Here is a 57,671-nt window from a genome sequence, read left to right on the forward strand (position 1 = left end):
GGATGCACAGCTCGTCGTGACCAAGTCGGGCACCACCTTCGTGGTGGCGCCGAGCGGCAAGAAGCTCTACACCGTCGAGCATCCGGGGGCGGAGCCGACGACGGCGTCGTTCCCTGTTCCCGGACGGTTCCAGCTCTCCGCCGTCGGCGACCGGCCCGTCGTGCTCGACACGCAGGGCAACCGGATCGTCACGGCGGACGGGAAGACGGTCGACCTGCCCGCCAAGGGCCTGAAGCTGCAGCAGCCGAGCGCCGACGACCCGTCTGCGCTGGTCGCGACGGCGTCGAGCCTGCTCAGCGTCCCGCTCGGCGGGGGAACCGTCGTCGCGCATCCGGCCGGTGCGACGGCAGCCGGGGGAGCGGCCGCGGTCTCCGCGCCCGTGCGCCTCGGCAGCTGCTCGTACGGCGCGTGGGCGGGCTCGGCCCGCTATCTCTATGCCTGCGATGGGAAGAAGGACATCGGCGTCGACATCGACCAGCCGGTGAAGGGCGACGACCTCGAGTTCCGCGTCAACCACGGCGTGATCGCCCTCAACAACCTCCGGGACGGCAACGCCTGGGTGGTCTCCTCCAACATGCGCCTGGTGCAGAACTGGGCGCAGCTGAAACCGAACGAGACCACCGTGCAGGGCGACACCGGCGAGGAGAAGCCGGTGCTGCAGTCGTTCTCCGACACCCTCGCTCAGCGCACGAAGGTGAACAGACCGCCGACCGCTGTTCCGGATGCGTTCGGCGTGCGCCCCGGCCGCTCCACCGTGCTTCCCGTGCTCGCCAACGACACGGACCCGGACGGCGACGTGCTCACGATCTCGGACGTGTCCGCCATCCCGGCCGCTCAGGGCACCCTCGAACTTGTGGAGGGCGGGCGCGCCATCCAGTTCACCCCCGGCGACGGGCTGAGCGGCACCATCTCGTTCCGGTACACGGTCGACGACGGGCGAGGGGGCACCTCCTCGACGCAGGTGGATGCGACACTGCACCAGCCGGCGCAGAACGCCGCCCCCGCCTCCACGAGGGCGAGCACGGCGCAGGCCGAGGTCGGCCAGTCCGTGAAGTACGACGTCCTCAACGACTGGCTCGACCCGGACGGCGACGACCTCTCGCTCGTGTCCGCGGCGGCCACGACCGAGGACGACGTCCAGTTCAAGCCGAACGGCGAGGTGACCTTCACCAGCAAGACCGGGCAGACCGGCTCCAAGGAGGTCAAGGTCACCGTCTCGGACGGCAAGAAGAGCACGACGGGCAGCCTGCTCATCACGGTGAAGCCCGCCGGATCGCTCGACCCCGTCGCCGTGCCCGACTTCGGCGGCGGGTTCACCGGCAAGCCGGTGGTCGTGCATCCACTGGACAACGACCAGTCGCCGTCCGGGCAGCCGCTCAGCCTGGTAGGCGCCTCGATCGACGGCCAGGCGGCCGCCGACGTGACGACCGACGCCGCGCGCGGCACCGTCACCCTCCTCAGCAACGCGCCCGGCGAGTTCTACGTGACGTACACCCTGGGGGCCGGGCCGAAGTCGACCACCGGGCTGATCCGGGTCAACGTGGTCGCCGACGGCGGCTCGGACGCCCCGCCCGTCGCCGTCACGGACACCGCATACGTGCGCCCGGGCGAGCCGACCTCGGTCAGCGTGCTCGACAACGACGTGTCCCCGTCCGGGCGGGTGCTCGTCGTCCGGTCGGTCACCGCGGCCAAGGGAGCAGGCGACCTCAACGTCGAGGTGCTCGACAACGCGATCGTGAAGATCACGGCGCCGACCGTGCTCGCCGAGCAGGTGCAGCTGGTCTACACCGTCTCCGACGGCATCCACGAGGCGAAGGCGGGCATCACCGTCGTCCCGGTCCCTCCGCTGGTCACCCACCAGCCGCCGATCGCCGTCGACGACACGGTGACGGTGCGTGCCGGAGACATCGCGACCGTTCCGGTGATGGACAACGACTACTCGCCGGACAACGCTCCGTTCTCGCTCGACCCCGCCCTCCGCGATGACGCGGCGGCGGGCAAGGGCGCCACCGCGTTCGTCAGCGGCAAGACCGTGCGATACCAGGCGCCGACCCAGCCCGGCCAGTACAGCGTCGTCTACGGCGTGACGGACAAGCTCGGCCAGAAGGCCCAGGCCACGGTGAGCTTCGTGGTCACGGCTCCGGACAAGGGCTCCGACAAGGCGCCGCGCCCGCAGCCGCTCACGATCAGGGCGTTCGCCGGATCGACCGTGCCGGTGGACGTGCCGCTCGACGGCATCGACCCGGACGGCGACTCCGTCACGCTCGCCGGGCTCGGCACGCAGCCGACCCTCGGTCGCATCTCCGACAGCTCGAGCACGTCCTTCACCTACGAGGCGTACCCGGATTCGGCGGGCACGGACACGTTCACCTACCAGGTCAAGGACACCTACGGGAAGACGGCGACCGGCACGGTCAGCATCGGCGTCATCCCGCGCCCGACCTCCGTGCAGCCGCCGATCGCCGGGAACGACCCCGTGCAGGTGAAGCCGGGACGCACCGTCTCCGTTCCGGTGCTCGACAACGACTCCGACCCCAACGGGTACACCATCGCCGTGCAGAAGAAGCTGCTGCAGGTGGATGCGGGCCTCAAGGCCTCCGTGCACGGCAAGGTCGTCCTCGTTACCGCCCCGAAGACCGAGGGCGCGTACATCGTCCGCTACCAGATCAGCAACGGCCAGGGCGGTGTCGCGAGCGCCTTCATCCAGGTGACCGTCACCCCGAACGCCAAGGAGCAGTACCCGTCGGCGGTCGACCACCTGATCGAACCGGATGCTGTCGCCAACAAGGACAGCGTGAAGGTGGATGCGCTGGCCGGGGCGACCAACCCCTCCGGCCTCGTCGAAGACCTCACGGTCGCCGTCACCGGCCCGAACGCGGGAGCGGCCGAGGTGGGGGCCGGCGGCGCGATCACCGTGCATCCTGCGGCCAAGCGGCTCGCCATCGCCTACCAGGTGAAGGACCCGGTGACCGGCCTCACCGGCGACGCCTTCATCATCGTGCCGCCGAAGGGCGACGCCACGGCCCCGCCGACCATCGCGAAGTCGCTGCCGCAGCAGATCGTCGAGATGGGCGGGAGCAAGACCTGGAAGCTGTCGGACATCCTGGATGTGCCGTCCGGCAGGGCGGTCAAGCTCACCGGCGCCAGCGGGGTCAGCGCGACCAACAGCACGGGCGCGTCGTCCTACGGCGACGAGCAGACGCTCCGCTTCACCGCTGCGAAGGACTACCGGGGTCCAGCGGCGATCACGTTCAAGGTCAACGACGGACGGGATGCAGGCCAGACCACGGACCGGATCACGACGCTGGTGCTGCCGATCACCGTCGGCAGCCCCGACCAGTCGGATGTCGCGCCGACCTTCACGTCGCCGAGCGAGAAGATCGAACCGGGGGAGGCTCCGCTGACGATCGACCTCCGCGCGTCGAGCTTCCACCCGAACCCGGCGATCCTGGCGAAGCTCACGTACTCGAACCCGCAGTGGGCGAACAAGCAGATCCAGGTGGGGCTGAACGGCTCGTCGCTGTCCCTGTCCGCGCCCCTCGGCGTGCAGCCCGGGCAGTCGACGACGGTCGCGGTCACGATCAGTTCGGGGACGCACACGATCACGGGCACCGTCAACGTGCAGGTGGTGAGCTCCAACCGGCCGGTCGCCAGCCAGAAGAACCCGCCGCAGACCCAGGAGCTGCAGCGCGGGAAGTCGGTGACCCTGAGCGGCGCCGCGAGCGACTCGGCGTGGGTGAACCCGTTCCCCGGGCATCCCCTCACCATCACCGATGCCAAGGCCGGCAGTGCTCCGTCCGGGGTGACGGTGACGTACACCGGGTCGTCGATCACGGTGAGCGCAGCCTCCGGTGCGGCGATCGGCGCGGTCAACATCGTCTACCACGTGCAGGATGCGACGAAGGACCCGAAGCGCACGGCCGCGGCCGTCGGGCAGTACCGCGTGACCGTGCACGACGTGCCGGACAAGCCGGGTGCCCCCAGCAACGCCAAGGCGAGCGACGGGCAGGCGACGGTCGACATCGCCGCGCCAGCGAACAACGGCAAGCCGATCGACCAGTACGAGGTGCGCGGCGGCCCGAAGGCCGTGACCACGAGCTCGATCGGCCAGGTGACCATCGGCGGGCTGACCAACGGCACGGCGTACTCGTTCACCGTCAGGGCGCACAACGCGGACGGGTGGAGCCAGCTGTCGGCGCCGAGCGCGTCCGTCACGCCGTACGGGACCCCACAGGCGGTCAGCGGCGCGACGATCAGCGCCGACCAGTACGCGCCGAGCGACCTGCGGCTGAGTTGGAACGGGCTGTCCGACCCCTCCGGCACGGGCGGCGGTTCGGTGACGTACCAGTGGCGGCTCAACGGCGGAGCGTGGAACAACACCTCGGGAACGACCGCGACGGTGTCGAACCAGGGCGTCGGCGACTACTCGTTCCAGGTGCGCGCCGTCAACGACCACAGCAACAAGACCGGTGGCGCTGACACCTCCAACACGGTCTCCGTTGCGAAGAAGCCGGACCCCCAGCCGTCGATCGACCTCTCCCAGGGCGACCTGGAACCCGGATATGCGCACAGCTTCACCTACGACGTGACGCTCAACCACTTCGGCGCGAACACGCGGTACACGATGAACTTCTACTGCAACGGCGGCAAGCTCACCAGTGAGTCAATCACCACCAACGGCAGTGGATACGCGCACTACCGAGGCGCGCCGAACGGGCTGCACGCGTACTGCGGATACAAGGGTGCGTATGTGACGGCAGGCGGCGTGCAGAGCAGCGTTCAGGACTGGTCCCCGTAAAGAATGGATGGAACACCGTGGCAGTAACGCAGGAACAGGCAGACTGGTTCGCCGGCGCCTTCTCCCAGCTGGTGGCGAACGTCGACAAGGCGATCCTCGGCAAGGAGCACAGCATCCGGCTCGTCATCACGGCGATGCTCTCCGGAGGGCACGTGCTGCTCGAGGACGTGCCTGGCACGGGGAAGACCGTGCTGGCGAAGGCGCTCGCGAACACCATCGAGGGGACGCAGTCGCGCATCCAGTTCACGCCGGACCTGCTGCCGTCCGACGTGACGGGCGTGACCATCTACGACCAGAGCAACGGCCGGTTCGAGTTCCACCCCGGCCCGATCTTCGCCTCGGTCGTGCTCGCGGACGAGATCAACAGGGCGAGCCCGAAGACCCAGTCCGCGCTGCTCGAGGTGATGGAGGAGGGCGTGGTCACGGTCGACGGCGTCGGGCATCCCGTCGGGGCGCCGTTCGTGGTGATCGCCACGCAGAACCCGGTGGAGCAGGCGGGAACGTACTCGCTGCCGGAGGCGCAGCTCGACCGGTTCCTGATCAAGACGTCGCTCGGCTACCCGGACCACGAGACCACGGTGAACCTGCTGCTCGACTCCTCGAACCGCTCGCGTGCGGCGGGCGTGCGGCCGATCATCGCCTCGGACTCCGTGACGGCGCTCGCGCAGCTCGCTTCCGACGTGCACACCGACGCGGCGGTGATGGGCTACCTGAGCGAGATCGTCTCGGCGACCCGCGCAGACAAGGACTCCGCCCTCGGCGTCAGCATCCGCGGCGCCCTCGCGCTCGCCCGTGCGGCCAAGACCTGGGCGATCTCCGCCGGGCGCACGTACGTGACGCCCGACGACGTCCGGGAGCTCGCCCTCCCTGTGCTCGCGCACCGCGTGATCGTCGACCCCGAGTCCGAGTTCGCCGGCGTGACGGCCGAGGACATCGTGTCGCGCGCCATCGCCGAAGCCACCCCGCCCGCCTACCGAGCGGCCTGATGACGACGGACACCCCAGCACCCACCGGGCGCCGCAGACGGGCGCGCCCGCTGTCCCAGGCCGGTATCGCGGCCGGGCAGCTGGGCGACGCTGTGCGCGGCACGTTCGGTGCGCTCGGCCGCCGCATCCATCCGGCCTGGCGGGCCGTCACCGGATGGCTGGCGCCGGTGCTCGGGGTGGTGAGCACGTTCGGCTGGATCGTGCTCGGGGGAGCCGCGGTCTCCCTGCTGCTGCTCCTGCTTCTCGGCTGGGCGGAGTTCGCGTTCATCGGGGCGACGCTGTTCGCGGCCTTCCTGATCGCGGTCGGCTTCGTGTTCGGCCGCTCCACCTACGACGTGGCGATCGAGCTGAACCCGCGCCGCGTGGTGGCGGGCGACAGAGCACTCGGCCGCATGGTCGTGCGGAACTCGGGATCGAAGCCGGTGCTGCCGACCAGGATGGAACTGCCCGTCGGAGCCGGCGTCGCCGAGTTCATGGTGCCGAGGCTCGCCGCCGGGGAGGAGAGCGAGGAGCTGTTCGCCGTCCCGACCGCGCGCCGCGCGCTGATCCTCGCCGGTCCTGCGCTCTCCGTCCGCGGCGACCAGCTCGGGCTGCTGCGCCGCACCACGGAGTGGACGGAGCAGGTCGAGCTGTTCGTGCACCCGAAGACGACTAGGCTCGCCGCCACCGCCCGCGGGCTGGTGCGCGACCTCGAGGGTCAGACCACCAAGGTCATCACCGACAGCGACCTCGCCTTCCATGCGCTGCGCACGTACGAGCCGGGCGACGACATCCGCAACGTGCACTGGCGCACGTCGGCGCGCACCGGACAGCTGATGGTGCGGCAGTATCAGGAGACGCGCCGGTCGCAGCTCCTGCTGGTGTTCGACGCCGAGCGCTCGCACTTCGCCGACGACGACGAATTCGAGCTGGGCGTCTCCGTGCTCGCCTCCATCGGCTGCCAGGTGATCCGCGAGGAGACGGAGATCGACGCGGTGTGGCAGCAGAAGGCGATGCGCGTCGAGACGCCGACGGCTCTGCTCGACGACTCGTGCCGCATCCAGCCGGTCGACGGGATGCACGACAGCCTGCGCGACTTCGTCCGCCGGTCGACCATGCGCCTGGCCTCCCCGAGCCTGGTCGTCATGGTGGTCGGCTCGCAGCTCGACCCCGCGCAGATCCGGGCGGCGGCGAGCCTCTACGGCACGGACACCGAGACCGTCGGCGTACGCGTCGACGTCGCGGGCGAGCCGCGGCTGAGCAGGCTCGGCGGCATGATGCTCGCGACCGTGTCGACCCTGAGCGAACTTCCCGCCCTGCTGAAGAGGGCTGGCCGATGACGCGCACGACGACCATCGACCGGCTTTCGGCGACGACCTGGATCGACGTCGCCGTCGTCGTGGTGCTGAGCGCCATCGCCGTGCTCGGCTTCGAGCCGGCCTTCGGCCACTTCTCCTTCGTCACCGCGGCGTTCGGCGGCCTGGTCGTCGGAACCGCCGCCGCCGTGTTGTGCCGACTCTTCCGTCTGTCCGTGCCGCTCACCGTCGCCGTCGCTCTCGCTGCGTACTTCCTGTTCGGCACGCCGCTCGCGATGCCGGGCTCCGCCACCCTGGGCGTCCTCCCGTCGCTCGACAGCCTGTCCGGCCTCGTCATCGGCGCGGTCTTCGGCTGGAGTGACGCCGTCACCCTGCAGGCACCGCTGGAGGCGCCGCCGTACGTCGCCGTCGTGCCGTACGTCGCCGGCTGGCTGGTGACCCTGGTGTCCGTCTCGCTCGCCGTGCGCTGGCTGCCGCGCGCGAGGGCGCGCGGGGGACGCGGCGTCGGCCGCGCCGCCGTGCTCGTTGCCGGCCCGCTCGCCCTGTTCGTCGCCGGCATCCTGCTGGGGACCGTGGATGCGTACCTCGCCGCCGTGCGGGGTGTCGCGTTCGCGGCCATCACGCTCCTCTGGCTCGCCTGGCGACGCGCACGGTCCGCCGCCGTCGAGGTCGTCGCCGACCCCGGACTGCGCCGCCGCAGGATCGTCGGGGTCGGGTCCGTGGTGCTCGGAGCCGTGGTGGTCGGCGCGCTGGCCGGCTCGGCGCTTGCGCCGCCTCCCGCATCCCGGTTCGTGCTGCGCCAGGAGGTCACGCCGCCGTTCGACCCCCTCGACTACCCGAGCCCGCTCGCCGGGTTCCGCCAGTACACGAAGGATCTGCAGAAGACCGAGCTGTTCACGGTCGACGGCCTGACCTCCGGGCAGGTCATCCGGCTCGCCACGATGGACAGCTACGACGGCGTGGTCTGGACGCTCACCGACCCGAAGGACAGCCCGGATGCGTCCGGCAGCTTCGAGCTCCTCGGCAGCACCATCCCGGAACCCCGGCTGTTCACGCCGGGCTCGACGAGCACCGCGACCATCGACATCCAGGAGTACTCGGACGTCTGGCTGCCGACGGTCGGCTACCTGACCAAGCTCGGCTTCGACGCGTATCAGGGCACGGACCCGTCCACGACGGTCCGTGTCAACACCGCGACCGGCACGACCGCCGTGACCAGCGGGGTGAAGGACGGCCTCCGCTACAGCGTCGACGCCACCGCGCAGAAGATCCCGAGCGACAAGGCGCTCGCCAAGGTCGCCCCGGCCAGGCTCGAACTGCCTCCCGTCACCAACGTCCCGGACATCGTGTCCGCGAAGGCGGAGGAGTACGCGGGGTCGGCGACCACGGCCATCCAGAAGCTGCGCAACCTGGAGCGCTCCCTCAAGACGCTCGGCTACCTCAGCCACGGCCGCGCCTCCGATCCTGTTCCGTCGCGGGCAGGGGAGGGCGCGGACAGGATGACCGACCTGTTCGCCAAATCGCCGATGGTCGGCGACCAGGAGCAGTACTCCAGCGCGTTCGCCCTGATGGCCAGGCGCCTCGGCTACCCGACGAGGGTCGTGATGGGCTTCGCCCCGAAGGTGGTCGACGGCAAGCCGACGACGGTGACCGGCAACGATGTGACGGCGTGGGACGAGGTGGCGTTCGACGGCGTCGGCTGGGTGCCGTTCTTCCCGACGCCCACCAAGACGGACGCGCCCAAGAACCAGACCACCAAGCCGAAGCTCGAACCGCAGCCGCAGGTGCGCCAGCCTCCGCCCGCCGACCCCAAGGCGCAGGACCTCCTCACCCCGGTGAAGACGAAGGACAACGAGCGCAAGAAGTCGGCGACCGGTTTCGCGATCCCCGCGTGGGCGTGGGTGGTCGGCGGCATCGTGGTCATCCCGCTCGTGCTGTACTTCGTGCCGCTGCTCATCGTCGCCGCCCTCAAACGGCGGAGGCGCAGGCGCAGGCTGACGACCGGACCGCCCGACCGCCGGGCGGCGGGCGCGTGGGACGAGCTCGCCGACGGCTACGACGAGCTCGGCCTCAGCGTGCCGCGCAATGCGACCAGGCTGCAGGCCGCCGCCGCGCTCGAAGCGCAGAGCGGCGAGCAGAACCTGCGCGTGCCGCAGGGCGGCCTCGCCACGCTCGCCCGCGACGTCGACGCCGCCGTGTTCGACGGCTCGGAGGTCAGCACGGACAGAGTGGATGCGGTCTGGCGCGCCTCCGACGCCGCCATCGGCGACGCGCGCTCCTCCGCGGGCGGGCTGCGGTCGCGCCTGGCCGCGTTCCGCTACCGCCGCGCGGCGAAGGACGGCAGGGGAAAGGGCAGCAGGGGGAAGAAGGGCAGAGCGTAGCTCCCCTATAGTGGCTGCGTGGATTCGCCCGACTTCATCGTGCCGCCGCCGCACCTCATCCCACCCCGTCACGACACGGGCACGGAGACGGTGCGGGTGCCGTCGCGCGAGCGTTCGCTCCCGGTGTTCGCGCCGCCCGCCGCCGCCCCTGCGCAGGCGGCGGCAGCGCCTGCGCGCCAGTGGCGGCTGCTGCTGCCTGGCGGCCGCGCCGTGCCGGTCACGGGCACCGTGCTGGTCGGCAGGAACCCGGTGACGTTCGGGGCGTGGACGGACGCCGAACTGGTCGCCGTCGACGACCCGGCCGCGAGCGTCTCGAAGACGCACGCCGCCTTCGAGGCGCACGGCGACACGCTGACGGTGACGGACGCGCACTCGACCAACGGCGTCGTCGTCGTGGCGGACGGGAAGCGGGAACGAGAGCTGACGCCGGGGGAGCCTGCGCCGCTCGCGCACGGCGAGACCGTGCACCTCGGCCGCTTCGCGGTGCGCGTCGAGCTCGCCTGACGGAAGCACCCGCCATCCGGTGATAACCTGACAACGTGTTTCACGGTCTGCTCCTCCTTAGCTGCCGCGACGAGTCCTAGATCCTTCAGGCCTCCCTCGTCGCGGAGTTCGTCGTCGGCTGATCCGGAAGCAAGCTAAGGAGTTCTTGAGCATCATGAGTACCGATTCCGAACGTGGACTGACTCTCGCAGAGAAGGTCTGGCGTGACCACCTGGTCGTCAAGGGCGAAGACGGTTCGCCCGACCTGATCTACATCGACCTGCACCTCGTGCACGAGGTGACCAGCCCGCAGGCCTTCGACGGCCTCCGGATGGCCGGGCGCCCGGTGCGCCGGCCCGATCTCACCATCGCCACGGAAGACCACAACACCCCGACCATCGGCATCGACAAGCCGATCGCCGACCTCACCAGCCGCACCCAGATCGAGACGCTCCGCAAGAACGCCGAGGAGTTCGGCGTCCGGCTGCACTCGCTCGGCGACCTGGAGCAGGGCATCGTGCACGTCGTCGGACCGCAGCTCGGGCTCACCATGCCCGGCATCACCGTTGTCTGCGGAGACTCGCACACCTCGACGCACGGCGCGTTCGGCGCGATGGCGTTCGGCATCGGCACCAGCGAGGTCGAGCACGTCATGGCGACGCAGACGCTGCCGCTGAAGGCGTTCAAGACGATGGCGATCACCGTCGAGGGCGAGCTGCGCCCCGGCGTGACGGCCAAAGACATCATCCTGGCGGTCATCGCCAAGATCGGCACCGGCGGCGGGCAGGGCTACGTGCTCGAATACCGCGGCAGTGCCATCCGCGCGCTCTCGATGGAGGGCAGGATGACCATCTGCAACATGTCGATCGAGGCCGGCGCCCGGGCAGGGATGGTCGCGCCGGACGAGACGACGTACGCCTACCTCGAGGGCCGCCCGCACGCGCCGTCCGGCCAGGACTGGGACGACGCCGTCGCGTACTGGGAGACGCTCGCCACCGACGACGACGCCGTCTTCGACGCCGAGGTCTACCTCGACGCCGCGGAGATCGAACCGTTCGTCACCTGGGGCACCAACCCCGGCCAGGGCGTTTCGCTCAGCCAGAACGTGCCAGACCCCGCCACCATCGCGGACGCCAACCAGCGCGCCGCGGCCGAGCGGGCCCTGGAGTACATGGATCTCGCGGCCGGAACGCCGATGAAGAGCATCCCGGTGGATGCGGTCTTCATGGGCTCGTGCACCAACAGCCGCATCGAAGACCTCCGCGCCTTCGCCTCCGTCATCAAGGGGCACAAGAAGGCCGACGGCGTGCGCGTCATGGTCGTGCCTGGCAGCGCCCGCGTGCGCATCGAGGCCGAGGCGGAGGGCATCGACAAGATCGTCGAGGAGTTCGGCGCGGAGTGGCGGTTCGCCGGGTGCTCGATGTGCCTCGGCATGAACCCGGACCAGCTCGCTCCCGGGGAGCGCTGCGCATCCACCTCCAACCGCAACTTCGAGGGCAGGCAGGGCAAGGGAGGGCGCACCCACCTGGTGTCCCCGCTGGTCGCCGCAGCGACCGCGATCCGCGGGACGCTGTCCAGCCCGTGGGACCTCGAGCACGACCATGGTGACGACACGCCGGGCCGTGACGGCTCGGATACGCGCGCAGGAGAGAAGGTGGGCGCCTGATGGAAAAGATCTCAACGATCGAGGGCGTCGCCGTGCCGTTCCGCCGCTCCAACGTCGACACCGACCAGATCATCCCCGCGGTGTTCCTCAAGCGCGTCACCAAGACGGGCTTCGACGACGCGCTGTTCCACGCCTGGCGGCAGGATCCTGAGTTCATTCTCAACCAGCCCGCATACCAGGGAGCGCGCGTCCTGATCGCCGGGGCCGACTTCGGCACGGGATCGTCGCGCGAGCACGCCGTGTGGGCGCTGCGCGACTACGGCTTCGCGGCCGTGCTCAGCCCCCGGTTCGCCGACATCTTCCGTGGCAACGCCGGCAAGCAGGGACTGCTCGCCGGGCAGATCACGGAGGAGGACGCCGAGCGTCTCTGGCAGGCCATCGAGGCCCAGCCGGGAATAGCCGCGACGGTGGATCTGGTTGCCAAGACTGCGAGCGTCGGTGAAGTCCAGGTGTCTTTCGACATCGACGATTACACTAGGTGGCGTTTGCTCGAAGGGTTGGACGACATCGCTCTGACCCTGCGCGACGAGGCGCGCATTTCAGAATACGAAGCCCGCCGCGAGAGCTGGCGGCCCAAAACGTTACCGGTGAAACTTTGAACTCACTTCTTCAGGACGCTCAGGCAGCAGGAGCGCGTGTCGGCCTCAAGGGCGACCGCATCACGATCAACGGGGGCATCCCGCTCCGCGGCAGGATCGAGCTGAAGGGCGCGAAGAACCTCGTCACCAAGGCGATGGTCGCCGCCCTCCTGGGTGAGGGTCCGAGCGTGCTGCGCGACGTCCCGGACATCAGCGATGTCCGGGTCGTGCGCGGCCTGCTCGAGATCCACGGTGTCAAGGTCACCGACGGAACGGACGAGGGCGAACTGCTCCTCGACCCGAGCGCGGTCGAGTCCGCCCACATGGCGGACATCGACGCGCACGCCGGCTCCAGCCGCATCCCGATCCTGTTCTGCGGGCCGCTGCTGCACCGCCTCGGCGAGGCGTTCATCCCCGACCTCGGCGGCTGCCGCATCGGCGACCGCCCGATCGACTACCACCTCGAAGTGCTGCGCAAGTTCGGCGCCATCGTCGACAAGCTGCCCACCGGCATCAGGATGACCGCCCCGAACGGCCTGCACGGAGCCAAGCTCGAGCTGCCGTACCCGAGCGTCGGCGCCACGGAGCAGGTGCTGCTCACGGCCGTCCGCGCCGAGGGCATCACCGAGCTCAAGGGTGCTGCGATCGAGCCGGAGATCATGGATCTCATCAACATCCTGCAGAAGATGGGTGCGATCATCACGGTCGACACCGACCGCGTCATCCGCATCGAGGGCGTCAAGAAGCTCGTCGGATACAGCCACACCGCGCTGTTCGACCGCAACGAGGCAGCCAGCTGGGCCGCCGCGGCGCTCGCCACCGGCGGAGACATCTACGTCGGCGGAGCCCGCCAGCCGGAGATGCTCACCTTCCTCAACGTCTTCCGCAAGGTCGGCGGCGCGTTCGAGATCCACGACGACGGCATCCGGTTCTTCCACCCGGGAGGCGAGCTCAAGCCCGTCGTCATCGAGACGGACGTGCACCCCGGCTTCATGACCGACTGGCAGCAGCCGCTCGTCATCGCCCTCACCAAGGCGAAGGGTGTCTCGATCGTCCACGAGACCGTGTACGAGCAGCGCTTCGGCTTCGTCGACGCCCTGATCGACATGGGTGCGAAGATCCAGATCCACAAGGAGTGCCTCGGCGGGCACCCGTGCCGCTTCGGTCAGCGCAACTTCAACCACTCGGCGGTCATCATGGGACCGACCGACCTGAAGGGTGCGGACATCGAGGTTCCCGACCTGCGCGGAGGCTTCAGCCACCTGATCGCCGCGCTCACGGCCGAGGGACGCTCGACCGTCAGCAACGTCGGGATCATCAGCCGCGGCTACGAGAACTTCATCACCAAGCTGCAGCTGCTGGGAGCCGACTTCGTTCTCGAAGGATAATGGAGGGGTGTCCCGACCCTCTTCAGAGCAGAACCCGGCAACCGATCGACCGAGCACACCCGTGAAGCTCCCGCGCAAGGAGACGAGCAGGCCCTCGATCTTCTGGGTGCTCGCGGGGATCGTCATCCCGATCATGAGCATCGCGGTGCGATTCAGCATCCAGGACGGCGACAAGCTTCCGCGCCGCGGTGCGTACGTCGTCGCGCCGAACCACTACAGCGAGATCGACCCGGTGATGGTCGGGATGGTCTCCTGGAAGCTCGGCAGGATGCCGCGGTTCCTCGCCAAGGGGAGCCTGTTCCGCATCCCGGTGGTCGGCTGGTTCCTGCGCAAGTCCGGTCAGGTGCCGGTCGAGCGCGCCGGGTCGACCCGCGGCTCTGCGCCGCTCACCGCGGCCAAGGAGATCGTGCGGGACGGCCGCATCGTCATCATCTACCCGGAGGGCTCGCTCACCCGCGATCCCGACCTGTGGCCGATGCGCGGTAAGACGGGTGCTGCGCGGATGGCGCTCGAGAACGACCTGCCGGTGATCCCCGTCGCGCACTGGGGAACCCAGCACGTGATGGCGCGCTACGGCAAGAAGATCAGCTTCTTCCCGCGCAAGATCATCGAGGTCAAGATCGGCGACCCCGTCGACCTGTCCGCTTTCCGAGGCCGCAACCTCGACGCGGCGACGCTGAACGAAGCGACCGCCGTCATCATGGACGCCATCACTGCGCTGCTGGAAGACCTCCGCGGCGAGAAGGCGCCTGCAGTCCGGTGGAACCCCGCCGAGCACGACCAGAAGGAGACCGGCCGTTTTGAAGGCTAGCGCTGGCAGACGCCCCGTCGTCGCCCCCCGCAGGATCGCCGTCCTCGGCGCAGGCAGCTGGGGGACGACGTTCGCGAAGATCCTCGCGGACGGCGGCTCCGACGTGACCCTCTGGGCGCGCCGCCCGGAGCTGGCGCGCGAGATCAACGAGGTGAAGCGCAACAGCGACTACCTCGAGGGCATCAACCTTCCCCGCAACCTCAAGGCCACCTCCAAGCTGTCTGATGCGATGCGGGATGCGGAACTCGTCTTCGTCTCCATCCCGAGCCAGACCCTGCGCTCCAACCTGGAGGCCATCGCGCCGTACCTCGGCCCGTCGACCATCGTCGTCAGCCTGATGAAAGGCGTCGAGAAGGGCACGGGCCTCCGGATGAGCGAGGTGATCGCCCAGGGGCTGCCGATCGAGCAGGAGCGCATCGCCGTCGCGTCGGGGCCCAACCTCGCGCTCGAGATCGCGCGCGAGCAGCCGACGGCCGCTGTGGTGTCGTCGGTGAGCCTCGAGACGGCGCAGGCGGTGGCGATGGCCGCCACCAACCGCTACTTCCGCAGCTTCGTGAACACCGACGTGATCGGCACCGAGTTCGGCGGCGTGCTCAAGAACCTGATCGCCGTCGCCATCGGCATCGTCGACGGTGTCGGCTACGGCGAGAACACCAAGGCGTCGATCATCACCCGCGGGCTGGTGGAGATGACGGACTTCGCCGTGGCATACGGCGCGGAGGCCGTCACGCTGTCCGGCCTCGCCGGTCTCGGCGACCTGATCGCCACCTGCGAGTCGTCGCTCAGCCGCAACAACACCGCGGGCCGTCTGCTCGGCCAGGGCTACAGCTTCAACGACGTCGTGAAGCAGATGAACCAGACCGCCGAAGGTCTGGCGTCCGTCGCCCCCATCCTGACGCTGGCGGAGGCCCGCGGCGTGGACATGCCCATCGTGCGCCAGGTGAGCCAGGTGCTTGCCGGTACGCTCGATCCGAAAGACATCGCGCCGCATCTCACCACCGATTCGGACGAACCCCAGGGTGAAAGGACAACGGATGACGGACCGAATCGCGGTCGTGCTTCTCTTCGGGGGGCGTTCAAGCGAGCATTCGATCAGCTGCGCAACGGCGGCGGGAGTGCTCGGCGCGATTGACCGCGACCGCTACGAGGTCATCCCCGTCGGCATCACCCGCGACGGTGCGTTCACCCTGCAGCCGGACGACGCGGCGCTGTTCGCGCTGAACGCCGAGAAGCTGCCGGCCGTCGAGGACAACGGAACGCGCATCCGCTGGCCGGAGAGCGCCGTGACGCGCGAGCTGACGGTGACGGAGGGCGGCCAGACGCGGTCGCTCGGCGACATCGACCTGGTGTTCCCGATCCTGCACGGCCCGTGGGGAGAGGACGGCACCATCCAGGGGATGCTCGAGCTGGTCGACCTGCCCTACGTCGGCAGCGGCGTGCTGGCCAGCTCGCTCGGGATGGACAAGCACTTCACGAAGACCGTGCTGCAGCAGGCGGGCATCCCCGTGGCGCCGTGGCGCACGGTCTCCGCGTACGAGTGGCGCACCGACAAGGATGCGGTGCGCAGGACGGCGGAGGAGCTGGGGCTCCCCGCGTTCGTGAAGCCGGCGCGCGCCGGTTCGAGCGTCGGCGTCAGCAAGGTCTCCGACTGGTCGCAGCTCGACGCGGCGATCGAGACGGCGCTGGCCGAGGACGACCGCGTGCTCATCGAGTCCGGCCTGGTCGGCCGCGAGGTGGAGATCGCGGTGCTCGGCGGCCGCCCCGGACAGGCGACCCGCGCCTCCGTCGCCGGCGAGATCGTGGTCACCGGCCGCGACTTCTACGACTTCGAAGCCAAATACCTGGATGCGCCCGGCATCGACCTGGTCTGCCCGGCCGACCTGACCGCCGACGTGCTCGCCACGATGCAGGCGCTCGGTGCGAAGGCGTTCGACGCCATCGGGGGAGAGGGCCTCGCCCGCGTCGACTTCTTCCTCACCGCGGACGGTTTCGTCATCAACGAGATCAACACCATGCCCGGCTTCACGCCGATCTCGATGTTCCCGCGCTGCTGGCAGGAGTCCGGCCTCGCATACCCGGCGCTGATCACCGAGCTCATCGACGTCGCGCTGGCGCGCGCCGCGGCCTGACCCCTAGCGCGTCGGGGTCGGCGTCGGGGTCGGTGTCGGCGCCGGTGTGAGCGAGGTGTCGAGCGTCGACAGGCACTTGCTGGTCTGCTTGATGGTCTGGATGGCGCTCGCGAACTCGGGGAGCACCGACGCGTCCGAGACACCGGCGACGTGGTCGATGACGACCTCCGTGGCCGGGGTGCGGCCGAAGGTCTGGTAGACGATCGTCTTCGCATCCGGTTCGGTCATCAGCACCCAGTCGACACCGTTCACCGAGACGCACGGCTTGGTGGTCGGGCCGATCGGCGGCACGCCGCAGCGCAGCAGCACGGCGGTCGGGTCGCCCCACGCGCCGGTCGCCTGCGCGTCGGTCTGACGCTCTGCCTTGCCGCCCACGCTGTCGGGCAGGCGGACGCTGACCTCCGCGCATCCGGGATCGTTGGCGTCGGCCGCCGGCTGGAGCGAGACGATCGGCGCGCATCCGGCGAGGGCGATGCCTGCGCCGAGGACGATGGTGAGGAGGGCTGCTGTGCGACGCTGGGCGCGGTGACGGGTGGACATCGGTTTCAGGCTACCGTTTGATGCATGACGATGTCTGGGAGCGGAACCGCGGGAGCGACCATCGGCGAGGTGTCCGAGGTGGAGACTCTGAAGCGGATCTTCCCCCGGCTGCCGGAGTCCGCGGCCACCATCGTCGGGCCGGGCGACGACGCCGCCGTGATCGCGGCTCCGGACGGCCGGTACGTGGTGACGACGGACATGATGGTGCACGGTCCCGACTTCCGGCTGGCCTGGTCGACGCCGTACGACCTCGGCTGGAAGGCCGCGGCGACCAACCTCTCCGACGTTGCGGCGATGGGGGCCGTGCCCACCGCGATGGTCGTCGCCATCGCCGCGCCGTCCGCAACGCCCGTCCACGACCTGGAACGCGTCGCCGACGGGTTCCGCGACGCCTGCGCTTCCCTCGCCCCCGGATGCGGCGTGGTCGGCGGGGATCTGTCCGCCTCGGACACCTTCACCATCGCCGTGACCGCGTTCGGCGACCTGGAGGGCCGCGACCCCGTGCTGCGCAGCGGAGCGCGCGCCGGCGACGTGCTGGCGGTGTCCGGAGCGCTCGGGCGTGCAGGGACCGGGCTGCGCCTCTTGTTCGAGCGGGCGGTCGACGAGACGGGGGAGCCGGACAGGGCGCGCTTCGAGGAGGTGCTGCGCGAGCATCCGGATGCGGTGGCCGCGCAATTGCGTCCGGAGCCGCCGATCCAGGATGGGCCGCTCGCCGCCGTCGCGGGCGCCACCGCCATGCTCGACCTGAGCGACGGACTCGCGCTCGACGCCCGCCGGGTCGCCCTGGCGAGCGGCGTGGCACTCGACATCGACCCTGCTGCGCTCGGCGGGGACGTGCAGGCGGCGCTCACCGGGGGAGAGGACCACGGACTCCTCGCGACCTTCCCGGCCGGGACGGAGCTGCCGGGCGGCTTCCGCGCCATCGGGACGGTGCGGGAGGGCGACGGCCTGCTGGTGGGCGGGCGGCCGTTCGACGCGCGCGGTGGCTGGGACCCGTACGAGGGCTGGGACGGCAACGCCGGCTGAGCGGCGCGATACGGAGGTCGGTCGCGACCGGTGTCTGTAGCGTCAGTCGCGTTCGAGCCAGTACAGCGCCGTGTCGCCGTAGTCCTTGCGGCGCTCGATCACGAGGCCGTCCGGCATGGTCGGCTCCGGGGTGCGGGTGCTGCGCTCGACGCACACCGTGGCGTGCGGGGCGAGGCGCGGCACGAGGGCGGTGAGCACGGCGAGCAGCTCGGCGTCGTCCACCTCGTATGGCGGGTCGATGAACACCAGGTCGTAGGTCGAGCCCGCCCCGGCGAGGTAGCTCTGCACGGCCGCGCCGCGCACCTCGATGACGGGTACCGCATAACGCGGCGCGGCCTTCGCGACCGACTGCGCGTTCCTGCGGCAGACCTGGGCGGCGTCCGCGTTCCTCTCCACCAGCGTGACGTGCGTCGCGCCTCTGCTCGCGGCCTCCAGGCCGAGCGCGCCGGATCCGGCGTACAGGTCGAGCACCCGGGCGCCGTGCACGGCATCGCGCGCGTCGAGCGCGGAGAAGATCGCCTCGCGCACCCTGTCGCTCGTCGGGCGGGTTCCGCTCTTCGGCACCTGCAGGCTGAGCGAGCCGGCGAATCCGGCGACGATACGTGTCATGGCAATTCGAGCCTAGCGTCAGCGACGGCAGGGCGGCCAAGATGGAGGGATGGTAGATCGCCTGGAACAGGCAGAACTCGACGCCATCTGGAACTTCGACGACCCTGTCGCCTCTGCCGACCGGTTCGCCGCAGCGGCGGCCGAGCCCGACCGGCCCGAACTGGTCAGGGCAGAGCTCGAGACCCAGCGCGCCCGCGCGCTCGGGCTGCTGCGCCGCTTCGACGAGGCGGACGCCCTGCTCGACCTGCTCATCCCCGCCACGGACACGCTCGCCGTGCGCGTGCTGCTCGAACGCGGACGGCTCCGCAACTCCGCGGGACGAACCGCGGAGGCCACCGCCCTGTTCGAGGAGGCCCTCAGCGCTGCCCGGCGCCAGGGAGAGACCTTCCTCGCCGTCGATGCGGCCCACATGCTCGCCATCTCCGATCCGGAGCGCTCGGAGCACTGGACGGCGGAGGGGCTCTCCGACCTCGCATCCAGCCACGACCAGCGCACCCTGCGCTGGGCGGTCGCCCTGCACAACAACCGCGGCTGGCGGCTGTTCGAGGAGGGCACCCCGGTGTCGGCGCTCGCCGAGTTCGAGGCGGCGGAGGAGGCGGCAGAGCGCTACGGCACGCCGGAGCAGCGCTTCGCGGCGGCGTGGACCGTCGCACGCTGCCTGCGCGAGCTCGGGCGCATCCAGGAGGCCAGGCGCATCCAGCAGCGGCTCGCCGCCGAGCAGCCGGAGGACGAGGCCGTCGCGGCCGAACTGGCGGCACTGACGGACGCGGCGCATACGATCGAACCATGAGTTCCGTTTCCGCACCGGCCGTCGATGGTGCGATCAGTCTCGACTCCCGGCTGAGCGGGGTCCTCGGCGGGCGCACGTCTTCCGCGTTCGAGAAGGCGTTCGGGATGCGCACCGTCTCCGACCTGTTGAGCCACTATCCGCGCCGCTACGCCAAGCGCGGCGAGCTGACGGCGCTGGCGAACCTGCCGCTGGACGAGAACGTGACCATCGTGGCCGAGGTCATCCGGGTGCAGGAGCGCCCGATGCGCGCCCGCCGCGGCTCCATCCTCGAGGTGAAGATCACCGACGGAGAAGGCATCCTGACCCTCACCTTCTTCAACCAGGCGTGGCGGGCGAAAGAGCTCGTCCCCGGTGTCCGCGGCATCTTCGCCGGCAAGGTGTCCGACTACCGCGGCGCCCTGCAGCTGGCGCATCCGGACTACGAACTGTTCGAGCCGGATGCGGAGAACGCCGTCGTCCCCGGCAGCGCCGCCGCGAAGAACTGGGCGCAGACCCCCATCCCGATCTACCCGGCGACCGGCACCGTCGCCAGCTGGCAGGTGCAGAAGGCCGTCGCGCTCGCCCTGGATGCGCTGACCGACGTTCCGGACCCCGTGCCGCAGAGGATCGTGGCCGAGCGCGGCCTGCTCACCCTGCGGACCGCGTACGAGTACATGCACCGTCCGGAGAAGGACGCGCAGTGGCAGCGGGCGCGCGACACGCTGCGGTTCCACGAGGCGTTCGTGCTGCAGGCCGCCCTGCTGCAGCAGCGCGCGGCCTCCCGGGCGATCGCCGCGACCCCGCGCACGGCGAAGACGGGCGGCTTCCTCGACAGGCTGGATGACGTCCTCCCGTTCGAGCTCACCGCCGACCAGGCCACAGTCGGCGCAGAGATCGCGCGCGACCTGGCGGACACCGCCCCGATGCACCGGCTGGTGCAGGGCGAGGTCGGCTCCGGCAAGACCCTGGTTGCGCTGCGGGCGATGCTCGCCGTCGCGGACTCCGGCGGCCAGGCCGCGCTGCTCGCGCCCACCGAGGTGCTCGCCGGACAGCACCTGCGCTCGATCGTGAAGATGCTCGGGCCGGACCTCGCCGCCGACCTGATGCCGACCCTGCTCACCGGGCAGCTGTCCACCGCCGAGCGCAAGAAGGCGCTGCTGCGCACGGTGTCCGGCCAGGCCCGCATCGTGGTCGGCACGCACGCGCTGCTCGGCGACGCCGTGACGTTCTTCGACCTGGGGCTCGTGGTGGTGGACGAGCAGCACCGGTTCGGCGTGGAGCAGCGGGAGGCGCTGCGGGCGAAGGGCGGCACGCCTCCGCACGTGCTCGTGCTCACGGCGACGCCCATCCCGCGCACGGTCGCGATGACGGTGTTCGGCGACCTGGACGTGTCGACCATCGCCCAGCTGCCGGCGGGCCGCCAGGGCATCGAGAGCTTCGTCGTGCCACTGGCCGACCGGCCGGGCTGGGAGCGGCGCATCTGGGAGCGCGCGGCGGAGGAGATCGCCAAAGGCAGGCAGGTGTTCGTGGTCTGCCCGGCGATCACCGGCAAAGACAGGGAGGACGACGGAGAAGAGGCGGAGCAGGACGAGGACGGCGCCCCCGTGCGCCCGATCGCCAACGTCGAGTCCATCACGGCGCAGGTGCGCGCCGACCCGCTGTTCCGGGATGCGCGCATCGGGATGCTGCACGGCAAGCTCAGCAGCGACGCCAAGGACGAGATCATGCGCGCGTTCGCCGCAGGCGACCTCGACCTGATCGTCGCCACCACCGTGATCGAGGTCGGGGTAGATGTGCCGAACGCGTCGGCGATGGTCATCCTCGACGCGGACAGGTTCGGCGTCTCGCAGCTGCACCAGTTGCGCGGCCGGGTCGGCCGCGGCGGGGTGCCAGGGCTCTGCCTGATGGTCACCTCCGCCGAGCAGGAGACGCTCGCCAGGGAGCGGGTCGAAGCGGTGGCCGCGACGCTCGACGGCTTCGAGCTGGCGAACATCGACCTGGAGCTGCGCCGCGAGGGCGACGTGCTCGGCAGCAGGCAGTCCGGCGGACGGTCGTCCCTGCGGCTGTTGCGCGTGGTCTCCGACGGGGAACTGATCGCGGAGGCGAGGACGGCGGCGCAAGAGACGCTGGACGACGACGGAGGGCTCTCCGCGCATCCCGCACTGGCCGCCGCGCTCGCACGGCGACTGGACGAGAGCGAACGGGCCTTCCTCGGCAAATCCTGACCGCTCGGCAAATCCTGACCGCTCGGTGGCCCCTGGAAGGGGGCGGCGCCACGGCCATATTTTGGTAACGGATTCACAACGAAATGCCGGGTACAGCGGGATAGTCTGAAGGTCTATGAACAGGATCGCCGTTGTCCCTGGATCGTTCGACCCGGTCACCCTCGGGCATCTCGACGTCATCGAACGTGCCGCAGGCCTGTTCGACGAGGTCCACGTGCTCGTCGTGCACAACCCGGACAAGAGCGCCCTCCTGCCCATCGCTCAGCGGGTCGCCCTGATCGAGCGCTCGATCGCGGACGCCGGGATCCCCGGGAACATCGTCGTCGCATCCTGGAGTGTCGGCCTGCTGGTCGACTACTGCACCGATGTCGGGGCGCACGTGCTCGTCAAGGGCATCCGGTCGCAGGTGGACGTGGCGTACGAGACGCCGATGGCCATCGTCAACCGCCACCTCGCGGCGGTCGAGACCGTGTTCATCCTGCCCAACCCAGCCAACGCCCACGTCTCCAGTTCCCTCGTGCGCCAGGTCTCCGCGCTCGGGGGTGACGTGAGTCCATACGTCCCCACCGCCGTCTACGAGTATTTGCAGGAGACATGAACAGTTACGCGACGCGCCAGCCGACCGAATCGTCGGTCGCCCCCGATGAGACGGACCACGCCACCGGGATGGACCTCGATGAGCTGAGGCGCGCCGCGGCCCAGATCACCGCCAACGTCGAGTCGGTCATCGACGGCAAGCACGACGCCGTCCAGACTGCGCTCACCGTGCTGCTCGCCGAAGGGCACCTGCTGATCGAGGATGTGCCGGGCGTCGGGAAGACGATGCTCGCGAAGTCGCTGGCGAAGTCGGTCGACTGCACGGTGAGCCGCATCCAGTTCACGCCGGACCTGCTGCCGAGCGATGTCACCGGCGTGTCCGTCTACAACCAGGCGGAGCGGCGGTTCGAGTTCAAGCCGGGAGCGGTGTTCGCGAACATCGTCATCGGCGACGAGATCAACCGCGCGAGCCCTAAGACCCAGTCGGCACTGCTCGAGTGCATGGAGGAGCGGCAGGTCACGGTCGACGGCTCCACGTACCCGCTGAGCGCGCCGTTCATCGTCGTCGCCACGCAGAACCCGGTCGAGATGGAGGGCACGTATGCGCTCCCGGAGGCGCAGCGCGACCGGTTCATGGCGCGCATCGCGATGGGATACCCGGACGACGCCTCCGAGCTCGCCATGCTCACCACCAGGGACACCTCCAGCCCGCTCTCCCGGATCGGGCCGGTCGTCACCTCGGACGAGCTGCGGGCCATGATGACCACCGCCCGCAGCGTGTTCGCCTCCACGCCGGTCAAGCAGTACGCGGTCGACATCGTGCGCGCCACCAGGGAGGACAGGGATCTGCGCCTCGGCGGCAGCCCCAGGGCCACGCTGCAGCTCGTGCGGGCGGCGAAGGCGATGGCGGCGCTCGACGGCCGCGACTTCGTGCTCCCCGACGACATCGACACGCTCGCCGTCCCCGTGCTCGGGCACCGGCTGCTGCCGACCAGCCGCGCGCTCGGCCACCACCACGAGAGCGCGCCGGTCATTGCGGACATCGTCCGCAGGATCGTCGCGGCGACCCCCGTGCCCGTCGGCTCCGGCGCGATCGGGGCAGCGGGCAGTTCCGGCCGTGCGGATGGTGCGAACCGCCCGACCAGGGCAGGGCAGGCGGGCTGAGCCATGCCGCGGCGCGCCCGAACGTCGTCGCCGGTCAGAAAACCCCGGCCGACCGTACGCGGCTGGGCGCTGTTCGCCGTGGGAGTCGTCGCGCTCGTCGCCTCGGTTGCGCTCGGGCGCACCGACGTGCTGTTCGTCGGCGTGTTCCTCACCGTCCTGCCGCTGGCGGCGATGATCTCGGTGACCGTCGACCGCCCGAGACTCACCGTCACCCGCAGCTTCCACCCGGACATCGTGGCGGCGGGGGAGACCGCGACCGTCGTGACGACGGCCCGCAACGAGTCTCCCCGACCGAGCCCGGCCGCGAACTGGCGCGAGTCGGCCCCTCCGGCGGTCGGGGTGCAGGGCCAGGCCCCGTTCCCGCGGCTCGGCGCCCACCAGCAGAACGTGACCCACGGCAGGGACACCATCGTGCTGCGGCAGGAGGTGCGCGCGAAGCACCGGGGATCGCATCCGGTCGGCCCGCTCATCGTCAGCCGCACAGACCCGTTCGGGCTGGCGTATGCCGAGTACGCCCTCGGGCAGCCGAAACAGTTCGTGGTCACCCCGCGGGTGACGGCCCTGCCGGGCGGCGACCTGGATGTGGCACGCAGCGAGGGCACGGAGCACGAGCTGCTGCGCCACAGCATCCCGAGCGCCGACGAGCTGATCGCGCGTGAGTACCGGCCGGGCGACCCGCTGCGCCGCGTGCACTGGCGGGCCACGGCACGCCACGACAAGCTCATGGTGCGGCAGGAGGAGCGCCGCAGCAATCCGGAGGCGTGGCTGATCGCGGACACCCGGGACGTCTCGGCACCGGATGCGGAGTTCGAGACCCTGGTGGAGCTGGTCGCGTCGATCGGCGTCCACCTCCTCGACGAGGGCTTCGTGGTGAGCGTCGTCGAGACGGGGCCGCGACAGCTCTCCGGCAGGAGCGGGGCGGGCAGGACCGGCACGCTGGGAGCAGCGACGCCGACCTACGACGTCGGGAGCGCCGACCGGCTGCTTCTCGCCGACCTGGCCGGCATCGAGCCGAGCGACGTGCCCCGCGACGACGCCGTCGCCGAACTGGCGGCGGGGCTCCGCCGCTCCGGCCGCGCCGTCCCGGTGTTCGCCGTGCTCCTCGGCGGCTCCCTCAACGAGCTCGGGGCGCTGGCCGCCGTCCGCTCGATGTGCGACCCGGCCGTCGCGTTCATCGGGGCGTCCGCGCCGCAGGAGGTCGAGGACGTCCTGGCGGACGCCGGATGGCTCTGCGTGCCGTTCTCGGGAGGGGACGACCCGGCCGACAGCTGGCAACGTGCCCTCGGGCGGCGCAGGGCGGCGGTGAACCGTGGCTAGCGAGCAGGCGTTCGCCGGCGCCGTGCCGCTGGTGCGGGAGCGACGGCAGGGGTACTGGCGGCTGACGACGGCGCTGCTCATCCAGGTGGTCGCCGTCAGCTTCGCGCTGGTCGGCCTCATCCAGGGTGCGGGCTGGTGGTTCGCTCTGGTGTTTTCTGCCGCCCTGCTCCTGGTCACCGGTGCGGCGCTGCGCACGGCCGGCGTGCACCGGCGCATCGTGCCGCTCCTGCTGCTGGCCGAGGCGGCGGTGGTGATGACCGTGGCCTTCGGCAGGGGAACCGGCCTGCTCGGCATCCTCCCGACGCCACGCACCTTCGCGGCGTGGGGCGACTTCATCGACCAGGCCATGCTGTCGATCTACCAGCAGGGCACCCCGGCGGAGAGCCTGCCGGAGTTCATGTTCCTGGTGGTCGGCGGCGGATGCGTCCTCGCCATCCTGCTCGACACCCTCGCCATCGCGTTCCGGGTGCCCGCGTTCACCGCGCTCGGGGTGGGCGTCGTGCTCGTGGTGCCCGGCGCGCTGCTCGGAGACGGGCTCGACCCGTTCGCGCTCGCGGCGTCCGCCGCCGCGTTCCTCTGGCTGCTGCGCTGCGACGTGCGCACCAGGCGGCCGGGGACGCCGCGGCCGACGGCATCCCTCTCGATCTCGGCGGCCGCGGTGGTGGTCGCGCTCATCCTGGGCGGCACGGCTCCGGGCTTCGAGAGGGGCGGCGCGACCTCGTTCACGGCGGGTGGCATCTCGATCGGCGGCACGGTGACGCCGCTGATCGACCTCGGCAAGGATCTGCGCAGACCGGCGGCCGTCCGAGCCCTCACGTACACGACCACAGCGTCGTCCGGGCAGTACCTCAAGCTGGCATCGCTCGACCAGTTCACCGGATCGGTCTGGAAGCACAGGGAGCGCGACACCAAACGGCTGCCGAGCGGCAACACGATCGGGCCGGTGTTCGGGCTCTCCGACACGGTCGCGACGACCAAGATCACCACCAAGGTCGAGATCGACAACATGCAGAGCCGCTGGCTGCCCGTGCCGTATCCGGTGCAGGGCGTCTCCGGGCTGAGCGGCACCTGGTCGTGGGATCCCGACGACCTCACCGTCGGCGCGATCAACACCACGACGCAGGGCCAGAAGTACACGGCGACCAGCCTCGTCCTGCAGCCGACGGCCGACCAGCTGCAGGCGGCGGGCGGATTCGTGCCGGCCTCGGTCGAGCGCGACCTGTTCCTCCCTCCGGATCTGCCGTCGATCATCGCCAGCACCGCCATCTCCGCCACCAAGGGCGCGGTGTCCGAGTACGACAAGGCGGTCGCGTTGCAGGACTACTTCCGCGACAACGGCTTCACGTATTCGACGCAGACCCCGCTCAAGCAGGGCTTCGACGGAGACGGCGGGCGCGTGATCGCCAAGTTCCTGCAGGTCAAGAGCGGATACTGCGTGCACTTCGCCTCGGCGATGGCGCTGATGTCCCGGGCGCTCGGCATCCCGTCGAGGGTCGCGGAGGGCTACCTGCCCGGCGCGACCAGCGGAGGAACGGCCAACAACCCCGGTCAGTACACCGTGACCAGCGACGACCTGCACGCCTGGCCGGAGCTGTACTTCGCCGGTGTCGGCTGGGTGGCGTTCGAGCCGACCGTCGGCCGCGGCACCATCCCGAGCTACACCCGGCCGGACAGCACGCCGACCGCCGTCGTGCCCGGCTCCACCTCGACGTCGACGGCCGGGTCCAAGGCGATCGTGCCGACCGACCCGGCGAACCTCGGCAGCCCGACGGGGGCGACGGCGCCGTCCACCCTGCAGCCGGTGATCTCGGGCGTCGGCGTCGCGCTCCTCATCGTGGCGCTGCTGCTCACCCCGGCCGTGCTGCGCAGGGTGAGACGCAGGAACAGGCTGAGGAGGCTGACCGACCAGTGGGGCGGCGCATCCACGGCCTGGGACGAGCTGCGGGACACGGCGAGGGATCTGGGCTGGATCGTCCCGGCGACCGAGACACCGCGCGCCTTCGCCGTGCGGGTGGCGTCCGCCGTGGCGGGAACGCCGGGGGAGGACGCTGTGCGCAGGCTGTTGGCCGTCAGAGAACGGGATGCGTACGGGCCGCCCACCCGGGCGACCGCCGTGGGCCTCGGCGACGATCTGACGCGCGTTCTTTCCGCCCTGGAAGCGCAGGCCGGGGCCGCGCTGCGGCTCAAGGCGGCGCTCATTCCTGTGTCTCTCATCCCAGCCGCGTGGTCTCCGGCCCCTAACCAGGGAAGACCCGCGTAAAATAGTCGCTCGTGACCAAGTTCAGAACCACGCCGTACACCGTCAATGTGTACGACATCATCCACCGCCCAGGCGAGATGCGCGAGCAGCGCATCCAGCTGCCGGTCGCGGAGAAGATGGGCGAAGGGCTGGTGAGCGTCCCAGAGGGCTCGACCATCGACCTCGACCTCCGGCTCGAGTCGATGCACGAGGGCATTCTGGTGACCGCGGAGGCCGAATCGACGGCCGTCGGGGTCTGCGGACGCTGCCTCATCGACATCGAGCAGCCTGTCAAAGTCGATATCCAGGAACTTTTCGCGTATTCTTCTGACGAAGCTTTTGATTTTGAGGTTCACGACGACCACGTGGATCTTGAACCTCTGATCAGGGACGCGGTAGTGCTGTCACTGCCGTTTCAGCCGGTGTGCCGGCCAGACTGCCCAGGACTCGACCCCGAGTCAGGGGAGCGGCTGGCGGATGTGCCGGACCGCGAAGCCACAGCGATTGTCGATCCTCGATGGTCTGCGCTCGCGGCCTTCCAGGCTTCCGACACCACTGAATCCACCAGCAGCAGTAACAGAGAAGAGAGATAACCATGGCTGTTCCGAAGCGGAAGAAGTCACGCGCCAACACGCACGCCCGTCGTTCGCAGTGGAAGGCCGAGGTCCCCACGCTCGTCAAGACCGTCGAGGGTGGCAAGGTCACGTACAGCCTGCCGCACCGCGCCAAGGTCGTCGAGGACTCCGCAGGCACCGCCCTGTTCATGGAGTACAAGGGCCGCAAGGTCGCCGACGTCTGATCGTCGTATGACGGACGGAGTCGTGCGATGACCGAGGATTCGGTCGCGCGTACAGAACTCATCGAGAAGCTCGGAGTCGATATCGGCCCCGAGCTTCTCGAGCTTGCGCTGACGCATCGCTCGTACGCGTACGAGCACGGCGGCATCCCGAACAACGAGCGTCTGGAGTTCCTCGGGGACTCGATCCTCGGGCAGGCCGTGACGGTCAAGCTGTTCGTGGAGAACCCGCAGCTCGACGAGGGCGACCTCGCGAAGCGGCGCGCCAGCCTCGTCAGCTCCGTCGCCCTCGCTGAGGTGGCGCGCAGCATCGGTCTCGGCGAGTACCTGCTGCTCGGCCGGGGCGAGAACCAGAGCGGCGGCCGCGAGAAGGCCTCCATCCTGGCCGACACGGTCGAGGCGATCATCGGCGCCGCATACCTGCACGCGGGTGGCGAGGCGGCGACGGCACTCGTGCTGCGCCTGATCGAGCCGCTGCTCGACGACCCTGCCCGCTTCGGCGCTGCGATGGACCCCAAGACCAGCCTGCAGGAGGCGGCAGCCCACCGCGGCGCCGGCATCCCGGTCTACACGGTGACCAACAGCGGGCCGGACCACTCCAAGACCTTCCACGCCACGGTCGCCGTCGGCAGCCTCGTCACGGCGAGCGGCGACGGCACGAGCAAGAAGCAGGCCGAGATGGCCGCGGCGCTCAGCGCCTGGACCACCCTCACGCAGCGACGTGCCAGAGCTTCCCGAGGTTGAGGTCGTCCGGGCGGGCCTGGCGCCCGCCGTCACCGGAGCGACCATCCTCGGCGTCGAGGTCTTCGAGCCGCGGTCTCTGAAACGCCACGACCCGGTCGCCGGTGCGTTCGACGCGCTGCTCACCGGACGGGTGATGGAGACCCCGGCGCGGCGAGGCAAGTTCTTGTGGATCCCGCTCGCTGCGGCTTCGGCTTCTGAGTCTCGCTCGGCCATCGTCGCGCACCTGGGCATGAGCGGGCAGATCCTCCTGCGGGAGCCCGGCGCCGTCGAGAACGGGCTGCTGCGCATCCGGATGCACATCGAGCAGCCCGGGTACGGCGAGCTGTGGGTGCACTTCGTCGATCAGCGCATCTTCGGTTCGATGGCGGTGGATGCGCTCGTCCCCACCGCGGACGGCGCGCCAGGCGGCCTCGGCACGGACGAGCCGCTCGTGCCGTCGCAGGTGGCCCACATCGCCCGCGACCCGCTCGACCCCGCCTTCTCCGATGCGGCGTTCGCCGCCGCCCTGTCCCGCAAGAACACCGGCATCAAGCGCGCGCTGCTCGACCAGACCCTGATCAGCGGCATCGGCAACATCTACGCGGACGAGGCCCTCTGGGCGGCGAAGCTGCACTACGCGCAGCCGGCGTCCTCGCTCTCGCGGGCGCGCATCCGGGGCCTGTTGGCGGAGGTGCGCCTGGTGCTGCAGAAGGCCCTGGCGGAGGGCGGTACCAGCTTCGACGCCCAGTACGTGAACGTCAACGGCGCCTCCGGCTACTTCTCGCACAGCCTCAACGCGTACGGCCAGCAGGGCAAGCCGTGTCCGCGCTGCGGCACGCCGATCGTGCGCGAGCAGTTCATGAACCGCTCCTCCCACTTCTGCCCCCGCTGCCAGCGCCTGCGCCCAGCGCGCCCCTGACCCGCTCGCCGCCTCGGCACATCCTGCTGCCCCCCACCCCACCCCACCCCACCCCACGCCACAGCCTCACCCCGTCAGGATCCGGTCAAGCGGAGATAACGGCCAGCACCTCCCGGATCTCCGCTCCAACGGAGCCTCGGGCGGCGTGTCGGCCGGGGTCTCCGCTCGAGCGCAAAACCGGAGGATGTGCGCGCCACGCCGCCGGAGACTCCGCAGGAGCGGAGAAAACGGGCTGGAGAAGCGAGAACTCCGTTCGTACGGAGTTGCGTGGGCACCGGATGGGGCGAGCCGAGCGCGCTAGCGCAGGGTCTTCTGCCAGTTGCCGGTGAGGGCGTGCGGGCGGAAGCCGAAGGCGTCGTTGACCACGAGCATCGGCGCGTTCTCGTCGGCGTTCCAGGTGAGCAGCCGGTGGATGTGCGGGGCCAAATCGGCCAGCCTGCGCAGGTTCTCGAGTTTCACCAGCGTGCCGAGCCGCTTCCCGCGGTGCGCGGCGGCCACCAGCGTGTCGTACTGCTCCGCCTTGTCTCCGTCGTCCGGCACCGCGATCTCCGTGTACGCGGCCAGCTCGCCGCTCGGGATGTGCTCGGCCACCGTGACGAGCAGCGGCTCTCCGCGTTCGATCAGCTCGTCCTCGTGGCGGCGGACCCGCTCCGGGGTCCAGGCTTCGTCGTCGAGGGCGATCCCGGAGTGCGGCACGTCGACCGTCATCCGCTCTTTGAGAGCGGAGAAGGCGGAGGCGAGCTCGTCCGGGGCGTGCCGCCACCAGCTGATCGTGCGGTAGTCGCGCGAGTGGTCGACGGCGTCCGCCAGCAGGGCGGCGGCGCGGTCGGAGTCGAGCGGAAGCGTCAGCTCGCTCGACCGTTCGATCTGGCCGAGCCGGTAGCCGTGGGAGAGGGCGAAGCGCACGTCGGGGGAGTCCGCAGGCAGCCCGCTGCTCCCCGCGGAGGCGCGCACGACGTCGCCGCCCGGCCGGATCGTGGCAGCCGGATGCTCGGTGTACGCGGACACCGCCGTCCTGCCGCCGTCCGCCGCCAGCTCCTCGCCCTTCGCCAGCAGGAGCGCCCCGATCCCGCGGCCGCGCACCGCGGGGGCGACATCGACGAGCAGCGTGGCCGTCACCGCGTCCTCCTCCAGCGGGAAGTCGGCGACGACACGCCCGACGACGGCGCCGTCGAGCACCGCGGCGAAGAGCAGCTTCTCGTGGAACCCCTGCGCGCGGAACGACGCCAGCTCCGCCTCGGCGGTGTACACGAAATCGTCGTTCCCCCAGAGCGAGACGGCGATCCCGTTCATCACGGACACCAGCTCTTCGAAGGCCGCGGATTCGGGAGTGCCGAGACGCTCCGGCAGGGGAATCCGCACGATCGTGACGTGGCCGTCACCGAGCATCCATCGCCTCCTCGCCGGTTGCGCGAACCGAGTGTTCCCGAGCCTAACCCGGCCTCGTCGCCGTGAACAGGGCGAGCCGATTTGGTTTCGATCGTGTAAATCTCCGTAAGAAAGTGCGTTGCGATTAGTTGCAATGCATGTACTCTCGACACACATATTCGTGGTGCGAAGAGGCAACCACGCCGCTTCGTTACGAATTTCACGTCGAGAGGCAAGAGATGCTACGAAAGAAAGTCATCATCGGTGCGGCTGTTGCAGCGTCAGCCGCGCTGTTCCTGGCGGGGTGCGCCAATCAGGCGTCCACGGGTGGATCGACAAACTCGAGTTCGAAGGTCAACATTCCGGCCATCACCTCGATCGACACCCCGAAGGACGCCGTCCTCCCTGCCGGTGACGGAAAGGCGACCTGTGCCGCTGGGCTGACCATCGGCTATGTCGGAGCGGAGACGGGCCCGAACGCCCAGCTCGGTATCAACATCTACAACGGCATCCAGCTGGCGATCAACCAGCACAACGAGGCCAACAAGGGCTGCCAGGTCGGCTTCAAGAAGTTCGACACGGAGGGCGACCCGAACAAGGCCACCGGCCCCGTCACGCAGGCCGTCAACGAGGCGGACATCGTCGGCGTCATCGGCCTCCCGTTCTCGGGTGAGTCCAAGGCGACCGGCAACATCTTCGAGCAGCAGGGGCTGGTGCACATCACCCCGTCCGCGACCAACCCCGACCTGACGAAGAACGGTTGGACGACCTTCTTCCGTGGCCTCGGCAACGACGCGGTGCAGGGTCCTGCCGCCGCGAAGTTCCTCACGGGCAAGCTGGAAGCCAAGAAGGTCTACCTGGTCCAGGACGACTCCGACTACGGCATCGGCCTCGCGACCACCACCTCGAAGGCTCTCGGCGACGCGCTCGTCGGAACCGACAAGGTGACCACCGGCCAGAAGGACTTCTCGGCCGTCGTCTCGAAGATCATCAACGCCAAGCCGGACGCGGTCTACTACTCGGGCTACTACGCCGAGGGTGCTCCGTTCGACCAGCAGCTGGTCGCGAAGGGCTTCGAGGGGACGTTCGTCGCACCGGACGGCGTGAAGGACGACCAGTTCATCAAGCTGGCCGGCGACGCATCCAGCAACGCGTACTTCACCTGCCCCTGCATCCCGGGCGAGCTGATTCCGGACTTCGAGAAGGCGTACAAGACGCTCGCGAGCGCCGAGCCCGGCACGTACTCCATCGAGGGCTACGACGCGGCGACCGTGCTCCTGTCCGGCATCGACCAGGGCAAGACCACCCGTGCCGACCTCAAGGACTTCGTGAAGTCCTACGACAAGGACGGGCTGAGCAAGCACTACAAGTGGGACTCCACGGGTGAGCTGCAGGCGCCGACCGTCTACGGGTACAAGGTCGAGGGCGGCAAGATCGTCCCGATCGGAACCATCGGATAGCGCGACATAGAAAGGGATGCGGCGGGCGGCCTCCCGCGCCGCCCGCCGCATCCGTCGTCCCACCTGTCCGTTTCCGACCGGATCACGTACGATCCCTTCCTGTTCGATCTGGATGCCTGAATGCTCGAAACCCTTGTCCTCCACCCGGTCATCGACAACTCCTGGATCAACTTCGATGTCCCTTCCCTGATACAGAACTTCTGGGGCGCGACCTTCGACGGACTCACGTTCGGGGCCATCTACGGCCTCATCGCCGTCGGGTACACGCTCGTCTACGGTGTGCTGAACCTGATCAACTTCGCGCACTCCGAGGTGTTCATCGTCGGCGCGTACGGCGTCGTCATCACCCTCACCTCGCTGGGCTTCGGCCCCTCCATCCCGAACCTGTCGCTCGCGGCGATCATCGGTGACCTCCTCCTCGCCCTGCTCGTCGGCATGGTGGCGTCCGCGGTCACCGCGTTCCTGCTCGAACGGATCGCATACCGGCCGTTGCGAAGACGCAATGCGCCACGATTGGCGTTCCTCATCACCGCCATCGGTGCGTCGTTCGCCATCCAGTCGCTGATCTTCGTGATCCGCGGCGCGAACGCCGAGCCTGCGGTGACGATGTTCAAGCCGATCCCGGTGTTCGACGTGTTCGGCACCATCATCAACAGCCAGTCGATCATCATCGTGGTGGCCGCTGTCGTGCTGATGATCCTGACCGACATGTTCATCCGGCGCACCCGGACCGGCCGCGGCATCCGCGCCGTCGCCCAGGACCCGGACACCGCGACCCTGATGGGCGTGAACAAGGAACGGATCATCGTGATCACGTTCGTGCTCGGCGGCATCCTCGCCGGTGCTGCTGCCCTGTTCTACGTGATGCTCGTGCCATCCGGTGTCATATACACGGGCGGCTTCGTGCTCGGCATCAAGGCGTTCGCCGCCGCGGTGCTCGGTGGCATCGGCAACGTGCGCGGAGCGCTTCTGGGTGGACTTCTGCTCGGATTGATCGGAAACTACGGACAGATCCTGTTGGGCGACTCCCAGTGGACAGACGTCATCGCCTTCGTGGTGCTGGTGCTGGTGCTGCTGGTCAAGCCGACAGGAATCCTCGGTACCTCACTGGGGAGGAGCAGAGCATGAGCACGTCAGACGGACCCCGGGTGCTCCCGGATGCGCGCAGCGAGCAGGCACTGGATGCTGCGGAGGCCAAGCGCAAGAGGGGTGGCCCCCTCCAGGGCTTCCGCGATCGCTGGAACGGGCTGCCACGCCAGATCCAGTGGCTGTGGATGCTCATCGTGGTGGCTCTCGCCTTCGCCCTCCCGTACCTGAACTTCTTCCCTCTGACCACAGAGCCGGGCAACGACTGGCCGCTGGCCTGTTTCGCGATGGCCGTGTACGCGCTGATCGCCGTGGGCCTGAACGTGGTGGTCGGCTACGCCGGTCTGCTCGACCTCGGCTACGTGGCGTTCTTCGCGGTCGGGTCGTACACCGCGGCGATGCTGACCAGCCCGGACTCGCCGTTCCTCAAGATCCCGTACCTCTGGACGATTCCGGTGGCGATGGCGGTCGCGATGATCTTCGGCGTCGTGCTCGGCGTGCCGACGCTGCGCCTGCGCGGTGACTACCTCGCCATCGTGACGCTCGGCTTCGGTGAGATCGTGCGCATCCTGGCCACGATCATCCCGGCGCTGAAAGGTCAGGTCGGGTTCCAGAACGTTGGGCACCCGCCGGGAGAGGACGCGAAGGGCATCCCGATCTTCTCGAACTCGAACGGCATCCCGTGGTACTGGCTGACGCTGACGATCATCATCATCGTGCTGCTGCTGGTCGGCAACATGGAGCGCAGCCGCGTCGGCCGGGCCTGGATCGCCATCCGAGAGGACGAGGACGCCGCAGAGATCATGGGCGTCCCGACCTTCAAGTACAAGGTGTGGGCGTTCGCGATCGGCGCGGCGGTCGGCGGGCTCTCCGGAGCACTGTTCGCCGGTCAGGTCGGCTTCGTGAACAACCAGAAGTTCGACGTGCAGACCTCGATCCTGTTCCTCGCCGCCGTGGTCCTCGGCGGTACGGGCAACAAGGTGGGAGCCCTGCTCGGTGGTGCGATCGTGGCGTACATCCCGCTGCGCTTCACCGCCATCGCCGACTACAAGTACCTGATCTTCGGCGTCGCCCTGGTGGTGCTGATGATCTTCCGGGCGAAGGGTCTCGTGCCTGCCAAGCAGCGGCTGCTCGCGTACGGCCGCAACGCATACCGGTATCTGGTGAGCAAACCGGCGCCCCCGGCGACGGGTAGCACACCGAGGACGCCGAGTGCGCCGAGCACACCGCCAGCAACGCCGAACGGAGGCGCATCATGACAGACGCCAACGCAAACGCCGGCGCCGACCTCCCGGACGGCGCGGACCCGGCAGCCCTCGCCGACCTGGACGTCGACCTCGACGTCGCGGCTGCCGCCGCCCCCGACCGCGACATCGCGGTGGAGGTGGGCGACAAGCTCGTCGAGGTGAAGAACCTCACCGTCAAGTTCGGCGGCCTGCTCGCCCTCGACGACGTGAGCTTCGACATCAAGCGCGGCGAGATCCTCGGGCTGATCGGCCCGAATGGTGCGGGCAAGACCACCTGCTTCAACGCCATGACCGGCGTGTACAAGCCGACCAGCGGCGACGTGCTGCTGGAGGGCAAGTCGATCAAGGGGCAGAAGCAGCATCAGATCACCCGCCTCGGCCTGGCGCGCACCTTCCAGAACATCCGCCTGTTCGGCGAGATGAGCGCGCTCGAGAACGTGGTGGTCGGTCTGGACGCCAGGCACCGCACCTCCGTGCCGGGTGCCCTGGTGCGGTCGCCCAGGCACATCCGCGAGGAGAAGTCGGCGATCGAACGCGGGATGGCGCTGCTCGAGTTCGTGGGCATCGCCGACCTGGCGAGCACCGCATCCCGCCAGTTGCCGTACGGCTACCAGCGGAGGCTCGAGATCGCGCGCGCTCTCGCGACCGACCCGAAGGTGCTCTGCCTGGACGAGCCGGCCGCCGGCTTCAACCCCGCGGAGAAAGAGGACCTGATGGACCTCATCCGTACGATCAGGGCCGACGGGTACACCGTGCTGCTGATCGAGCACGACATGCGCCTGGTGATGGGCGTCACCGACAGGATCGTGGTGCTCGAGTTCGGCAGGAAGCTCGCCGACGACGTTCCACTCGCGATCCGCAACGACCAGCGCGTGATCGCCGCCTACCTGGGGGAGCCTGAAGATGACGTTGCTTGAACTGAAGAACGTGAGCGTCTCCTACGGGCGCATCGAGGCCATCCACGACATGTCGTTCTCGGTGGAGGAGGGCGAGATCGTCAGCCTCATCGGGGCGAACGGCGCTGGCAAGTCGACCACGATGAAGACGATCTCGGGCATCCTGAACCCGTCGCAGGGGTCGATCACCTTCGACGGCCAGGACATCACGAAGATGAAGGCGCACATCCGGGTCATCCGGGGCATCTCGCAGGCGCCGGAGGGCCGGGGCATCTTCCCCGGCATGACGGTGCTGGAGAACCTGGACATGGGCGCGTTCGGCCGCAAGGACCGCAGCGGGATGGACGCGGACTTCGAGCGCGTGTTCAACCTGTTCCCGCGCCTGGCCGAGCGCAAGACGCAGGTGGGAGGGACGATGTCCGGAGGCGAGCAGCAGATGCTCGCCATCGGCCGCGCCCTGATGTCCGCGCCGCGGCTGCTGCTGCTCGATGAGCCGTCGATGGGGCTCGCCCCGCAGTTCATCAAGCAGATCTTCTCGATCATCACCGAGATCAACAAGCAGGGCACGACCATCCTGCTCGTCGAGCAGAACGCCAACCAGGCCCTCGCCCGCGCCCACCGCGGCTTCGTCCTGGAAACCGGCTCGATAACCCACTCCGGCACCGGCAAGGAGCTCCTCGCCAACCCCGCCATCAAGGAGGCCTACCTCGGCGTCGGCTGACCTCCCCGTCCATCGAGTCCGAACTTGTTCACGCGACACGCCGGTGTCAGGCGTGAATAAGTTCGGACTCGATGCGTTCGGTGGCGGGGTGCAGGGGACGGGTCGGGTAAATTTGGGGCGACGGCGCGGTAGACGGACGAGAGCGAGGAGCGGCGGGTGTATCTGAAGAGCCTGACGCTCAAGGGGTTCAAGTCGTTCGCGCAGCCGACGACGTTCGCGTTCGAGCAGGGTGTCACCTGCGTGGTCGGGCCGAACGGCTCCGGCAAGTCCAACGTGGTGGATGCGCTCGCCTGGGTGATGGGGGAACAGGGCGCGAAGACGCTCCGCGGCGGCAAGATGGAGGACGTCATCTTCGCCGGGACCTCTACCCGTGGCCCGCTCGGCCGGGCTGAGGTCACCCTCACCATCGACAACTCCGACGGCGCACTCCCGATCGAGTACTCCGAGGTCACCATCTCGCGCACGCTGTTCCGCAACGGCGGAAGCGAGTACGCGATCAACGGCTCGGCCTGCCGCCTGCTCGACGTGCAGGAGCTGCTCAGCGACTCCGGACTCGGCCGCGAGATGCACGTCATCGTCGGCCAGGGGCAACTGGATGCGGTGCTGCACGCCAGCCCGGAGGACCGGCGCGGCTTCATCGAGGAGGCCGCCGGCATCCTGAAGCACCGGCGGCGCAAGGAGAAGACCCTCCGCAAGCTGGAGGCGATGCAGACCAACCTCACCAGGCTGAGCGACCTCGCCGGGGAGATCAGGCGGCAGCTGAAGCCGCTCGGCCACCAGGCGGAGATCGCCAGGGAGGCGCAGTCGATCGCGGCCGTCGTTCGCGACGCCAGGGCGCGCATCCTGGCCGACGACGTGGTGGCGTTGCGCACGGCGCTCGACGACCACGGCCGCACGGAGTCCGAGCGGCACAGCGAGCGGATCGTTCTGCAGGAGCAACTGGAGCAGAAGCAGCTGAGGGTCGCACGGCTCGAACAGGCGCAGGTCGGCGACGAGGTCGACATCGCCCGGCGCACCGCGTTCGGCCTCGAGTCGGTGCAGGAGCGCCTCCGCAATCTCTACACGATGGCCAATCAGCGGCTCGCGCTGCTCGGCAGCCAGGCCGACGCACCGGATGCCGGCCCGAGCGTCAGCCAGCAGATGGTCCAGGATGCGCGCGACGAGATCGACAGGCTCCGCACCGTGGTCACCGAGGCGGAGGCCGCGTGGACCGCCGCGCAGGCCGCCACCCGGTCCGCCCGCGGCAGGCTCGACGCCGTCGACGACGAGATCGCCGCCCAGAGCGCCCTCGTCTCCCGCCACGACCTCGAACTGTCCAAGCTGACCGGCCAGGCCGACGCGGCGGCGCAGCGACTCGCCGCGGTGCGCGGAGAGGTGCTGCGTCAGCAGAACGCGCTGGATGCGGCTACCGACCGCCGGGAGAAGGCGCGCGCCGAGTTCGCCGCCCGGGAGGCGGAGGCGGCAACGGCTGACGTCGGCGAGGGCAACCTCGACGAGGCGTACGAGCTGGCCCAGGCCGACGTCTTCGAGGCGGAGGGCGAGATCGAGCGCCTCCGCGAGGAGCTGCACACCCTGGAGCGCGAGCGCGACGCCCTCGCGGCGCGCACCAGCGCGCTGTCGTCCGCTCTCGACCAGAAGGACGGCTCTGCCGCGCTGGTCGCCGCCCGGCTGCCGGGCGTGCGCGGGCTGGTCGCCGAGCACATCCGCGTGCATCCCGGATTCGAGGCGTCGATCGCCGCGGCCCTCGGGTCGCTGGCGGATGCGGTGCTCGCCGACGACAGGGCGAGCGCGTTCGACGCGGTCGCCCAGGCGTCGTCCGACGATCTGGGGCGGGTGGAGGTCATCATCGCCGACGCGTCCGCGTCCGAGGTCGACCTGTCCGGTGTCGCGGGCGTCGTCGCCGCGCGCTCGGTGGTAGAGGCTCCGGACGGCGTGCTCGGCATCCTGGCGTTCACGGCCATCGCCGACGACCTGGATGCCGCCAGGGCGGCATCCGCCGCATTCGCGAAGCGGAAGCTCGGCGGCCCGGTGACGATCATCACGAAGTCCGGGGACGTGCTCACCGACTACGTGCTGCGCGGCGGCTCCGGGGCGAAGCAGAGCCGCATCGAGCTGATCGCCGACCGCGATGCTGCGGCAGACCGGCTGGGCGAGGTCACCTCCCTGATCGACAGGGCCAAGTTCGCCCTCGCCGAGCAGCGCGGTGTGCTGCAGGTGGCGAAGGAGCAGTCGCAGGCCGCGCTCGCGTCCCTCCGCGAGTTCGACGCGAAGCTGGCGGCGCAGACCGAGCAGCTCAACAGGCTCAAGGTGCAGCTGGAGGCGTCGCAGGCCGAGTTCGACCGCCTGAGCACCGCGCTGTCCCTCGCCGCGGAACGCGTCGCGGAGGCGGAGGCCGCCGCCGATAAGGCGAAGTCGGAACTGGAGACGGCACGGTCCCGCCCGCGCCCGATCCTCGACGTGACCGCACGGGATGCGCTCTCCGCCGAGCTGGAGGCCGCCAGGGAGGCGGAGGTCGAATCCCGGCTCTCCGTCGAGACGGCCAAGGAGCGCGTGCGCGCCGAGCAGGCCAGGGGAGAGGCGCTCGCCCGGCAACTCGACGCAGAGCGCGCCGCCGCGGAGGAGGCCGCCCGCCGCGCCGTCATCCGTCGCCGCCAAGTGGATGCGGCCACCGGCGTCATCGAGGCGCTTCCCGCCGTGCTCGACTCCGTCGACCGGTCCGTCGCGCAGGCGAGGGTCGAGCTGGCCGCCGCCGAGGCGAAGCGGTCGAGCCAGAACGACGAGCTCGCCACGCTGCGCCGCGAGGAGAACGCGGTGCGCGATCGCCTGCAGGTCATCACCGAGAGCGTGCACGGCCTCGAACTGCAGATCTACGAGAAGAAGCTCCACTTGTCGAGCCTGCTCGAACGCGCGGGCAGCGAACTCGGCCTGGTCGAGGATGTGCTGGTGGCCGAGTACGGCCCGGAGGTGCCCATCCCGGTCGACGCGCCCACACCGGATGCGACGGAGGACTCCGATCAGGACGGCGACGCGGGCCAGGACGGCGACGCCGAGCGCGAGACGGTCCCCTTCAACCGGGAGCAGCAGCAGAAGCGCCTCGCCGCCGCCGAGCGGAAGCTGGCGCAGCTCGGCCGCGTCAACCCGCTCGCGCTGGAAGAGTTCGCCGCGCTCGAACAGCGCCACAAGTTCCTCACCGAGCAGCTGACCGACCTCACCAAGACGCGCACAGACCTGCTGACGATCATCGAGGACATCGACGAGAAGATGCAGACCATCTTCGAGTCGGCCTTCGAGGACACCAAGGAGGCGTTCGGCTACGTCTTCCCCATCCTGTTCCCGGGAGGCACGGGAAGCATCTCGCTGACGGACCCGGAGAACCTGCTCACCACCGGCATCGAGGTGTCCGTGAAGCCGGCGGGCAAGAAGATCGAGCGGCTGTCGCTGCTCTCCGGCGGTGAGCGCTCGCTCGCGGCCGTCGCACTGCTGATCGCGATCTTCAAGGCGCGCCCCAGCCCGTTCTACATCATGGACGAGGTCGAGGCCGCCCTCGACGACGCAAACCTGGGCCGCCTGCTGACGATCTTCGAAGACCTCCGCGAGTCGAGCCAGCTCATCGTCATCACCCACCAGAAGCGCACCATGGAGATCGCGGACGCCCTCTACGGCGTCTCGATGCGCCAGGACGGCGTCTCCGCGGTGGTCGGCCAGCGCGTGGCGCAGGAGCAGGCCTCCTAGCGGATCAGAGCGCGTCCGTCACGCCGGCCACGAGGTCGTCGAGCCCGGCCAGTCTCTCGTCGGCGCGCTCCTCGCAGGCTGAGGCGAGACGCTCCACCCCGGCCGCCGCAGCGGGCGACAGGTCGGCGTCCTCCGCCTTCTGCCGCAGGTGGGCAGCGAGGAGCACCAGGTCCCGGTGGTCGCCGAGCGCGTCCTGCAGCGCCTCCGCCGCCGCTGCCAGCCGCACGGCGTACCGGCCGAACAGGTCGGCGACGGACTCTGCCGCGTAGCGCAGGCGCCTGGCGGCCTTCCTGGTCGTGTGCTTGGCCTCCAGCGAGGCGTCCGCCGGCGCGGTCACCCGGCGGGCGGCGCGGCGCAGCCCTTTCCTGGCCGTCTTCCTCGGGTGGTCGGCTCCGCGGCTGGTCAGCGGAGGGGCGGCCGCGAACGAGACGGTGTCGGCGACGAGACGGCGGTCGCTCCGTCCGCTCAGCTCGGAGAGGAGGCGGGTGACGGCGGCGGCGTGGGCGGAGCGGGCGTCCGCGGCGAACGCGATGACCGCATCCATCGTCGGTGTGTCGAGCCCAGGATCGGCCGCCAGCCCATCGAGCGCCTCCGCCAGCACCTCCAGGTCGCGCACCACGCCGAGCCGTGTGCCCAGCGCTCTGAGCCTCCGTCGCAGCCGCTTGGCGTCGTCCTTCTCGAACGCGCGCCGGTACACCCCGAGGATGCTGCGCAGCCTGCGCACCCTGGTGCGCGCCTGGTGCACGGCGTCGTCGCCGCCGGTCTCGATCGCCACCAGCTGCTCGGCGAGCTCCGCCGACACCGCCACGAGAGAGAACATGGTCACACGCTAACAACTACGCTGGGAGCTATGGCAGAACGCACCCCCTGGTCTTTGTCCGGCGCGCTCCGCGGCATGTTCGCGAAGAAGACGATCGACGACACCACCTGGGACGACCTCGAGACGGCGCTCATCACCGCCGATTTCGGACCGGATGTGACCGAGGCGATCGTCGACGACCTGCGCGCCAAGGTCGACCGCTACCACACCACCGATCCGGCCGACCTGCAGCGGATGCTCCGCGAGAGCCTCGAAGAGCGCCTCTCCAAGCTCGACACCACGCTCAAGCTGAGCGACCGCCCGGCCGTCGTGCTGGTCGTCGGCGTCAACGGCGTCGGCAAGACCACCACCATCGGCAAGTTCGCCAAGTTCCTGCGCACGTACGACCGCACCGTCGTCGTCGGCGCGGCGGACACGTTCCGTGCGGCGGCCGTCGAGCAGCTCGCCACCTGGGCACAGCGCGCAGGGGTGGAGATCGTCCGCCCGCAGCAGCAGGGCCAGGATCCGGCGTCCGTCGCGTTCCAGACCGTCGAGAAGGCCAAGAACGACGGCACGGAGATCGTGATCATCGACACGGCAGGGCGGCTGCAGACCAAGGGCGGCCTGATGGACGAGCTGTCCAAGATCAAGAGGGTGGTGGAGAAGCAGGCTCCCATCGCCGAGGTGCTGCTGGTGCTCGACGCGACCACCGGTCAGAACGGGCTCGCCCAGGCGGAGGCGTTCATCGAGCACGCCGGGGTCACCGGGCTCGTGCTCACGAAGCTCGACGGCTCGGCCAAGGGCGGCTTCGTGCTCGCCGTGCAGGAGAAGACGGGCATCCCGATCAAGCTCGTCGGCCAGGGCGAGGGCATCAACGACCTCACCGGTTTCACCGCGCACGTCTTCGCTCAGCAGCTGGTCGGCTAGGGGCGCGGGCATGGCCATCGAACACGACTACTTCGGCATCATCGACGAGACCGCATCCGGTGGGCTCGCCTGGAACGACTCCGCCGACCTCTCCGAGCAGGTGGTCGAGGTCGACCTGCTCGCCGACGACGAATCGGCGGTGACCGAGTTCGCCCTGGATTCCGCCGCCGCGCTCATCCAGGCCATCGACGGGTTCGACGCCCGGGCACGGGATGCGCTGATCGCCGAGCTGAGCTCGCGCCAGTCGGCCACCGTGGCGTACATCGACGAGCACGTCGAGAAGCTGGGGGAGACCCTGCTCGACCTGCTCGTCCACAACTCGGGCGACATCGCCGTCGACGTGCTGCGCTCCCTGCAGCTGCTGCGCATCCTGCTGCAGCCAGACCACTCCGACGAGGAAGAGGTCTTCGCCACGTTCGACTACTCGATCAGCCCGGACGAGACGGATGCGCTGCTCACCGTGTCGTTCGACATCCGGGGCGACGTGGTCGCGGTCGACACGCAATCCTGACGCACAGCATCCGCCCGGTAAACTGGTTGGATCATGGCTACTTTCGGATCGCTGTCTGACCGCCTGGCAGATACCTTCAAGAACCTTCGCACCAAGGGCAAGCTCTCTCCGGCCGACGTCGACGGCACCGTGCGCGAGATCCGTCGCGCCCTGCTCGACGCCGACGTCGCGCTCCCCGTCGTCAAGGAGTTCACCGGCAAGGTGCGCGAGCGCGCCCTGAGCGACGAGGTCAACAAGGCCCTCAACCCCGCTCAGCAGGTGGTGCAGATCGTCAACGAGGAGCTCGTCGAGATCCTCGGCGGCCAGCAGCGCAGGCTGCAGTTCGCGAAGAAGCCGCCGACCGTCATCATGCTCGCCGGCCTCCAGGGCGCAGGTAAGACCACGCTCGCCGGCAAGCTCGCGAAGTGGCTCGTGAAGGACGGGCACACGCCTGTGCTCGTCGCGGCCGACCTCCAGCGCCCGAACGCCGTCACCCAGCTGCAGATCGTCGGAGAGCAGGCGGGGGTCCCCGTCTACGCCCCGGAGCCGGGCAACGGCGTCGGCAACCCGGTGCGCGTCGCGAAGGACGCCCTGAAGTTCGCGGAGACCAAGCAGTACGACACGGTCATCGTCGACACCGCCGGACGCCTCGGCGTCGACGCCGAGCTGATGAAGCAGGCGTCGGACATCCGCAAGGCCGTCGACCCGGATGAAGTGCTGTTCGTGATCGACGCCATGATCGGTCAGGATGCGGTGGCCACGGCCAAAGCGTTCCAGGACGGCGTCGACTTCACCGGTGTGGTGCTGTCCAAGCTCGACGGCGACGCCCGCGGTGGCGCAGCCCTCTCCGTCGCGTCCGTCACCGGACGCCCGATCATCTTCGCCTCCACCGGTGAGGGACTGGACGACTTCGAGCCGTTCCACCCCGACCGCATGGCGTCGCGCATCCTCGACCTCGGCGACATCCTCACCCTCATCGAGCAGGCCCAGGAGGCCTTCGACGAGGAGGAGGCGCGCAAGGTCGCCGAGAAGTTCGCGACGGACAGCTTCACGCTCGACGACTTCCTCAAGCAGATGCAGCAGCTGCGCAACATGGGCTCCATCAAGAAGATGATGGGCATGCTGCCGGGTGCCGGCGCCATGAAGCAGCAGCTCGACAACTTCGACGAGAAGGAGATCGTGCGCACCGAGGCGATCATCCAGTCGATGACCAAGGCGGAGCGCACCACGCCGAAGCTGCTGAACGGCTCGCGCCGCCTGCGCATCGCGAAGGGCTCGGGCTCCACGGTGACCGAGGTGAACCAGCTCGTCAACCGGTTCGAGCAGGCCGCCAAGATGATGAAGACCGTCGCGAAGGGCGGCGTGCCGAACGTTCCGGGCATGGGTCCGATCCCGGGCGCCAGCTACGGCGGCAAGGCCAAGCAGCAGCCCAAGAAGAAGGGCTCGCGGTCCGGCAACCCCGCCAAGCGCGCGGCGGAGAACGCAGCGCTCGGCTCCGGCGCGAAGCCGTCGACCGGCGCGCAGGGCGGCTCGGGCTTCGGCCTCGGCGGCGGCACGGGCGCCGGTAAGCAGGGTGGCCCATCCGAGGAGGAGCTGGCCTCGCTGCAGAAGTTCCTCGGCCGCTAACTCTGCCCCTCCACCGGCCCCCGAGGCCTCGCGAGATGCCAGTAACTGTTCCCCTTCAACGTTGGAGACGCGCAGTTACTGGCATCTCGCCGCCACGGGGCGTAGATGAGCGCTACAGCGCGAGGGACTTCGGCGCGAGCTTGGTCTCGATCGCCTTCGCGACGATCTCCTGACCGGCCGGGTTCGGGTGGATCCCGTCCGCCTGCAGCCACTCCGGGTGGCCGACGAGCGGGAAGCCGATGTCGACGAACGTGCCGTCCACGTCCTCCACGGCGGAGCGGAACGCGTCGTCGACCATCGTGATGGTCGCCGGCGGCTGATCGGAGCCCCAGATGGCGGTGACGCCGATGATGTGCGCCCGCGGGAACGCGGAGCGGAGCGCTCCCACCAGTTCCGAGCTCTTCTGAGCGAGCGCCGCCGGGTCTTCCAGGCGGTCGTTCCTGGTCGCGGCGATCAGGATGTACGACGGCTTCAGCGTGACGGCCTGGTCGACCTGATGCTGGAAGGTCGTGCCGTTCCAGCCGGGGTGCAGGAAGCCGGAGCCGGAGACGGCGAGGTCGGTGAGCCGCCAGTCGTGCACCTTCGCGACGAGCGCGGGCCACGCCTGGTCCTGCTGGATGCCCTTGCCGAACGCGATGGAGTCGCCGATCGCGACGGCGACGGGACGCTCCGCGACCTGCGGCGCTGCGGCCGAGCGCTGCCCGGCGACGGGTTCCTGCGGTGCGGCGGCCGTGCATCCGGTGAGGACGACGGCGGCAGCCGTGGCGGCGGCGAGAAGGGCCACTCGGAGGCCACGGGTAGACAAGCGCACGGAGCGAGAGTAAGGGGCGGAAGCTGCGTGAAAGCTGTGTGTTTCAGAAGGTCCGATCAGCGGGCGGCCGCTGACCGCATCCGGTGGCCCGAATCAGTGCGACGAGGCGTTCGCGGACTTCGTCGTGACCCTGGCCGCCGCGATCTTGTCCGCGATCAGCCCGGCGAGCAATTGCTGCCCCTCCGTCGTGGGATGCACGTTGTCCTTCTGCACCAGATCGGCGCGGTTCTGGAACGGCTGGCCGACATCCACCCAGGTGCCGTCGACCGCGAGCACGGCGCTGCGGACGATGCTCGCGACCACCGGCGTCGCCGGGGTCGGGGTGCCTGCACCCCAGATCGGGCCGACCCCGATGATGACCGCGTCCGGGAGGGCGGTGCGCAGCCTCTGCAGCTGTGCCGTCGCCGTCTGCTTGAGCTCGATGGTCGAGCCGAGCGTGTCGTTGCGGGTGGCCGCGACGAGCACGACCTGCGGCCGCAGGGCGATCGCCTGGGTCACCTGTGCCTCGTAGGTGTGCGTGTTGAGTCCCGGCGCGATGAAGCCGGATGCGCTGTCGGCGAAGTCGTTGAGCGTCCAGCCGAACTGGTCGGCGACGAGGAACGGCCAGGCGTCGTCGGAGGGGACGCCGTTGCCGATCGCGATCGAGTCTCCGATGGCGGCGGCGCGCACGGGCGCGTCGGAGGACGCCTGCGACGTCGGGGCCGGCGTCGGCTCTCCCGTGACGGTGGCTCCGCCGGCGAAGGCGGTGCATCCTGCGGTCACGGTGAGGACGATGGCGGCGATGGCGGCGGCGGCGATTCGGGTTATCGGTCGGGCGAGCACAGCAGAAAGCATACGTTGCCGGTTCGCAGAGGATGCTGAGCGGGGCAGCGGGCGGGGCAGCGAGCAGGGGAGCGGCGGCAGGGTCAGCTCCTGTCGAGTCCGTCGCGCAGCTCGTGCGTGAGCGAGCTGACGACCGCCTGCAGGCTGCCGCCGTTCGCCTCTGCGACCCGCAGCTGCCGCTGGTAGCTCGCGCCCTTCGACAGGATCACGTCGACCGTCTCCAGCTCGGCCAGGCAGCCGAGGCGTTCCGCCGTGGGGGAGAGGTCGACGATCAGGTCGCGCAGCGCGTCCGACACCAGCCGCTCGCCGCCGTCCGGTGCGGTGATGATCTCCGCATCCAGGCCGTAGCGGGCCGCGCGCCACTTGTTCTCCCTGACGAACCAGGGCTGCAGCGTGACCGGCTCCTCTCCGTCGTCCAGCTGGCCGGACATCCGGTCGGTGAGGCAGTGGATGATCGCGGCAACGGCGCCGACCTCGTCCGCCGTCGACATCCCGTCGCAGGCGCGCATCTCGACCGTTCCCCACTTCGGCGACGGCCGGATGTCCCAGCGCACCTCGCTATGGTCGGTCACGACGCCGGTCGTCACCAGATCCTGCACGTACTCCTCGTAGTTCGCCCAGCTGCCGAATTGCCAGGGCAGCCCCGCCGTCGGCAGCTGCTGGAACATCAGCGCTCTGTTGGAGGCGTATCCCGTGTTCGCTCCCGCCCAGAACGGACTGGATGCGCTGAGCGCCTGCAGGTGCGGATAGTAGGTGAGCAGGCCGTTGACGATCGGCAGCGCCTTCTCCCTGTCGTCGATGCCGACGTGCACGTGGATGCCCCAGATCATCATCTGGCGCCCCCACCACTGCGTGCGGTCGAGCAGGCGGTCGTAGCGCTCGTTGGGGGTGACCTTCTGGTCGAACCACTGGGCGAACGGATGCGTTCCCGCGCACATCAGCTCGACGCCGAGCGGGTCGATGACCTCGCGGACGAGCCCGATCAGCCCCTGGAGGTCGTCGACCGCATCCGGGACAGTGCGGTGAACCCGGCTGACCAACTCGACAGTGTTCATCAGCAGTTCGTGGGTGATCTGCGGGTGCTCTTCGCCGTCCGGCCCGGAGAGCTCCTTCAGCACCTCCTCGGCGATCTGCACGAGGTCTCCCGTCGACGAGTCGACCAGCGCCAGCTCCCACTCGATTCCGACGGTGGAACGCTCGGATTCCGAGAATTCGATCTGCATAGTGGGCGTCCTGATCATTCGATTGTTCAAAGGGCGGCGGTATCTGACAGAATAGCTAGTTGAGTTCCCTCGTACCCGACCCTCTAATCAGGTGCGGTGGAACACCATAGACCTCCTGCCGAGTGTGCCCCCACGCTCACGGCAGACAGTTCGTCACGTCACTCATACACACAGGAGAATTTGTGTCTGTCAAGATCCGTCTGAAGCGCCTCGGCAAGATCCGCGCACCGTACTACCGCATCGTCGTCGCCGACTCGCGCACCAAGCGCGACGGCCGTGTCATCGAGGAGATCGGTCTGTACCACCCGACCGAGGACCCCTCGGTCATCGAGGTCAACTCCGAGCGCGCGCAGTACTGGCTGAGCGTCGGCGCCCAGCCGACCGAGCAGGTCCTCGCACTCCTCAAGCTCACCGGAGACTGGGGGCAGTTCAAGGGCGACAAGAACGCCACCAGCACCGTCAAGGTCAAGGAAGCCAAGGTCGAGTTCCAGGCCGACGAGAAGAAGAAGCCGGTCCTCAAGCCGAAGGCGGAGAAGCCGGCTGCTGTCGCAGCAGAGGCCGAGGCCGTCGTCGAGGCAGAGGTCGAGGCCGAGGAGGCCGCTGAGGCCGAGGTCGTCACCGAGGCCGAGGAAATCACCGAGGCTGCCGCCGACGGCGAGAAGGCGTAACACCTTGCTCGCACCCGCACTCGCGCACCTCGTCAAGGGGATCGTGGATCACCCGGACGACGTGCACGTCGTTGCAAAGAGTTCGCCCCGTGGCGAGGTCCTCGAGGTTCGCGTGAACCCCGAGGACCTCGGCAGGGTCATCGGCCGGTCCGGCCGCACCGCCAAGGCGCTGCGGACGCTGGTCGGTGCACTGGCCGACGGCCGACGCGTTCGCGTCGACGTCGTCGACGACTGAGGTGGCCGACCACAAGCTGCCCCGCAAGGACGCCGCACCGCGGCCGGATGAGACCCAGCTGCGGGTCGGACGGCTCACCAAGGCGCACGGCCTGAAGGGCGCGATCAAGGTCGAGCTCTACACGGACGAGCCCGAGAAGCGCTTCGTCCCAGGAGCGGTCTTCACCCTGCAGGTGCCGACCGCATCCAAGTGGCACGGCAAGTCGCTCGAGCTGACCGAACTGCGCTGGTACAACGGCCACGCCGTGGCGTTCTTCGCAGGAGTGGACGACCGCTCGGAGGCGGAGACCCTCATCAAGGCGATCCTCTGGGTCAGCCAGGATGTGAAAGAGCTCCCCGACGAGGAGGACGCCTGGTACGACCATCAGCTGGTCGGACTGGATGCCCTCCGTGACGGCCAGAAGGTCGGTGTCGTCGCCCGCGTCGACCACCTTCCTGCGCAAGACCTGCTCGCGATCAAGACCGCGAACGGCGAAGTGCTCGTGCCGTTCGTCAAGGCGATCGTGCCCGAGGTCGACGTGACGGCGGGAACGGTGACGCTCACCCCGCCCGCCGGACTGTTCGAAGAACTGCCGGACGACGACGTGGATGCCGAGGCAGATACGGACGCCGAGCCGGAGAACGACGCGGAGTAGCCGCCAGCCGTCATTGCACTGATTGCCAGAAGAGCCCCGACGAGAGTCGGGGCTCTTCTGCGTCCTGCACCCGCCGTCAGCGCACGATCGCGAGGCCGCGGGCGCGCAGGGTGCGGGTGTCGGCATCCAGTGCCGCCATCAGGCGCTCGTGCGTGCCGACGATGTGCCGGTGGATGCTATCGGCCGCTGCCTCCGCATCCCGGGCGGCCAGCAGGCCGAGGATGTCGCGGTGCTCCTGCCAGGCGGTGCGGCGCGCATCCTCCGTGCGCACTTCGAGCCAGCGGGTGCGGGCGAGCCTGGTCATGGCCGCGTCGACGCTGTCGGCGAAGAAGTGGTTGCCGGACAGCTGCGCGAGCTCCACGTGGAAGTGCGTGCCGGCGATCATCGCGTCGTCGCTCGGCCGGTGCAGGTCGAAGGCGCCGAGACGGGTGGTGAGGTCGGCGATGGCGTCGTCGGAGGCGCGGGCGCAACTGTGCCGGATCGCAGCGGACTCGACAGCGTCGCGGAGTTCGCTGAGCCGGGCGATCTCGCCGAGGTCGATGGGGGTGATCTGCCAGGCGCGGCCGTCGCGCTCGACGAGGCCGTCGGCCTCCAGGCGCATCAGGGCGGCGCGGAGCGGGGTGCGGGACGCGCCGAGATCCGTTTCGAGGCCGCGTTCGGTCAGGCGTGCGCCCGGCATCCGTTCGAGGTCGAGGATCTGCGCGCGCAGCCGGTCGTAGACGGTCGTTTGCTCAGCCACGCGGGGACTCCTTTTGGTATACCGGCTTGGTATACCACTAGGGTATACCTCGTGACCTCCACCGTACAACGCACCCCGCGACCGTGGCTCATGCTGTCGTTCGGCGTCATCGCCCAGGCCAGCTCCACCGTGTTCGTCTCGACGCCCGCCTTCCTCATCCCGCTGCTGCACACCGAGCGCGGGCTCAGCCTCGCCCAGGCCGGGCTGCTCGCTTCCGCACCGACCCTCGGCCTGGTCATCACGCTCATCGGCTGGGGAGCGCTCAGCGACAGGATCGGCGAGCGCTGGGTGATCGCATCCGGACTCGCGCTGACCGCCGCCGTCGCCTTCGCCGCGATGTTCGCGAGCGACTACCTCAGCCTCGGCGCGCTGTTCCTGCTGGGAGGGATGGCGTCGGCGAGCCCCAACGCCGCCAGCGGGCGCGTGGTGATCGGCTGGTTCCCGAAGGAGCGTCGCGGACTCGCGATGGGCATCCGGCAGATGTGCCAGCCGCTCGGCGTCGCCGTCGCGGCGCTGACCATCCCGCAGCTCGCCGCGGCGGGCGGGATCGGCGCTGCACTGGCGGTGCCCGCCGTGCTCTGCGCCGTGTCCGCCGTGCTGTGCGCCGTCGGCATCGTCGACCCGCCCCGGCCTCCGCGGACGACGGGAGGGGATGCGCATCCACTGGCCGTGTGGAAGCCGTACAAGGAGACCTCGCTGCTGTGGCGCATCCACGGGGTGTCGATGCTGCTGGTGGTTCCGCAGTTCACGGTGTCGACGTTCGGGCTGGTCTGGCTGGTGACCGAACTGCACTTCTCCGCCCTCGCCGCCGGGATCGTGATCGGCGTGAGCCAGTTCGCCGGGGCGATCGGGCGCATCGGCGTCGGGGTGCTGAGCGACAAGGTCGGCAGCCACCTGCTGCCGCTGCGCTGGGTGTCCGTCGCGGCTGCCGTGGTGATGCTGCTGATGGGAGCAGCGTCGGCGCTCGGCGCGGTGTGGGCCGCGGTGATCCTGATCGTCGCGGCCATCGTCACCGTGGCGGACAACGGACTGGCGTACACCTCGGTGGCGGAGATCGCCGGGCCGTTCTGGTCCGGCAGGGCGCTCGGCACGCAGAACACGGGCCAGTTCCTGGCGGCGTCGGTGGTGGGCCCTGCGGTCGGCGGCCTCATCACCCTGCTCGGCTACCCGCTCGCCTTCGCAGCGGTGGCGCTCTGCCCGGTGATCGCGACGCCGCTCGTGCCCAGGGACAGGGAGCTCGCCGTCGTCCCGCAATAAGCGGCGCGCGCTCGCATAAGCTGGATGGATGCGCATCGACATCGTCACGATCTTCCCCGAGTTCTTCGATGTGCTCGACATCTCGCTGCTCGGCAAGGCCAGGCAGACCGGCCTGATCGACCTCGGCGTGCACAACCTGCGCGACCACACCCACGACAGGCACCGCACGGTCGACGACACCCCGTACGGCGGCGGCGCCGGCATGGTGATGAAGCCGGAGCCGTGGGGCGAGGCGCTCGACGGCATCCTGGAGGCGAGCCCCGGCGACCCGCTGGTCATCTTCCCGTCCCCGGCCGGAGACGTCTTCACCCAGTCGATCGCGCGCGAGCTCGCCGAGGAGAAGCACCTGGTCTTCGGATGCGGCCGATACGAGGGCATCGACCAGCGCGTCTTCGACGACACGGCATCCAGGGCCAGGGTGCGGCTGATGAGCATCGGCGACTACGTGCTCAACGGGGGAGAGGTGGCGACGATGGCGATGATCGAGGCGATCGGCAGACTCATCCCCGGTGTGGTCGGCAACCCGGAGAGCCTGGTGCAGGAGTCCCACGAGGACGGCCTGCTCGAATACCCCAGCTACACCAAGCCTGCATCGTGGCGCGGCCACGACGTGCCTCCCGTGCTGCTCTCCGGCAACCACGGCGCCATCGCGGCGTGGCGGCACGAGCAGCAGCTCGAGCGCACGCGCGCCGTGCGGCCGGACCTGCTGCCGTAGACGGAACGACAGACGCCCGCCCGCACGGCTGACCGAGCGGGCGGGCGTGTCACGCAGTCTCCGTGCGCGAAGAGTTCGGGATCAGTGCCCCACTTCACCCCGCCACGCGCCGGTCTCTGCGCTCTGGCTCTCGATGAAGCGCTTGAAGTTCTCCAGGTCCTTCTTCACCGCGTGGCTTCCGGCTCCGATGGCTGCGCCGATCTTCTCGATCAGGTCGGACGGCGTCCATTCCAGCTGCACGGTGACCTTGGTCGTCGTGTCCGACAGGCGGTGGAAGGTCACGACGCCGGCGTGCTGCACATCGCCGGAGATGCTCTTCCAGGCGACGCGCTCATCCGGCAGCTGCTCGGTGATGACGGTGTCGAACTCGCGCTCCTGGCCGCCGATCTTCACGCGCCAGTGATTGGTGGTCTCATCGACCTGCGTCACTTCTTCGACCTCGTCGAGGAAGTGGGGGAAAGACTCGAACTGAGTCCACTGGTTGTATGCGGTGGTCACGTCGACGTCCACATCGACGGATTCGGTCACGTCAGCCATAGGGGCTCCCTTCCGTTGCCGGCCGGATTCTCCGACCCGCCAGAACGGTAGACCGCCGGTGGAAGGCGCTGAAGGCCTGGACATCCGCGCCAGACCGTGTAGCCGTCAGTCTCGGGCGGTGAGGACGAGCGGCCCGTCCTCGGTGATCGCGACCGTGTGCTCGGAGTGCGCTCCGCGCGAGCCGTCGGCACTGCGGAGCGTCCAGCCGTCCCTGTCGGTGTAGATCTCGTCGGTCGACTCGAGGAACCACGGCTCGATCGCGATGACGAGTCCTGGGCGCAGCGGGTAGCCACGCCCGGCGCGGCCGTCGTTGGCGATGTGCGGGTCCCCGTGCATCGTGTGGCCGACGCCGTGGCCGCCGAACTGCAGGTTGACCGTGTATCCCTCCGCGTGCGCGACGGCGCCGATGGCGGCGGAGATGTCCCCGACCCTGCCGCCCGGCTGCGCGGCCTGGATCCCGGCGGCGAGGGCGCGGCGGGTGGTGTCGATGAGGTGGAGGTCGGCATCCCGGGGCTGACCCACCACCAGGCTGATCGCCGAGTCGGCCACCCAGCCGTCGACGGATGCGGCGAAGTCGAGGGTCAGCAGGTCGCCGTCCTGCAGGCGGTAGTCGTGGGGGAGTCCGTGCAGCACGGCGTCGTTGACCGACGTGCAGATGACCTTGCCGAACGGGCTGGCGCCGAACGACGGGTGGTAGTCGATGTAGCAGGACTCCGCGCCGGTCTTCCTGATCAGGTCGTGCGCGATGCGGTCGAGCTCCAGCAGGTTCACGCCCACCTTCGCCGCGGCAGCGGTCTGCTGCAGCACATCGGCCACGAAGCGGCCGGCAGGCCGCATCTGCTCGATCTCGGCGGGGGTCCTCAACTCGATCACGGTGTCTCCTTCACGTCGACACCCAGTGTTCCATGATTGTTGCACGCGCGGTGCATCCGGGCGCTTTTGGCTGTCGGCGAACCCGCAGCCGCTGCACAGGCGAGCGCGGATACGCTGGTGCCGTGATCCTCCGCAAGGCGTTCTACTGGTGGTTGTTCCCCTCCGCCGTGATCCTGCCTGTCTGGCTGCTCATCGGCTGGGCGATCTTCGGCTCCGGCGGGTGGAGCTTCATCGGCCTGCTCATCCTGTGCCCTGTGCTGTTCATCGCGATGCTCGCGATCGGCGGCATCATCATGGCGCGCAAGACCGTGCGGGACACCAAGGCCGTCTCCTGGTGGGACGTCGGTCTGATCGGCGCGTGGCACGCCTCCATCGTCGCGTTCGGCTGCTTCATCCCCGGGGTGATGAGCTGGCTCGCCGTCCTCGGCATCCTGCTCGGTCTCGCCGCGTTCTGGGTGGCGCTCTGGCAGCTGGTCACCGAGGCCAGGATGCGCGTGCAGCAGACCTTCGAGGCCTACGAGCGCGCCGCGCAGCCGCAGCAGGTCCGGCGACCGGATGCGCTCTTCGAGGAGGGCTCGGAGGTCATCGTGATCGAAGAGCGGCGCGACGAGCACTGACCGCTTTGGCAAACGCATCCTGTTCATGGCAGAATTGATCTTTGTGCCGCGGCCAGGCTCTGCCACAGGGGAGCCAGCACTTCTCGCGCACACCCCATACCGTTGATTCCCGGTCGTCGCCTGCTCTGAGCAGGAGGTGGCCCCAAGTCCGTCCTCGACCTGTGGCGGGTACAGAGAGCGAACAGCAATGCACATCCTCGATTCCGTCGACGCCGCGTCCCTGAAGTCGGACATTCCCGACTTCCGCGCGGGCGACACCGTCAAGGTTCACGTCAACATCATCGAGGGCAGCCGCTCTCGTATCCAGGTCTTCCAGGGCGTCGTCATCGGCCGCTCCAACGAGGGCGTCCGCGAGACCTTCACGGTCCGCAAGGTCAGCTTCCAGGTCGGCGTCGAGCGTACCTTCCCGGTGCACTCCCCGGTCATCGACAAGATCGAGGTCGTCACCCGCGGAGACGTCCGTCGCGCCAAGCTCTACTACCTGCGCGAACTGCGCGGCAAGAAGGCGAAGATCAAGGAGAAGCGCGACAACTAGGCTTCTCGGCTCACGCCGGAAGACCTCGACGCGCGGCATCCGCCCACGCATCGGCTGAGCTCCCTGTCCCATACACTTGGGCAGGGAGCTCAGGCGGTCAAATGACGGACGAAGCAGTGCCCACCCGGTCGGACCGCGTGGCTCAGGAACGGCGCGGCGCGCGCAAGCGCAGCAGGAGCCGGCGGCGGAGCGTACGACTCTTCCTCCGCGACCTCGCGGTGATCGTGGTGGTCGCCATCCTGGTGTCCTTCCTGGTGAAGACCTTCGTGGTCCGCTCGTTCTACATCCCGTCGGCGTCGATGGAGAACACGCTGCAGATCAACGACAGGATCATCGTCAACGAGCTGGAGCCCGGGCTGTTCCCGATCAGCCGCGGCGATGTCGTCGTGTTCCGGGATCCGGGCGGCTGGCTCCCTCCGCAGCCGCCCAGCAGGGAGAGCCCCGTCTCGCAGGCCATCGACCAGGCGCTGACCTTCATCGGACTCTCCGCCTCCGACAGCAACGATCACCTCGTGAAGCGCGTCATCGGGCTGCCGGGCGACCACGTCGCCTGCTGCAACGTCGATGGAAGAGTCACCGTGAACGGCAGCCCGCTGGACGAGCCGTACGTGCTGCTGCAGCCCGGGCAGAAGAACGCCGCGACACTCGCGTTCGATGTCACGGTTCCGAAGGGCGAACTGTGGGTGATGGGGGATAATCGGTACAACTCCCAGGACTCGTCGCGCAACCAGAGCCTGCCGGGTCACGGCTTCGTCCCGATCGACCATGTTGTCGGGCGGGCGTTCGTGATCAGCTGGCCGACCAGCCGGTGGACCTGGCTCGACAACTACCCCGAGGTGTTCCGCGGGGCGGAGGAGGACAAGCGATGATGGCGCCGGTGAGCCCCACCCTCCGGTTCGAGAAGTCCCTCTACCGCACGGGTGTGACTTCGATCGTCGGCGTCGACGAGGTCGGCCGCGGCGCCCTGGCCGGACCGGTCGCGGTCGGGATGGTCGTCATCGACACCGCCGTGAAGCGCATCCCGGTCGGCCTGCGCGACTCGAAACTCCTGCCGGAGGCCGCCCGCGAGGCGCTGGAGCCGCACTGCCGCAAATGGGTGCTGCACCACGCGGTCGGCATGGCGTCCGCGGCGGAGGTCGACTCGCTCGGCATCATGCGCTGCCTCGGACTCGCGGGCGCTCGGGCGATGGAACTGCTCGAGCAGGGCGGGGCGCAGATCCGGGAGAGCACCCTCATCCTGGACGGCAACTACGACTATCTGAACCCGGTGCTGATGCGCCCGGCCCGCGTGGTGACGCGGATCAAGGCGGACAGGGACTGCGCGTCGGTCGCCGCCGCCAGCGTGATCGCGAAGGTGCACCGCGACCGGCTGATGATCGAGCACAGCGCCGACTATCCGGGCTACGGCTGGGCATCGAACAAGGGCTACTCCAGCCGCGAACACTTCGACGCCATCGCCGAGCTCGGACCGAGCGCGCTGCACCGGCTGACCTGGCTGCGGGATGCGGCAACGCTCCCCATTCCGACATGACCCCTCCGTCCGGCATAGACTTGACGAACAATGGATGAAGACGAGTTCGACGACTACGACCGCGAGGTCGAGTTGGCTTTGTACCGCGAATACCGGGACGTCGTCTCGCAGTTCAAGTACGTGATCGAGACCGAGCGCCGGTTCTACCTCGCGAACGAGGTGGAGTTCGTGCGCCGTGACACCGAGCACGACTTCTACTTCGAGCTGACGATGAACGACGTGTGGGTGTGGGATGTGTACCGTTCCGACCGCTTCGTGAAATCGGTGCGCGTGCTCACGTTCAAAGACGTGAACATCGAGGAGCTGTCGAGCAAGGAGTTCGAGCTCCCCAAGGAACTCGCGCTCGACGAGTAGCTCGGCGTTCTTCTCCACAGCCAGACCGGGGGAGGCAACTCTCCACAGATTCCTTCCCGGCTCCCTGCCACCGTCCCCTCCCCGTGAGGCTGGACGTGGGAGGCAGCAATGGCAGCGAAAGACGAGTTGGGCCGCCGCGGAGAGAACGTGGCGGCGGAGTGGTTCGAGCGGCGAGGGTTCGTCGTGCTCGACCGGAATTGGCGATGCGCGTCGGGTGAACTCGACCTGATCGTCCGCGGCGACGGCGTGACGGCGTTCGCCGAGGTCAAGACCAGGACGTCGGTGGCGTTCGGCCATCCGTTCGAGGCGATCACCCCGGCGAAGGCCGCGCGTCTCCGACGCCTCGCGGCCGAATGGTGCCGCCAGCACGGCCCGGTGCCCGGCCGCATCCGGATCGACGCCATCGCGGTGATCGACGCCTGGAGCGCACGCCCGTCGGTCGAGCACCTCGAGGGCGTGGCCTGATGCCGCTCGCCCGCACATACGCCATCGCCCTGAACGGGGTCGACGGCAACGTGGTCGAGGTCGAGGCGGACATCGCCGCCGGCCTGCCAGCGTTCTCGCTGATCGGCCTCCCCGACGCCGCACTCGGCGAATCCCGCAAGCGGGTGACCTCCGCCGCGATGAACGCCGGCTGCCCGCTGACCCAGCGCAAGCTGACGGTCAACCTGTCCCCGGCCTCCCTCCGCAAGCAGGGCTCGGCGTTCGACCTCGCCATCGCGGTCGCCGCCCTCGCAGCGGCCGGAGACCTCAGCGCGGAGTCCGCGGCAGCCGCCGTCCACCTCGGCGAACTCGGACTCGACGGCCGCGTCCGTCCCGTCCCGGGCATCCTGCCCGCCGTCATCGCGGCCAGGGCCGCCGGTTTCGCGCGCGTCCTCGTCCCCGCCGCCAACGCGGAGGAGGCGGCCCTGGTCGACGGGGTGGAGGTGGTCCCCGTCGTCAGCCTGCGCCACGCGGCGATCCACCACGGAAGCGATCTCGAGCCTGTGGATGTCGTGCCGGTGGGTGCTGCGGTTGTCGGTGCGCCTGCCACCGACTCGGCGCCGGTCCGCGCGCATCCCGAGCCCGACATCGCCGACGTGGCGGGAAACGACGAAGCCGTCGAGGCCCTCGTCGTCGCAGCCGCCGGCGGCCACCACCTCTCGATGATCGGCCCACCGGGCGCCGGCAAGACGATGCTCGCCACGCGCCTTCCCGGCCTTCTCCCCGACCTCACCGACGAGCAGGCCATCGAGGTCACCTGCATCCGCTCTCTCACCGACGCAGGCATCGCAGGCCGTGGCAGCCCCGGCGACCCCGCATCGTCGCCCCGCGCCCTGATCCGCCGCCCACCGTTCGAGTCCCCGCATCACACGGCCTCCGCCGCGGCGATCGTCGGAGGTGGAACGACCCGGATCGTGCCGGGCGCCATCGTCAGGGCCACCCACGGCGTCCTCTTCCTCGACGAGGCCGCCGAGTTCCCGCCGTCCGTCCTCGACTCCCTCCGCCAACCCCTGGAATCGGGGACCATCACCATCCACCGCGCCACCGGCACGGCAACCTTCCCCGCCCGCTTCCAGCTGGTCCTCGCCTCCAACCCGTGCCCCTGCGGCCGCTACGGCTCACCCGACGAGGAATGCACCTGCACCCCCATCGCCCGCCGCCGCTACCTGGCCCGCCTCTCCGGCCCCCTCCTCGACCGCGTCGACATCCGCCTCGCCGTCCGCCGCATCGGTCTCGCCGCCCTCCGGATCCGTTCGGACCCGGAGGCCTCGCCTGCGCCGGCCTCCGGAATGGCGAGTGGCTCGGGTGTCCGATCGCATCCCTCGGCAGAGCCTCCAGCCGCCTCCGGAACGGCAAGCGCCGACCGATTCCGCTTCGATCCCGGGGCCGCGACCCCACCGGAGGCGGTCTCGGCAAGCGCTCTGCTCCGAGAACGCGTGGTGATCGCCCGGGCCGCGGCGGCGGCCCGCCTCGCCGGCACCGACTGGACCAGGAACGCCGACGTCTCCGGCGCCTGGCTCCGAACCGGCGCCCTCCGTCTCCCACGCGCGACGGTCGGAGCCCTCGACCGGGCCCTCGACCGAGGGGCAATCACGATGCGCGGCTACGACAGAACCCTCCGCCTCGCCTGGACCATGGCCGACCTCGACGGCGCATCCACCCCTACCGGCCACCACATCGGAGCCGCCCTCTTCCTCCGCAGGGGAGCAGCATGACGCCCCGCCTCGCCATCGGAACCCACGCAACACCCCAAGGAACCACCGTGAACGAACCATCTCTGACTCCCGCCGGAACACCTGCCGCGGAAACGTCTCCAACACCACCGCGTATCGGGGTGGCTGAACTCACCTGCGTCCCGTGTCCGCTGCGGGCTTTCGTCCTGGGCGCGACGCGCCCATCCGGACGT

The 57,671-nt window shown here is 69.5% G+C and carries 53 protein-coding genes (1 of these 53 only partly in view); 43 read left to right on the plus strand and 10 right to left on the minus strand.

Annotation, left to right across the window (positions count from 1 at the left end; all coding sequences use genetic code 11):
* From ACN6M5_RS02395 to ACN6M5_RS02445, 11 genes are all read left to right on the plus strand, one after another.
* Positions 1-4,798 carry the 3' portion of an Ig-like domain-containing protein gene (locus ACN6M5_RS02395; protein WP_434948386.1) on the plus strand. The gene continues 419 nt to the left of window position 1, outside the view, so only the last 4,798 of its 5,217 coding nucleotides appear in the window; its start codon lies off the left edge, out of view; it ends in the stop codon at positions 4,796-4,798.
* A gap of 17 nt (positions 4,799-4,815) precedes the next feature.
* Positions 4,816-5,784: an AAA family ATPase gene (locus tag ACN6M5_RS02400; RefSeq protein ID WP_085370331.1), complete on the plus strand. Its 969-nt coding sequence runs from the start codon at positions 4,816-4,818 to the stop codon at positions 5,782-5,784.
* Complete coding sequence (locus tag ACN6M5_RS02405; protein ID WP_434948387.1) at positions 5,784-7,103, plus strand: DUF58 domain-containing protein; 1,320 nt, start codon at positions 5,784-5,786, stop codon at positions 7,101-7,103. The genes ACN6M5_RS02400 and ACN6M5_RS02405 overlap by 1 nt, the downstream gene beginning before the upstream one ends.
* Entirely contained in the window at positions 7,100-9,460 is a 2,361-nt protein-coding gene (locus tag ACN6M5_RS02410; RefSeq protein WP_434948388.1) for a transglutaminase-like domain-containing protein, read from the plus strand. The genes ACN6M5_RS02405 and ACN6M5_RS02410 overlap by 4 nt, the downstream gene beginning before the upstream one ends.
* 18 nt (positions 9,461-9,478) lie before the next feature.
* Positions 9,479-9,964 carry an FHA domain-containing protein gene (locus tag ACN6M5_RS02415; protein ID WP_434948389.1) on the plus strand — a complete coding sequence of 162 codons (486 nt, stop codon included), beginning with the start codon at positions 9,479-9,481 and terminating at the stop codon, positions 9,962-9,964.
* Positions 9,965-10,118: 154 nt separating this feature from the next.
* A complete protein-coding gene (leuC, locus tag ACN6M5_RS02420) occupies positions 10,119-11,609 on the plus strand; it encodes a 3-isopropylmalate dehydratase large subunit (protein WP_434948390.1) in 1,491 nt (496 codons plus the stop codon).
* The gene (leuD, locus tag ACN6M5_RS02425; RefSeq protein WP_085370339.1) at positions 11,609-12,208 is read left to right on the plus strand and encodes a 3-isopropylmalate dehydratase small subunit; all 600 of its coding nucleotides are present in this window, start codon (positions 11,609-11,611) and stop codon (positions 12,206-12,208) included. The genes leuC and leuD overlap by 1 nt, the downstream gene beginning before the upstream one ends.
* Positions 12,205-13,575 carry a UDP-N-acetylglucosamine 1-carboxyvinyltransferase gene (gene murA / locus ACN6M5_RS02430; RefSeq protein WP_085370341.1) on the plus strand — a complete coding sequence of 457 codons (1,371 nt, stop codon included), beginning with the start codon at positions 12,205-12,207 and terminating at the stop codon, positions 13,573-13,575. The genes leuD and murA overlap by 4 nt, the downstream gene beginning before the upstream one ends.
* A 61-nt stretch (positions 13,576-13,636) precedes the next feature.
* Complete coding sequence (locus tag ACN6M5_RS02435; protein ID WP_434948391.1) at positions 13,637-14,386, plus strand: lysophospholipid acyltransferase family protein; 750 nt, start codon at positions 13,637-13,639, stop codon at positions 14,384-14,386.
* A complete protein-coding gene (locus tag ACN6M5_RS02440) occupies positions 14,376-15,518 on the plus strand; it encodes an NAD(P)H-dependent glycerol-3-phosphate dehydrogenase (RefSeq protein ID WP_168689256.1) in 1,143 nt (380 codons plus the stop codon). Before ACN6M5_RS02435 ends, ACN6M5_RS02440 begins: the two co-directional genes overlap by 11 nt.
* Positions 15,421-16,515, plus strand: a complete 1,095-nt coding sequence (locus tag ACN6M5_RS02445; RefSeq protein ID WP_434948392.1) for a D-alanine--D-alanine ligase family protein — start codon at positions 15,421-15,423, stop codon at positions 16,513-16,515. Before ACN6M5_RS02440 ends, ACN6M5_RS02445 begins: the two co-directional genes overlap by 98 nt.
* Positions 16,516-16,518: 3 nt before the next feature.
* On the opposite strand, the gene ACN6M5_RS02450 is transcribed toward ACN6M5_RS02445, so the two are convergent.
* Entirely contained in the window at positions 16,519-17,055 is a 537-nt protein-coding gene (locus tag ACN6M5_RS02450) for a DUF3515 family protein (protein ID WP_168689261.1), read from the minus strand.
* A 24-nt stretch (positions 17,056-17,079) separates the two neighbouring features.
* Between ACN6M5_RS02450 and thiL the strand changes: the two genes are divergently transcribed.
* Complete coding sequence (gene thiL / locus ACN6M5_RS02455) at positions 17,080-18,081, plus strand: thiamine-phosphate kinase (protein ID WP_434948393.1); 1,002 nt, start codon at positions 17,080-17,082, stop codon at positions 18,079-18,081.
* 42 nt (positions 18,082-18,123) lie between these two features.
* Here the strand turns inward: thiL and rsmD are convergent, their stop codons facing one another.
* Complete coding sequence (gene rsmD, locus ACN6M5_RS02460) at positions 18,124-18,690, minus strand: 16S rRNA (guanine(966)-N(2))-methyltransferase RsmD (RefSeq protein ID WP_085370356.1); 567 nt, start codon at positions 18,688-18,690, stop codon at positions 18,124-18,126.
* 49 nt (positions 18,691-18,739) lie between these two features.
* Here rsmD and ACN6M5_RS02465 point away from each other — a divergent pair, with 49 nt between their 5' ends.
* From ACN6M5_RS02465 to mutM, 10 genes are all read left to right on the plus strand, one after another.
* Entirely contained in the window at positions 18,740-19,480 is a 741-nt protein-coding gene (locus ACN6M5_RS02465) for a hypothetical protein (protein ID WP_434948394.1), read from the plus strand.
* On the plus strand, positions 19,477-21,684 hold the full coding sequence (locus tag ACN6M5_RS02470) for an ATP-dependent DNA helicase RecG (RefSeq protein ID WP_434948395.1): 2,208 nt from the start codon (positions 19,477-19,479) through the stop codon (positions 21,682-21,684). The genes ACN6M5_RS02465 and ACN6M5_RS02470 overlap by 4 nt, the downstream gene beginning before the upstream one ends.
* A gap of 115 nt (positions 21,685-21,799) precedes the next feature.
* Complete coding sequence (gene coaD / locus ACN6M5_RS02475) at positions 21,800-22,282, plus strand: pantetheine-phosphate adenylyltransferase (RefSeq protein ID WP_085370359.1); 483 nt, start codon at positions 21,800-21,802, stop codon at positions 22,280-22,282.
* A complete protein-coding gene (locus ACN6M5_RS02480; protein WP_434948396.1) occupies positions 22,279-23,385 on the plus strand; it encodes an AAA family ATPase in 1,107 nt (368 codons plus the stop codon). Before coaD ends, ACN6M5_RS02480 begins: the two co-directional genes overlap by 4 nt.
* Before the next feature lie 3 nt (positions 23,386-23,388).
* Entirely contained in the window at positions 23,389-24,702 is a 1,314-nt protein-coding gene (locus ACN6M5_RS02485; RefSeq protein WP_434948397.1) for a DUF58 domain-containing protein, read from the plus strand.
* Positions 24,695-26,962 carry a transglutaminase TgpA family protein gene (locus tag ACN6M5_RS02490; protein ID WP_434948398.1) on the plus strand — a complete coding sequence of 756 codons (2,268 nt, stop codon included), beginning with the start codon at positions 24,695-24,697 and terminating at the stop codon, positions 26,960-26,962. Before ACN6M5_RS02485 ends, ACN6M5_RS02490 begins: the two co-directional genes overlap by 8 nt.
* Before the next feature lie 11 nt (positions 26,963-26,973).
* Positions 26,974-27,534 (plus strand): YceD family protein, encoded by a 561-nt coding sequence (locus tag ACN6M5_RS02495; RefSeq protein WP_373270201.1) that lies wholly within the window; start codon positions 26,974-26,976, stop codon positions 27,532-27,534.
* Between the two features lie 2 nt (positions 27,535-27,536).
* Complete coding sequence (gene rpmF / locus ACN6M5_RS02500; RefSeq protein ID WP_055893012.1) at positions 27,537-27,740, plus strand: 50S ribosomal protein L32; 204 nt, start codon at positions 27,537-27,539, stop codon at positions 27,738-27,740.
* Between the two features lie 27 nt (positions 27,741-27,767).
* Complete coding sequence (gene rnc, locus ACN6M5_RS02505; RefSeq protein ID WP_085370365.1) at positions 27,768-28,481, plus strand: ribonuclease III; 714 nt, start codon at positions 27,768-27,770, stop codon at positions 28,479-28,481.
* Positions 28,459-29,379 carry a bifunctional DNA-formamidopyrimidine glycosylase/DNA-(apurinic or apyrimidinic site) lyase gene (gene mutM / locus ACN6M5_RS02510; RefSeq protein WP_168689264.1) on the plus strand — a complete coding sequence of 307 codons (921 nt, stop codon included), beginning with the start codon at positions 28,459-28,461 and terminating at the stop codon, positions 29,377-29,379. Before rnc ends, mutM begins: the two co-directional genes overlap by 23 nt.
* 297 nt (positions 29,380-29,676) lie before the next feature.
* Here the strand turns inward: mutM and ACN6M5_RS02515 are convergent, their stop codons facing one another.
* A complete protein-coding gene (locus ACN6M5_RS02515; RefSeq protein ID WP_434948399.1) occupies positions 29,677-30,768 on the minus strand; it encodes a GNAT family N-acetyltransferase in 1,092 nt (363 codons plus the stop codon).
* A gap of 218 nt (positions 30,769-30,986) precedes the next feature.
* Between ACN6M5_RS02515 and ACN6M5_RS02520 the strand changes: the two genes are divergently transcribed.
* From ACN6M5_RS02520 to smc, 6 genes are all read left to right on the plus strand, one after another.
* Positions 30,987-32,207 carry a branched-chain amino acid ABC transporter substrate-binding protein gene (locus ACN6M5_RS02520; protein WP_085368598.1) on the plus strand — a complete coding sequence of 407 codons (1,221 nt, stop codon included), beginning with the start codon at positions 30,987-30,989 and terminating at the stop codon, positions 32,205-32,207.
* Positions 32,208-32,327: 120 nt separating this feature from the next.
* Positions 32,328-33,335 (plus strand): branched-chain amino acid ABC transporter permease, encoded by a 1,008-nt coding sequence (locus ACN6M5_RS02525; protein ID WP_085368597.1) that lies wholly within the window; start codon positions 32,328-32,330, stop codon positions 33,333-33,335.
* Positions 33,332-34,552, plus strand: a complete 1,221-nt coding sequence (locus ACN6M5_RS02530) for a branched-chain amino acid ABC transporter permease (RefSeq protein ID WP_434948400.1) — start codon at positions 33,332-33,334, stop codon at positions 34,550-34,552. Before ACN6M5_RS02525 ends, ACN6M5_RS02530 begins: the two co-directional genes overlap by 4 nt.
* Positions 34,549-35,457 carry an ABC transporter ATP-binding protein gene (locus ACN6M5_RS02535; RefSeq protein ID WP_434948401.1) on the plus strand — a complete coding sequence of 303 codons (909 nt, stop codon included), beginning with the start codon at positions 34,549-34,551 and terminating at the stop codon, positions 35,455-35,457. Before ACN6M5_RS02530 ends, ACN6M5_RS02535 begins: the two co-directional genes overlap by 4 nt.
* The gene (locus ACN6M5_RS02540) at positions 35,444-36,157 is read left to right on the plus strand and encodes an ABC transporter ATP-binding protein (RefSeq protein WP_085368594.1); all 714 of its coding nucleotides are present in this window, start codon (positions 35,444-35,446) and stop codon (positions 36,155-36,157) included. Before ACN6M5_RS02535 ends, ACN6M5_RS02540 begins: the two co-directional genes overlap by 14 nt.
* Positions 36,158-36,313: 156 nt before the next feature.
* Positions 36,314-39,889, plus strand: coding sequence for a chromosome segregation protein SMC (gene smc, locus ACN6M5_RS02545; RefSeq protein ID WP_434948402.1), 3,576 nt, complete (start codon positions 36,314-36,316; stop codon positions 39,887-39,889).
* 4 nt (positions 39,890-39,893) lie between these two features.
* On the opposite strand, the gene ACN6M5_RS02550 is transcribed toward smc, so the two are convergent.
* Positions 39,894-40,709, minus strand: coding sequence for a CHAD domain-containing protein (locus ACN6M5_RS02550; protein ID WP_434948403.1), 816 nt, complete (start codon positions 40,707-40,709; stop codon positions 39,894-39,896).
* Between the two features lie 30 nt (positions 40,710-40,739).
* Between ACN6M5_RS02550 and ftsY the strand changes: the two genes are divergently transcribed.
* Genes ftsY through ffh form a run of 3 tightly spaced genes read left to right on the plus strand, consistent with a single transcriptional unit; the run spans position 40,740 to position 43,731 of the window.
* On the plus strand, positions 40,740-41,615 hold the full coding sequence (gene ftsY, locus ACN6M5_RS02555) for a signal recognition particle-docking protein FtsY (RefSeq protein WP_085368591.1): 876 nt from the start codon (positions 40,740-40,742) through the stop codon (positions 41,613-41,615).
* Between the two features lie 10 nt (positions 41,616-41,625).
* A complete protein-coding gene (locus ACN6M5_RS02560; RefSeq protein WP_085368590.1) occupies positions 41,626-42,126 on the plus strand; it encodes a DUF2004 domain-containing protein in 501 nt (166 codons plus the stop codon).
* A gap of 33 nt (positions 42,127-42,159) precedes the next feature.
* Entirely contained in the window at positions 42,160-43,731 is a 1,572-nt protein-coding gene (gene ffh / locus ACN6M5_RS02565) for a signal recognition particle protein (RefSeq protein ID WP_434948404.1), read from the plus strand.
* 112 nt (positions 43,732-43,843) lie between these two features.
* Here ffh and ACN6M5_RS02570 read toward each other — a convergent pair whose 3' ends face one another.
* The 3 genes from ACN6M5_RS02570 to ACN6M5_RS02580 form a co-directional block, all read right to left on the minus strand.
* Positions 43,844-44,542, minus strand: a complete 699-nt coding sequence (locus ACN6M5_RS02570; RefSeq protein ID WP_434948405.1) for an SGNH/GDSL hydrolase family protein — start codon at positions 44,540-44,542, stop codon at positions 43,844-43,846.
* Between the two features lie 93 nt (positions 44,543-44,635).
* A complete protein-coding gene (locus ACN6M5_RS02575) occupies positions 44,636-45,364 on the minus strand; it encodes an SGNH/GDSL hydrolase family protein (protein WP_247597372.1) in 729 nt (242 codons plus the stop codon).
* 83 nt (positions 45,365-45,447) lie between these two features.
* Positions 45,448-46,587, minus strand: a complete 1,140-nt coding sequence (locus tag ACN6M5_RS02580) for a glutamate--cysteine ligase (RefSeq protein ID WP_434948406.1) — start codon at positions 46,585-46,587, stop codon at positions 45,448-45,450.
* A gap of 182 nt (positions 46,588-46,769) precedes the next feature.
* Between ACN6M5_RS02580 and rpsP the strand changes: the two genes are divergently transcribed.
* From rpsP to rimM, 3 genes are read left to right on the plus strand one after another with little or no spacing between them, the layout of a single operon-like run.
* Positions 46,770-47,255, plus strand: coding sequence for a 30S ribosomal protein S16 (gene rpsP / locus ACN6M5_RS02585; protein WP_434948407.1), 486 nt, complete (start codon positions 46,770-46,772; stop codon positions 47,253-47,255).
* 4 nt (positions 47,256-47,259) lie between these two features.
* Complete coding sequence (locus ACN6M5_RS02590; RefSeq protein WP_055893072.1) at positions 47,260-47,490, plus strand: RNA-binding protein; 231 nt, start codon at positions 47,260-47,262, stop codon at positions 47,488-47,490.
* 1 nt (position 47,491) lies between these two features.
* Complete coding sequence (gene rimM, locus ACN6M5_RS02595; protein WP_434952300.1) at positions 47,492-48,124, plus strand: ribosome maturation factor RimM; 633 nt, start codon at positions 47,492-47,494, stop codon at positions 48,122-48,124.
* 76 nt (positions 48,125-48,200) lie between these two features.
* Here the strand turns inward: rimM and ACN6M5_RS02600 are convergent, their stop codons facing one another.
* Positions 48,201-48,863 (minus strand): GntR family transcriptional regulator, encoded by a 663-nt coding sequence (locus ACN6M5_RS02600; protein WP_434948408.1) that lies wholly within the window; start codon positions 48,861-48,863, stop codon positions 48,201-48,203.
* A gap of 90 nt (positions 48,864-48,953) precedes the next feature.
* Between ACN6M5_RS02600 and ACN6M5_RS02605 the strand changes: the two genes are divergently transcribed.
* Positions 48,954-50,120, plus strand: coding sequence for an MFS transporter (locus ACN6M5_RS02605; RefSeq protein ID WP_085368583.1), 1,167 nt, complete (start codon positions 48,954-48,956; stop codon positions 50,118-50,120).
* 28 nt (positions 50,121-50,148) lie between these two features.
* Positions 50,149-50,835, plus strand: coding sequence for a tRNA (guanosine(37)-N1)-methyltransferase TrmD (gene trmD, locus ACN6M5_RS02610; RefSeq protein WP_085368582.1), 687 nt, complete (start codon positions 50,149-50,151; stop codon positions 50,833-50,835).
* An 81-nt stretch (positions 50,836-50,916) separates the two neighbouring features.
* On the opposite strand, the gene ACN6M5_RS02615 is transcribed toward trmD, so the two are convergent.
* Together ACN6M5_RS02615 and map are read right to left on the minus strand one after the other, a co-directional pair.
* The gene (locus ACN6M5_RS02615) at positions 50,917-51,372 is read right to left on the minus strand and encodes an SRPBCC family protein (protein ID WP_434948409.1); all 456 of its coding nucleotides are present in this window, start codon (positions 51,370-51,372) and stop codon (positions 50,917-50,919) included.
* 105 nt (positions 51,373-51,477) lie between these two features.
* Positions 51,478-52,245, minus strand: coding sequence for a type I methionyl aminopeptidase (map, locus tag ACN6M5_RS02620; RefSeq protein WP_434948410.1), 768 nt, complete (start codon positions 52,243-52,245; stop codon positions 51,478-51,480).
* Between the two features lie 122 nt (positions 52,246-52,367).
* Here map and ACN6M5_RS02625 point away from each other — a divergent pair, with 122 nt between their 5' ends.
* The 7 genes from ACN6M5_RS02625 (at position 52,368) to ACN6M5_RS02655 (ending at position 57,480) form a co-directional block, all read left to right on the plus strand.
* Entirely contained in the window at positions 52,368-52,862 is a 495-nt protein-coding gene (locus ACN6M5_RS02625; RefSeq protein ID WP_085368579.1) for a hypothetical protein, read from the plus strand.
* Positions 52,863-53,049: 187 nt separating this feature from the next.
* Positions 53,050-53,397, plus strand: a complete 348-nt coding sequence (rplS, locus tag ACN6M5_RS02630) for a 50S ribosomal protein L19 (protein ID WP_085368578.1) — start codon at positions 53,050-53,052, stop codon at positions 53,395-53,397.
* 101 nt (positions 53,398-53,498) lie between these two features.
* The gene (gene lepB, locus ACN6M5_RS02635; RefSeq protein ID WP_434948411.1) at positions 53,499-54,266 is read left to right on the plus strand and encodes a signal peptidase I; all 768 of its coding nucleotides are present in this window, start codon (positions 53,499-53,501) and stop codon (positions 54,264-54,266) included.
* Entirely contained in the window at positions 54,266-54,928 is a 663-nt protein-coding gene (rnhB, locus tag ACN6M5_RS02640) for a ribonuclease HII (protein ID WP_247597419.1), read from the plus strand. The genes lepB and rnhB overlap by 1 nt, the downstream gene beginning before the upstream one ends.
* A gap of 30 nt (positions 54,929-54,958) precedes the next feature.
* Positions 54,959-55,282 carry a DUF2469 domain-containing protein gene (locus ACN6M5_RS02645; RefSeq protein WP_055893100.1) on the plus strand — a complete coding sequence of 108 codons (324 nt, stop codon included), beginning with the start codon at positions 54,959-54,961 and terminating at the stop codon, positions 55,280-55,282.
* A 108-nt stretch (positions 55,283-55,390) separates the two neighbouring features.
* Positions 55,391-55,747 carry a YraN family protein gene (locus ACN6M5_RS02650; protein ID WP_434948412.1) on the plus strand — a complete coding sequence of 119 codons (357 nt, stop codon included), beginning with the start codon at positions 55,391-55,393 and terminating at the stop codon, positions 55,745-55,747.
* On the plus strand, positions 55,747-57,480 hold the full coding sequence (locus tag ACN6M5_RS02655) for a YifB family Mg chelatase-like AAA ATPase (RefSeq protein ID WP_434948413.1): 1,734 nt from the start codon (positions 55,747-55,749) through the stop codon (positions 57,478-57,480). The genes ACN6M5_RS02650 and ACN6M5_RS02655 overlap by 1 nt, the downstream gene beginning before the upstream one ends.
* Positions 57,481-57,671: the final 191 nt, after the last annotated feature.

It is taken from the genome of Leifsonia araucanica (assembly GCF_051161895.1).
Taxonomy (GTDB): Bacteria; Actinomycetota; Actinomycetes; order Actinomycetales; family Microbacteriaceae; genus Leifsonia.

Coding starts and splice junctions, on each gene's coding strand:
- ACN6M5_RS02550 (WP_434948403.1), bottom strand. CDS start 40,709: ATGTTCTCTCTCGTGGCGGTGTCGGCGGAGCTCGCCGAGCAGCTGGTG.
- leuD (WP_085370339.1), top strand. CDS start 11,609: ATGGAAAAGATCTCAACGATCGAGGGCGTCGCCGTGCCGTTCCGCCGC.
- ftsY (WP_085368591.1), top strand. CDS start 40,740: ATGGCAGAACGCACCCCCTGGTCTTTGTCCGGCGCGCTCCGCGGCATG.
- ACN6M5_RS02560 (WP_085368590.1), top strand. CDS start 41,626: ATGGCCATCGAACACGACTACTTCGGCATCATCGACGAGACCGCATCC.
- ACN6M5_RS02525 (WP_085368597.1), top strand. CDS start 32,328: ATGCTCGAAACCCTTGTCCTCCACCCGGTCATCGACAACTCCTGGATC.
- ACN6M5_RS02645 (WP_055893100.1), top strand. CDS start 54,959: ATGGATGAAGACGAGTTCGACGACTACGACCGCGAGGTCGAGTTGGCT.
- ACN6M5_RS02515 (WP_434948399.1), bottom strand. CDS start 30,768: ATGCTCGGTGACGGCCACGTCACGATCGTGCGGATTCCCCTGCCGGAG.
- ACN6M5_RS02480 (WP_434948396.1), top strand. CDS start 22,279: ATGAACAGTTACGCGACGCGCCAGCCGACCGAATCGTCGGTCGCCCCC.
- rnc (WP_085370365.1), top strand. CDS start 27,768: ATGACCGAGGATTCGGTCGCGCGTACAGAACTCATCGAGAAGCTCGGA.
- ACN6M5_RS02520 (WP_085368598.1), top strand. CDS start 30,987: ATGCTACGAAAGAAAGTCATCATCGGTGCGGCTGTTGCAGCGTCAGCC.
- ACN6M5_RS02450 (WP_168689261.1), bottom strand. CDS start 17,055: ATGTCCACCCGTCACCGCGCCCAGCGTCGCACAGCAGCCCTCCTCACC.
- ACN6M5_RS02405 (WP_434948387.1), top strand. CDS start 5,784: ATGACGACGGACACCCCAGCACCCACCGGGCGCCGCAGACGGGCGCGC.
- rsmD (WP_085370356.1), bottom strand. CDS start 18,690: ATGACACGTATCGTCGCCGGATTCGCCGGCTCGCTCAGCCTGCAGGTG.
- trmD (WP_085368582.1), top strand. CDS start 50,149: ATGCGCATCGACATCGTCACGATCTTCCCCGAGTTCTTCGATGTGCTC.
- ACN6M5_RS02580 (WP_434948406.1), bottom strand. CDS start 46,587: ATGCAGATCGAATTCTCGGAATCCGAGCGTTCCACCGTCGGAATCGAG.
- ACN6M5_RS02650 (WP_434948412.1), top strand. CDS start 55,391: ATGGCAGCGAAAGACGAGTTGGGCCGCCGCGGAGAGAACGTGGCGGCG.
- thiL (WP_434948393.1), top strand. CDS start 17,080: ATGACGATGTCTGGGAGCGGAACCGCGGGAGCGACCATCGGCGAGGTG.
- rpmF (WP_055893012.1), top strand. CDS start 27,537: ATGGCTGTTCCGAAGCGGAAGAAGTCACGCGCCAACACGCACGCCCGT.
- rnhB (WP_247597419.1), top strand. CDS start 54,266: ATGGCGCCGGTGAGCCCCACCCTCCGGTTCGAGAAGTCCCTCTACCGC.
- ACN6M5_RS02535 (WP_434948401.1), top strand. CDS start 34,549: ATGACAGACGCCAACGCAAACGCCGGCGCCGACCTCCCGGACGGCGCG.
- coaD (WP_085370359.1), top strand. CDS start 21,800: ATGAACAGGATCGCCGTTGTCCCTGGATCGTTCGACCCGGTCACCCTC.
- leuC (WP_434948390.1), top strand. CDS start 10,119: ATGAGTACCGATTCCGAACGTGGACTGACTCTCGCAGAGAAGGTCTGG.
- ACN6M5_RS02470 (WP_434948395.1), top strand. CDS start 19,477: ATGAGTTCCGTTTCCGCACCGGCCGTCGATGGTGCGATCAGTCTCGAC.
- ACN6M5_RS02465 (WP_434948394.1), top strand. CDS start 18,740: ATGGTAGATCGCCTGGAACAGGCAGAACTCGACGCCATCTGGAACTTC.
- lepB (WP_434948411.1), top strand. CDS start 53,499: ATGACGGACGAAGCAGTGCCCACCCGGTCGGACCGCGTGGCTCAGGAA.
- ACN6M5_RS02485 (WP_434948397.1), top strand. CDS start 23,389: ATGCCGCGGCGCGCCCGAACGTCGTCGCCGGTCAGAAAACCCCGGCCG.
- ACN6M5_RS02445 (WP_434948392.1), top strand. CDS start 15,421: ATGACGGACCGAATCGCGGTCGTGCTTCTCTTCGGGGGGCGTTCAAGC.
- ACN6M5_RS02530 (WP_434948400.1), top strand. CDS start 33,332: ATGAGCACGTCAGACGGACCCCGGGTGCTCCCGGATGCGCGCAGCGAG.
- ACN6M5_RS02410 (WP_434948388.1), top strand. CDS start 7,100: ATGACGCGCACGACGACCATCGACCGGCTTTCGGCGACGACCTGGATC.
- rplS (WP_085368578.1), top strand. CDS start 53,050: ATGCACATCCTCGATTCCGTCGACGCCGCGTCCCTGAAGTCGGACATT.
- ACN6M5_RS02655 (WP_434948413.1), top strand. CDS start 55,747: ATGCCGCTCGCCCGCACATACGCCATCGCCCTGAACGGGGTCGACGGC.
- ACN6M5_RS02540 (WP_085368594.1), top strand. CDS start 35,444: ATGACGTTGCTTGAACTGAAGAACGTGAGCGTCTCCTACGGGCGCATC.
- ACN6M5_RS02605 (WP_085368583.1), top strand. CDS start 48,954: ATGCTGTCGTTCGGCGTCATCGCCCAGGCCAGCTCCACCGTGTTCGTC.
- ffh (WP_434948404.1), top strand. CDS start 42,160: ATGGCTACTTTCGGATCGCTGTCTGACCGCCTGGCAGATACCTTCAAG.
- ACN6M5_RS02615 (WP_434948409.1), bottom strand. CDS start 51,372: ATGGCTGACGTGACCGAATCCGTCGATGTGGACGTCGACGTGACCACC.